The sequence below is a fragment of the Bradyrhizobium sp. AUGA SZCCT0160 genome, assembly GCF_018130105.1.
Classification (GTDB): Bacteria; Pseudomonadota; Alphaproteobacteria; order Rhizobiales; family Xanthobacteraceae; genus Bradyrhizobium.
Map to the genome: position 1 here is coordinate 56,251 of NZ_JAFCMD010000009.1, position 57,671 is coordinate 113,921.

Annotated in this window: 41 protein-coding genes (2 of these 41 only partly in view); 21 read left to right on the forward strand and 20 right to left on the reverse strand. The window is 61.5% G+C overall.

Annotated features, from left to right (window positions below):
- The 5 genes from JQ558_RS16515 to JQ558_RS16535 form a co-directional block, all read left to right on the forward strand.
- On the forward strand, positions 1-348 hold the 3' portion of the coding sequence (locus JQ558_RS16515; protein WP_212294247.1) for an Isoquinoline 1-oxidoreductase subunit. The gene continues 270 nt to the left of window position 1, outside the view; only the last 348 of its 618 coding nucleotides appear in the window; its start codon lies off the left edge, out of view; the stop codon is at positions 346-348.
- A 257-nt stretch (positions 349-605) separates the two neighbouring features.
- Positions 606-1,718: a hypothetical protein gene (locus tag JQ558_RS16520; RefSeq protein ID WP_212294248.1), complete on the forward strand. Its 1,113-nt coding sequence runs from the start codon at positions 606-608 to the stop codon at positions 1,716-1,718.
- Positions 1,719-2,329: 611 nt separating this feature from the next.
- Positions 2,330-4,426: a molybdopterin oxidoreductase family protein gene (locus tag JQ558_RS16525; protein WP_212294249.1), complete on the forward strand. Its 2,097-nt coding sequence runs from the start codon at positions 2,330-2,332 to the stop codon at positions 4,424-4,426.
- A gap of 72 nt (positions 4,427-4,498) precedes the next feature.
- Complete coding sequence (locus JQ558_RS16530) at positions 4,499-5,281, forward strand: enoyl-CoA hydratase/isomerase family protein (RefSeq protein WP_212294250.1); 783 nt, start codon at positions 4,499-4,501, stop codon at positions 5,279-5,281.
- Positions 5,282-5,520: 239 nt separating this feature from the next.
- Positions 5,521-5,781 (forward strand): hypothetical protein, encoded by a 261-nt coding sequence (locus tag JQ558_RS16535; RefSeq protein WP_211997439.1) that lies wholly within the window; start codon positions 5,521-5,523, stop codon positions 5,779-5,781.
- Between the two features lie 58 nt (positions 5,782-5,839).
- On the opposite strand, the gene JQ558_RS16540 is transcribed toward JQ558_RS16535, so the two are convergent.
- The gene (locus JQ558_RS16540) at positions 5,840-6,223 is read right to left on the reverse strand and encodes a hypothetical protein (protein ID WP_212294251.1); all 384 of its coding nucleotides are present in this window, start codon (positions 6,221-6,223) and stop codon (positions 5,840-5,842) included.
- A gap of 156 nt (positions 6,224-6,379) precedes the next feature.
- Between JQ558_RS16540 and JQ558_RS16545 the strand changes: the two genes are divergently transcribed.
- Positions 6,380-6,616 (forward strand): hypothetical protein, encoded by a 237-nt coding sequence (locus tag JQ558_RS16545; RefSeq protein WP_212294252.1) that lies wholly within the window; start codon positions 6,380-6,382, stop codon positions 6,614-6,616.
- 89 nt (positions 6,617-6,705) lie between these two features.
- Here JQ558_RS16545 and JQ558_RS16550 read toward each other — a convergent pair whose 3' ends face one another.
- Complete coding sequence (locus tag JQ558_RS16550; RefSeq protein ID WP_249142504.1) at positions 6,706-7,125, reverse strand: hypothetical protein; 420 nt, start codon at positions 7,123-7,125, stop codon at positions 6,706-6,708.
- A 234-nt stretch (positions 7,126-7,359) separates the two neighbouring features.
- On the opposite strand from JQ558_RS16550, the gene JQ558_RS16555 reads away from it, so the two are divergent.
- Complete coding sequence (locus JQ558_RS16555; protein ID WP_212294253.1) at positions 7,360-19,536, forward strand: DUF5801 repeats-in-toxin domain-containing protein; 12,177 nt, start codon at positions 7,360-7,362, stop codon at positions 19,534-19,536.
- Between the two features lie 67 nt (positions 19,537-19,603).
- On the opposite strand, the gene JQ558_RS16560 is transcribed toward JQ558_RS16555, so the two are convergent.
- From JQ558_RS16560 to JQ558_RS16585, 6 genes are all read right to left on the reverse strand, one after another.
- On the reverse strand, positions 19,604-20,629 hold the full coding sequence (locus JQ558_RS16560; RefSeq protein ID WP_212294254.1) for a transglutaminase-like cysteine peptidase: 1,026 nt from the start codon (positions 20,627-20,629) through the stop codon (positions 19,604-19,606).
- A 219-nt stretch (positions 20,630-20,848) separates the two neighbouring features.
- Complete coding sequence (locus JQ558_RS16565) at positions 20,849-22,099, reverse strand: HlyD family type I secretion periplasmic adaptor subunit (protein WP_212294255.1); 1,251 nt, start codon at positions 22,097-22,099, stop codon at positions 20,849-20,851.
- Complete coding sequence (locus JQ558_RS16570; RefSeq protein WP_212294256.1) at positions 22,086-24,302, reverse strand: type I secretion system permease/ATPase; 2,217 nt, start codon at positions 24,300-24,302, stop codon at positions 22,086-22,088. Before JQ558_RS16570 ends, JQ558_RS16565 begins: the two co-directional genes overlap by 14 nt.
- A 246-nt stretch (positions 24,303-24,548) precedes the next feature.
- Positions 24,549-26,231 (reverse strand): TolC family outer membrane protein, encoded by a 1,683-nt coding sequence (locus tag JQ558_RS16575; protein WP_212294257.1) that lies wholly within the window; start codon positions 26,229-26,231, stop codon positions 24,549-24,551.
- A gap of 270 nt (positions 26,232-26,501) precedes the next feature.
- On the reverse strand, positions 26,502-26,930 hold the full coding sequence (locus tag JQ558_RS16580) for a heme-binding protein (protein WP_212294258.1): 429 nt from the start codon (positions 26,928-26,930) through the stop codon (positions 26,502-26,504).
- Positions 26,923-29,934 carry an FAD-binding and (Fe-S)-binding domain-containing protein gene (locus tag JQ558_RS16585; RefSeq protein WP_212294359.1) on the reverse strand — a complete coding sequence of 1,004 codons (3,012 nt, stop codon included), beginning with the start codon at positions 29,932-29,934 and terminating at the stop codon, positions 26,923-26,925. The genes JQ558_RS16580 and JQ558_RS16585 overlap by 8 nt, the downstream gene beginning before the upstream one ends.
- 180 nt (positions 29,935-30,114) lie before the next feature.
- Here JQ558_RS16585 and JQ558_RS16590 point away from each other — a divergent pair, with 180 nt between their 5' ends.
- From JQ558_RS16590 to JQ558_RS16600, 3 genes are all read left to right on the forward strand, one after another.
- Positions 30,115-31,314, forward strand: coding sequence for an alanine--glyoxylate aminotransferase family protein (locus tag JQ558_RS16590; RefSeq protein WP_212210095.1), 1,200 nt, complete (start codon positions 30,115-30,117; stop codon positions 31,312-31,314).
- A gap of 42 nt (positions 31,315-31,356) precedes the next feature.
- The gene (locus JQ558_RS16595; protein WP_211997449.1) at positions 31,357-32,154 is read left to right on the forward strand and encodes an enoyl-CoA hydratase/isomerase family protein; all 798 of its coding nucleotides are present in this window, start codon (positions 31,357-31,359) and stop codon (positions 32,152-32,154) included.
- 221 nt (positions 32,155-32,375) lie between these two features.
- Entirely contained in the window at positions 32,376-33,323 is a 948-nt protein-coding gene (locus JQ558_RS16600; RefSeq protein ID WP_192737919.1) for a tripartite tricarboxylate transporter substrate binding protein, read from the forward strand.
- A 15-nt stretch (positions 33,324-33,338) separates the two neighbouring features.
- On the opposite strand, the gene JQ558_RS16605 is transcribed toward JQ558_RS16600, so the two are convergent.
- The gene (locus tag JQ558_RS16605; protein WP_212294259.1) at positions 33,339-33,989 is read right to left on the reverse strand and encodes a class II aldolase/adducin family protein; all 651 of its coding nucleotides are present in this window, start codon (positions 33,987-33,989) and stop codon (positions 33,339-33,341) included.
- A 171-nt stretch (positions 33,990-34,160) separates the two neighbouring features.
- On the opposite strand from JQ558_RS16605, the gene JQ558_RS16610 reads away from it, so the two are divergent.
- The 5 genes from JQ558_RS16610 to JQ558_RS16630 all read left to right on the forward strand — a co-directional run bounded on the left by JQ558_RS16610 (position 34,161) and on the right by JQ558_RS16630 (position 39,317).
- On the forward strand, positions 34,161-35,036 hold the full coding sequence (locus JQ558_RS16610; RefSeq protein ID WP_212294260.1) for an S-methyl-5'-thioadenosine phosphorylase: 876 nt from the start codon (positions 34,161-34,163) through the stop codon (positions 35,034-35,036).
- Positions 35,033-36,127, forward strand: coding sequence for an S-methyl-5-thioribose-1-phosphate isomerase (gene mtnA / locus JQ558_RS16615; protein WP_212294261.1), 1,095 nt, complete (start codon positions 35,033-35,035; stop codon positions 36,125-36,127). The genes JQ558_RS16610 and mtnA overlap by 4 nt, the downstream gene beginning before the upstream one ends.
- 130 nt (positions 36,128-36,257) lie before the next feature.
- Positions 36,258-36,800 (forward strand): tripartite tricarboxylate transporter TctB family protein, encoded by a 543-nt coding sequence (locus tag JQ558_RS16620; RefSeq protein ID WP_212294262.1) that lies wholly within the window; start codon positions 36,258-36,260, stop codon positions 36,798-36,800.
- Positions 36,801-36,818: 18 nt separating this feature from the next.
- Positions 36,819-38,336 carry a tripartite tricarboxylate transporter permease gene (locus JQ558_RS16625; RefSeq protein WP_212294263.1) on the forward strand — a complete coding sequence of 506 codons (1,518 nt, stop codon included), beginning with the start codon at positions 36,819-36,821 and terminating at the stop codon, positions 38,334-38,336.
- A 57-nt stretch (positions 38,337-38,393) separates the two neighbouring features.
- Positions 38,394-39,317 carry an outer membrane protein gene (locus JQ558_RS16630; protein WP_249142505.1) on the forward strand — a complete coding sequence of 308 codons (924 nt, stop codon included), beginning with the start codon at positions 38,394-38,396 and terminating at the stop codon, positions 39,315-39,317.
- A gap of 80 nt (positions 39,318-39,397) precedes the next feature.
- Here the strand turns inward: JQ558_RS16630 and JQ558_RS16635 are convergent, their stop codons facing one another.
- From JQ558_RS16635 to JQ558_RS16675, 9 genes are all read right to left on the reverse strand, one after another.
- Positions 39,398-40,591 (reverse strand): CaiB/BaiF CoA-transferase family protein, encoded by a 1,194-nt coding sequence (locus JQ558_RS16635; protein WP_212294264.1) that lies wholly within the window; start codon positions 40,589-40,591, stop codon positions 39,398-39,400.
- Between the two features lie 385 nt (positions 40,592-40,976).
- On the reverse strand, positions 40,977-41,135 hold the full coding sequence (locus JQ558_RS16640; RefSeq protein ID WP_212294265.1) for a hypothetical protein: 159 nt from the start codon (positions 41,133-41,135) through the stop codon (positions 40,977-40,979).
- 128 nt (positions 41,136-41,263) lie between these two features.
- Complete coding sequence (locus JQ558_RS16645; protein ID WP_212294266.1) at positions 41,264-42,490, reverse strand: phenylacetate--CoA ligase family protein; 1,227 nt, start codon at positions 42,488-42,490, stop codon at positions 41,264-41,266.
- A gap of 140 nt (positions 42,491-42,630) precedes the next feature.
- Positions 42,631-43,470 carry an ABC transporter ATP-binding protein gene (locus JQ558_RS16650; RefSeq protein WP_212294267.1) on the reverse strand — a complete coding sequence of 280 codons (840 nt, stop codon included), beginning with the start codon at positions 43,468-43,470 and terminating at the stop codon, positions 42,631-42,633.
- Between the two features lie 138 nt (positions 43,471-43,608).
- Positions 43,609-44,889: an ABC transporter substrate-binding protein gene (locus JQ558_RS16655; protein WP_212210106.1), complete on the reverse strand. Its 1,281-nt coding sequence runs from the start codon at positions 44,887-44,889 to the stop codon at positions 43,609-43,611.
- Between the two features lie 54 nt (positions 44,890-44,943).
- Positions 44,944-46,017: a branched-chain amino acid ABC transporter permease gene (locus JQ558_RS16660; RefSeq protein WP_212210107.1), complete on the reverse strand. Its 1,074-nt coding sequence runs from the start codon at positions 46,015-46,017 to the stop codon at positions 44,944-44,946.
- A gap of 6 nt (positions 46,018-46,023) precedes the next feature.
- On the reverse strand, positions 46,024-46,917 hold the full coding sequence (locus JQ558_RS16665; RefSeq protein WP_211997460.1) for a branched-chain amino acid ABC transporter permease: 894 nt from the start codon (positions 46,915-46,917) through the stop codon (positions 46,024-46,026).
- 145 nt (positions 46,918-47,062) lie between these two features.
- Entirely contained in the window at positions 47,063-48,994 is a 1,932-nt protein-coding gene (locus tag JQ558_RS16670; protein ID WP_212294268.1) for a long-chain fatty acid--CoA ligase, read from the reverse strand.
- The gene (locus tag JQ558_RS16675) at positions 48,991-49,806 is read right to left on the reverse strand and encodes an ABC transporter ATP-binding protein (RefSeq protein ID WP_192737875.1); all 816 of its coding nucleotides are present in this window, start codon (positions 49,804-49,806) and stop codon (positions 48,991-48,993) included. Before JQ558_RS16675 ends, JQ558_RS16670 begins: the two co-directional genes overlap by 4 nt.
- A 422-nt stretch (positions 49,807-50,228) precedes the next feature.
- On the opposite strand from JQ558_RS16675, the gene JQ558_RS16680 reads away from it, so the two are divergent.
- From JQ558_RS16680 to JQ558_RS16690, 3 genes are all read left to right on the forward strand, one after another.
- Complete coding sequence (locus JQ558_RS16680) at positions 50,229-50,903, forward strand: Crp/Fnr family transcriptional regulator (protein ID WP_192737874.1); 675 nt, start codon at positions 50,229-50,231, stop codon at positions 50,901-50,903.
- A gap of 305 nt (positions 50,904-51,208) precedes the next feature.
- Positions 51,209-52,294 carry a GDP-mannose 4,6-dehydratase gene (gene gmd / locus JQ558_RS16685; protein WP_212210109.1) on the forward strand — a complete coding sequence of 362 codons (1,086 nt, stop codon included), beginning with the start codon at positions 51,209-51,211 and terminating at the stop codon, positions 52,292-52,294.
- Positions 52,275-53,231 carry a GDP-L-fucose synthase gene (locus JQ558_RS16690; protein ID WP_283813665.1) on the forward strand — a complete coding sequence of 319 codons (957 nt, stop codon included), beginning with the start codon at positions 52,275-52,277 and terminating at the stop codon, positions 53,229-53,231. Before gmd ends, JQ558_RS16690 begins: the two co-directional genes overlap by 20 nt.
- A 23-nt stretch (positions 53,232-53,254) precedes the next feature.
- Here JQ558_RS16690 and JQ558_RS16695 read toward each other — a convergent pair whose 3' ends face one another.
- The gene (locus JQ558_RS16695; protein ID WP_212294269.1) at positions 53,255-54,100 is read right to left on the reverse strand and encodes a uroporphyrinogen-III synthase; all 846 of its coding nucleotides are present in this window, start codon (positions 54,098-54,100) and stop codon (positions 53,255-53,257) included.
- Between the two features lie 140 nt (positions 54,101-54,240).
- Here JQ558_RS16695 and purU point away from each other — a divergent pair, with 140 nt between their 5' ends.
- A complete protein-coding gene (purU, locus tag JQ558_RS16700; RefSeq protein WP_212210111.1) occupies positions 54,241-55,104 on the forward strand; it encodes a formyltetrahydrofolate deformylase in 864 nt (287 codons plus the stop codon).
- A 25-nt stretch (positions 55,105-55,129) separates the two neighbouring features.
- On the opposite strand, the gene JQ558_RS16705 is transcribed toward purU, so the two are convergent.
- Positions 55,130-56,017, reverse strand: a complete 888-nt coding sequence (locus tag JQ558_RS16705) for an SDR family oxidoreductase (protein WP_212210112.1) — start codon at positions 56,015-56,017, stop codon at positions 55,130-55,132.
- A 513-nt stretch (positions 56,018-56,530) separates the two neighbouring features.
- Between JQ558_RS16705 and JQ558_RS16710 the strand changes: the two genes are divergently transcribed.
- Together JQ558_RS16710 and JQ558_RS16715 are read left to right on the forward strand one after the other, a co-directional pair.
- Positions 56,531-57,592 carry a Gfo/Idh/MocA family protein gene (locus tag JQ558_RS16710; RefSeq protein WP_212294270.1) on the forward strand — a complete coding sequence of 354 codons (1,062 nt, stop codon included), beginning with the start codon at positions 56,531-56,533 and terminating at the stop codon, positions 57,590-57,592.
- Positions 57,589-57,671: the beginning of an acyltransferase gene (locus JQ558_RS16715; RefSeq protein ID WP_212210114.1), read on the forward strand. The gene runs 382 nt beyond the window's last position; the window shows 83 of its 465 coding nt (coding positions 1-83); it begins with the start codon at positions 57,589-57,591; the stop codon falls past the right edge of the window. Before JQ558_RS16710 ends, JQ558_RS16715 begins: the two co-directional genes overlap by 4 nt.

Consider the following 57,671-nt stretch of genomic DNA (forward strand, 5'->3'; position numbering starts at 1 on the left):
CGCGGCATCGATGGCCACGGACTTCCGGCGATGCGTTGCTCGACTTGTCATCAGAATGCGAACTTCGAGCCCGGCCGCATGCCGGGTCATCCGGAATGGCATCTCGCACCGCGTGAAATGGCATGGGAAGGCAAGACGGTTGCCGAAATTTGCACGCAGCTCAAGGATCCCGCGCGCAACGGCGGTCGCAAGCCCGAGGATATGATCGATCACATCGGCGAAGATACGCTCGTCGGTTGGGCCTGGGCTCCGGGCGCCGGCCGCAGCCCCGCGCCCGGTACGCAAAAACAGGCCGGCGCGCTGGTCGAGGCCTGGGTGAAGTCAGGCGCGGCCTGTCCCGCACAGTGATCGCGGCAGCTACACCCTTGAAAGCGGACTCGTTATGCTCACTTCGAGTTCTTCCGCTGTTGACCCGAAGCTAACCTTCGAAGCTATAAAACACTTCTAAAAAATCGCGACATCGACCGACCGCCGGACCTGCGGACCGAGCGGATGTCCCTACTACTGTAAAACTAAGCATCGGTCATGACGCGCCGGGCGCCTCAAAGTTTAAAACCGATTTAACGTTGATCCCGCATGCTCGCCGCAGGCCGAGAGGAGGCGACATGCGCAGGTATCCTTATCAGCGCTTTCTGCAGTTTGACCTGACGCTGCTCGAGCAGCTTCGCTACAGCATGTTGCACCGTCCCTGTTGGATGCTGCAGAGATGGCTTGATCGCTTGTGGCATTCGAAGCTTATCTGGCGATGGATCGGCGAGCCGCTGCGTGACCGGAAGTATTCGCCATGGGCTGGTTTTTCGGCCGATACGCGCACGCCAATCGTGACAGATCCTAACCAGTTCGAGTGCCACACGCGACATAGCGTTGCTGTGGTCTACTGGAATTGCTCCCGGGGCACGGCGCCGAGCCCCCTTCGGGCGAAAAATGCACTGCTGCCCGATGGAACGCGAGGGATGGTTCAGAGCAGGACTGTGCCTTGGTGGCGGCGCAAGGGCAGCGGCGACAAGATTTGGATCATGGGAGACGTCGACATTCGAGCGGACGATGTCGTGTTTGTCGATCGCGCCTCGCAGGACCTCAGATACGATCCCCCGGCGGTCGAGATCGGCGCTCAGCTCGAACGCGACCTTGCTCTGCACCGGCCGTTCGTCGAGGCGCTGGCGGACGACAAATTCGCGACCGTCGCCCACCACATGCTGGCCCACCTTGAATGGATGCGGACCGGCACCCGCGAGATCGGCCTGTTCGAGGGGCTCCACCATATGTTCGCGTGCCTTCGCAACAAGGGCGAAGATTATCTCGACTTCAAGTTCGGCGACTATCCGGGAGTCGCGCCGACCAAGGCCGAGGCGGCGCAGCATGTCCTGCGAATGAAGGAGATGATGCGCTCGTTGGGCTGGCGCACCTACACGGCGGACGAGCTCCAGGCGAGGGTGCGCGAGGATTTCCGCGCCCGGCTCGAACGTCGCCTCGAAGCATGGCGGCAGCTTGACGCGTACGAAGCGCGGCCGGCCAGCAGCCATGATGTGCTCGCAAAGACCCCGCTCATCTCAGACATGCTGCTGTATGAGGGTGACGATCCGGAGTGGCTCGCTGAGCTACGGGGCGAGGAGCGGCTGGCAGCGTCCGCGCAATTTGTCCAACGACTGAAGAACCTCGCAAACAGCGGCCGCCTAACGGCGGGCGAATTCGAAGACCTGCTTCAAGCTCTGTTGTAGACGGCGAAACGCGCATCCGGCGACCGCCGCCCGCAATTGTGCCAAATCGACGCTTCGAAGCGTAGCTTTTTCAGACCGCGCCCGGAATGAACCGGGGGAGCCCGCCGAATTGCGGTTCTCAGGAAAAAATGTCTGCGTTTGGCACTAAACGGCGGTTCTCCAATGTCTGCTTTTCTGCCGCTTCTGGGGCTAAGCGGACATGGCGACTTATGAGTGCTCGGCCTAGCCGGTTGGCTGCTCTTGACGCAAGCCGCACTATTGCGCCGCGCGCCGGGCGTGCATTTGCCAAAATTGGGGGATGATGAAGAAGTGTCACTGATGTGCCCGACGTGTCAATCGTAGCTCTCTGGGGTGTCCGGTGCCGGTTATTCTCTTACTTTGCAAAGGGTTGTTTTCTTTGCATGGGGTTGTTTTCGCGATTTTGTGTTTCGGGCCCCCGCGGTGTGCGCCGATAGCGCATCGAAGGCGCGTGAACGCGCTGGCGGAGGCACCGCGCTCCACGCGAAAGGGGGGCCTCGACGCCTGATGCATGGCTTATTTGCTGTTTTCGCCGGTGTGCCCGCCGATAAAGCTACTCGGCGACGGCGGATTTTGATGCTACCTATCGGGGCATGAACCAGCATGCCAAGGTCGACATCCGCCACTCTACCTGCCCACATGATTGCCCATCGGCCTGCGCGCTCGATATCGAGGTGATCGACGGCCGCAGCATCGGCCGGGTGCGCGGTTCCAAGCAGCAGACCTACACTGCCGGCGTCGTCTGCGCCAAGGTCGCCCGCTATGCCGAGCGCATCCATCACCCCGACAGGCTGCTGCATCCGATGCGCCGCACTGGATCCAAGGGTTCCGGACAGTTTGCGCGAATATCGTGGGACGAAGCGCTCGACGAAATCGCCGCGCGTTTCGATCAGGCCGAGAAGGAGTTCGGTGCCCAATCGGTCTGGCCGTATTATTACGCCGGCACGATGGGCCTGGTGATGCGTGACGGCATCAACCGTCTTGCCAATGTGAAGAAATATTCCCGGTTCTATTCCACGATTTGCGCGAACGTCGCCCGTATCGGATTTGCCATCGGCACCGGCAAGATCGCCGGCGTCGATCCGCGCGAAATGGGCGTGTCCGACCTTGTCGTGATCTGGGGCACCAATCCCGTGAACACCCAGGTCAACGTGATGACGCATGCGATGCGTGCCCGCAAGGAGCGCGGCGCCAAGATCGCGGCGATCGATGTCTACAACAACGACACCATGAAGCAGGCCGACATCAAGATCCTGCTTAAGCCCGGCACGGACGGCGCGTTCGCCTGCGGCGTCATGCACGTGTTGTTCCGGGAAGGTTACGCCGATCGCGAATATATGGATCGCTACACCGATTGCCCGAATGAACTGGAAGCGCACCTTGCGACCCGTACGCCGGAGTGGGCATCGTCCATCTCGGGCGTGCCGGTCGAGGAGATCGAGGCGTTCGCCCGCCTGGTCGGTCAGACCAAGCGTTCGTTCTTTCGGCTCGGCTATGGCTTTACCCGGAGCCGCAACGGTGCGGCGCAGATGCATGCGGCGTTGTGTATCCCGGCGGTAACCGGCGCCTGGCAACATGAGGGCGGTGGCGCGTTCTTCAACAATTTTGCGATCTGGAAGTTCGATGAATCCATCATCGAGGGCCACGACGCGCTCGACCGTACCACCCGCTGGCTCGACCAGTCGCAGATCGGACGTATCCTGACCGACGACGCGGAAGCCTTGAAGGGCGGGCCGCCGGTCAAGGCGATGCTGATCCAGAACACCAACCCGATGACGGTGGCGCCGGAGCAGGCGCTGGTGCACCAGGGGTTTGCGCGCGAAGACCTGTTCATGGTGGTGCACGAGCAGTTCATGACCGAGACGGCTAACATGGCTGACATCGTGCTGCCGGCGACCATGTTCATGGAGCACGATGATCTCTATTACGGTGGCGGCCATCAGCATATTTCGGTCGGCGCCAAGCTGATCGATCCGCCCGGCGAGTGCCGTTCGAACCACGAGGTGTTGCAGGGCCTCGGCAGTCGGCTCAACGCGGTGCATCCCGGGTTTACGATGTCGCCGCGCGAACTGATCGACGCGACGCTGCAGAAGAGCGGCCATGGCGATATCGCGGCTCTGGAGGCGGATCTGTGGCGCGACCTCCAGCCAGATTTCCGCACCTCGCATTACCTCGACGGTTTTGCGCATGCGGACAAGAAGTTTCACTTCAAGGCCGACTGGGCGAACCCTCCTTTCGGCAACGCCGGTTTGGGGCCGTGGGCGCAGATGCCATCGCTGCCGGACCACTGGACCATTATCGAGGAAGCGGATGAGGCCCATCCGTTCCGTCTCGCCACCAGTCCCGCGCGCAGCTTCCTCAACACCAGCTTCAACGAAACGCCATCTTCGATCGCGCGCGAGGGCAAGCCCTCGGTGATGATGCATCCCGACGATGCGGCGGTGCTTGGACTCACCGACGGAGAGGTCGTCACCCTCGGCAATGTCAGGGGCGAGACCAATTTGACGGTAAAGCTGTTCGACGGGGTGCGGCGAGGCGTCCTGATCGCGGAATCCATCCAGCCGAACAAGGCCCATATCGGCGGCCGCGGGATCAACATGCTGACCGGAGCCGAGGCGGTTGCGCCCGTGGGGGGCGCGGCGTTCCATGACAACAAAGTCTGGGTGAAGAAGGCCGCACCCGCGGCCTAAATCCCGCTTGCAGTTTCCTGCCATCCTGCCGCAAATGTTCGCCAATCCATGGCAAACAGGGCGAGCGGAACAATGACCGACAACAGCAGCGTAATACGCGAGAAGCGCGGACAGGCGTTCTGGATTACCATCAACCGGCCGGACAAGCGCAACGCCATCAATGCCGACGTGGTCGCCGGTATCGCGAAGGGGTATCGCGACGCCCATGACGACAAGGAAGTGCGCGTCATCGTGCTGACGGGCGCGGGCGACAAGGCCTTTTGCGCCGGCGCCGACCTGCAGAACAGCGGCGCCGCCTTCGCGATGGATTTTTCCAGGCCGAATGTCGACTACGCCGATTTGTTGCGGCTGTCGCAGAACGCCACCAAGCCTGCGATCGCGCGGGTAGGGGGCGTTTGCATGGCCGGCGGCATGGGCCTGCTCTGCATGACCGATATGGCGGTTGCCGCCGATCACGTGATCTTCGGGCTGCCCGAAGTGAAGGTCGGCGTGTTTCCGATGCAGGTGATGAGCCTGTTGCAATCGATGGCGCCGCCGCGCCTCGTCAATGAGTGGGCACTGACGGGCGAACCGTTCGATGCCAAGACGGCTCAGGCCGCCGGGCTGCTGAATTACGTGGTGCCGTCAGCCGAGCTCGACGCCAAGGTCGAATGGCTGATCAGCCGTATCGTCGACAAATCGCCGACCGCGATCCGGCGCGGCAAATATGCCATGCGCGCCATCGCCTCGATGTCGTTCGACGAAAGCATCGCCTACACCGAAAGCCAGATCGCCTTGCTGGCCATGACGGAAGATGCCAAGGAGGGCCTCAAGGCCTTCAGTGAAAAACGCAAGCCCTCCTGGACGGGCAAATAGTTCGGTGTGGCCTCCTATGTGAACCTTGGGGGGCCAGTAAATCAATATATTGCTGCCCGTGAATTTGGTCCTGCTCAACGGGACCGGGCGAGCATGGATGAAGGAATTGACGCCGTGGGAGCGGACTCATGACGGCAGGCTCGGGCCGGGTGCGCCGAGGGGTCTTGATAAGGATCGCGCCATTTGGCACTCTGACGGTGGATTTTTCCTGAGCGTCGATTTTTTCCAAAGGGGGTTTCATGCAAAGGCCATTGCTGACGATTGTGGCGGCGACCTTTGCCGCGGTGCTGCTTTCCGGCGGCAGCGTTCAGGCCGGTCCGTACGCTTTTGGAGATGCACCCTACCGACTGAACTGGTGGTACGATCCTGAGATCGAATCTGGCTGCTGGAAATGGAATTGGCAGCTGCACCAGTGGAACGACTACTGTCCACGGTATGTGCAGCCGAAGGCCTATATGTATCCGCGTTCCCCGCGGGTGGCGTTGCGTACCAAGGGCTAGCGCCCATTAGGGCAGCCGGAGGCTGTCCTAACTGTTCTTTAGTTCATGACGGTTGGGCTCAAGAACGTAGAATGGTGCACGCAACCTGGTTGTGCTTTCCGAAGTTGAGCAAGGCGTTTTCACGGAAGCCGTCGAGCCATACCCCGTGTCCTGCATACCGATAGCCCACGCCCATTGGGATCAGCCGAACGCGGGTTGCGCCGCGATGCCCCGTGTGGAGGGATGCTGTGACGACTTCGCCCACGACACTGACGGCGATCGGGCAAAGCGGGTACTGCCGGCCGTTCTCACAGGTGAAAACGATCTCCGAACAATTGCCGATGGAGCTTGGGCCTGATGTCATCAACCCGAGGTCTGCGGCGTTTGCCGATAGGCTGCCGACACAGGCGACAAATCCAAATGAAATTGCGATCGAAAAAAAATTGCTCAATACGACGCGCATTGCGGCCCCCAAAAGTCGGAAACTGCGGATAACTGAGCAAAAATTGGCCATAGGGTCAAATAGATATTCCCTCGCTCCCCTGCATTGCGGGCTGGGAGCGCGCATTGGTTCGCGGCAAGTTCGGCGATCAACTCATGGCGGCCGCAAAGCCCGTGCTTGATGGATACTTTGGAGGTGAACTTTGACAGGGCCTTCGGCCAGGCCAAGCACCTGTGCGATCTCCTTGAAGCTCGGCGTTTCAGCATTGCAATGCTCTGCAGCGACGCAAATTCAGCGGCCGCTGCCACGCGGCGTGGTTCAATGGGGTCCCGCATCGTCAACGAAAACCCGAACACGCTCGATGCGTTTTGGTTGACCTTGCGCCAGACCACGAATCTCACCGGCAGCGCCTAGTCTCAAGCCGGGATGGCAAAGTTCGATCTGCCGAGCTGTTGCAAGCGTCTCAGTTGTCAGTTGCCCGGGGATTTCCAGGCAGCGCGTGATCAGATCTTTTGCTGCGCACCGGCGCCCGCCACATTCACGGTGATTTTCTGGATCTCCGTGCGCCCACCGTCGAACTTGACCTCGATCGTCAAGACATCATTGCCCAGGAATTCCGGTGGCGATTTGTAGAAGGCGACATAGGCCGGCACTTCGAGTGCAAGGCAGGCCTTGTAATTGGTCGCCTTCACCTTCGCAGTCTTGACGACCACCTTACCGGAGGCCGGCGGGGTCACCAGCCGTATGGTCGGCAGCGGGCCGGATGTGCAGTCGGGAAGAACGTTGAGGTAGACGCCGATCTGGGTGTCCTTGTTTGGAACGGATTTGACCGTCCGCTCGACGACTCGGGATGGCTCCTGCGCCGAGGCGAGGCCGGCAAGACCAGTCAGCACGAAGGCTGCGGCAGAAGATAATACCTTCATTCCCTGTCACCCGATCGCTGACGCTTTGCCCAAAATTGGGCAAACCGCTCATTCCAAAGGCTTTTTCGTGGCAGCCCGGCACCACGGCAATTTACCACACCAGAACGGAAAACAGCGGTTAACCAATTGATTTTGTTGACCGTGGAACCGGTTAACAATAGCTTAATATGACAAATGTTCGGAATATTCTTAGCAATCTTGAATTAAACGACAGTTATTTGACGGGGTAGTTTTATGAATGCGCAATTTCAGGTTGCACAGCTTTCTGACGCGTCTACTTCCTCCAACACTGCTGCTCCCCCTCGGGTTTTCAGACTGGCGAAGCCGCTCGGCGAACAGGCTGTCGTCGTCAATCTGGGATTTGACCAGAAGGTAAAGCTCGATTTTTCCGGGATCGCGAACGAGAAGATCACGCTGGTCCGCGTCGGCGAAAAGTTGATCATCCTGTTCGACAACAAGTCGACCCTGACCGTCGAGCCGTTCTTTGATTCTAGGCATGATGGCCTGAACAACATGGCCATCGAAGTGGCGCCGGGGCGCGAAGTCTCGACCAGCGAATTTGCAAGCCTGTTTCCGGTCACCACGGATCAGTCGGTTTTGCCGGCTGCAGGCGCCAATGGCAACGCGCAGGCTAGCGGTGCGAATTTCAGCGGTAACTCCGTTGATCCATTGGGAGTGGGTAACCCGCTCGACCTGCTTGGCCAGGAATCGCTTGGCAATGGCGCGTCAACCCCGGAAACGTTTGCTGGCTTGCCGACGACAACGCCTGTTTCGGCCGGCTTCACGCTGTCGAGCGCTCTGCTGGTCCATGACGAAACGCTGGGCGTTCAGTTCGGCAACGACCAACTGGCTTCGGCCTTGCCTAGCGTATTCCAGCAGGCCGGACTTATCGGCTGGGCAATCGGTTCCACGCCCATCATTACGTCTGATTCGTCCGCCCCCGGTTCAAATGGCGCCGGACAAGTAACCTATGCGTTGACCACGGCCACGGGCGGCGCCTTCAACGGCGTCGCTTCCGGCTTGCGCGCGACCGTTTCCGGCAACGAGATATTCCTGTTTACCGAAGGCAACCTGATTGTCGGCCGCGAGGGCGCCAATCCGGGCGGTGCACTTGTATTCCAGATCTACCTGAATCCTGACACCCTCAGGCTGGAGGTCGCTCAATACGAAGCGATCCAGCACAACAACCCAGCGGACCACAATGATCAGGTCCTGCTTGCGGGCGTGGTTTTCGTCCTGCAGACGGTTACCGACGGAGCCGGCCTGTCGGCGACGGCGGTGTCGACCGGTGCCATAGGGGTCGCGTTTGACGACGACGGCCCGTCGGTACTGGTGACGGTGGTCCAACCGATCGAGGGGGTCACGCGTCTTGCGACGTTGTCGCTCGACGAATCGTTCAACAGCGATCGCGGCGGCGATGGGGATGGGGCGGTTGACGATCAGGGCATCGGGTCTCCCGACCCTACGGGCGCAAACCCGATCGGTACCGTGAAGACCGACGCCGGCGAGGGGGCCGTGAAGGGCGATCTGGAGGCGCTCTTCAACGTGGTCAAGAACGGCGGTACTGACACCGAGAAATCGACTGCTTACGCCTATTCGTTCGCGCTCACCGGCGGCAACGCGCAAACCGGCGTTGCCACGTCTCTGAGGGTGACCGACATCAACGGCACCTACTCCAACGACACGATCTACCTGTTCAAGGTCAGCGACACCGAGATCGTCGGCCATGTCGGCAACGATCCGAACGGCGCGATCGCCATCCGAATCACGCTGGAAAATGCCGGCAGCCTTTCGGGCGGACAGCTCGTGGTCCATCAGTACATGGCGATCGACCATGGCGTGGACGGCAATAATTTCGATTCGACGCAGTTCCTCTTCTTCATCGGTGAAGGCGAAGGCCAAGGCGGCGCGAGCCTCGGCGTCACGCTGACCGCCACCATTACCGACGGCGATAACGACACCGCGACCTCCTCGGCGACGGTCCAGGTTGTTGGCAACCAGGGCTCCAGCATCGGCTTTCAGGATGACGGCCCGTCAATCGACGTGACGGTGATCCAGCCGGAGGAGGGATCGGCCCATCTCGCGACGCTGTCGCTGGATGAATCGTTCAACAGCGATCGTGGCGGCGGCGGGGATGGGGCGGTCGACGATCAGGGCACGGGGACGCCCGACTCGACGGGCGAGAACCCGATCGGCGAACTGAAGACGGCTGTCGCGGACAACACCCATCCGAAGGGCGACCTGGAGGCGCTGTTCGACGTCGCGAAAATTGCCGGCACCGACGATGAAAAGTCGACCGAGTATCTCTATTCGTTCTCGCTTGCGGGCGGCGAGGAGTCGGAAACGGGCGGCGTCGAAACCTCGCTCAAGGTTACCGATATCAATAACACTTACGACGACGACACGATCTACCTGTTCAAGGTGAGCGACGCCGAGATTGTCGGCCATGTCGGCAACGACCCGAGCGGCGCGATCGCGATCCGCATCACGCTCATTGGCGCTGACAGCCTCTCGGGCGGACAGCTCGTCGTGCAGCAATACATGGCAATCGACCATGGTCCGGACAGCAACAGTTTCGATTCCACGCAGTTGCTGAACGTTCTCGGTCCGACATCGAGCCTTGGCGTCACGCTGACCGCCACGATTACCGACGGTGACAACGACACGGCAACGTCGTCGGCGACGATCGAGCTCGCGGGCAATCAGAACTCCAGCATCGGTTTCCAGGATGACGGTCCGGCGATCAATGTGACGGTGATCCAGCCGGAGGAGGGGGCGGCCCATCTCGCGACGCTGTCGCTCGACGAATCGTTCAACAGCGATCGTGGCGGTAACGGGGATGGGGCGGTCGACGATCAGGGTACCGGGGCGCCCGACCCGATGGGTGTGAACCCGATCGGCGAATTGAAAACAGCCGTGGCGGACGACAACCATCCGCAGGGCGACCTGGAGGCGCTGTTCAGCGTCACCAAGGTTGCCGGCACCGACGACGAAAAGTCGACCGAGTATGCCTATTCGTTCACACTTGCGGGCGCCAAGGATCCCGAAACCGGTGGCGTTGCCACCACGTTGAAGGTGACGGATCCCAGTGGCACTCAAGCTGACGACACCATCTACCTGTTCAGGATCAGCGACACCGAGATTGAGGGCCATGTCGGCAACGACCCGAGCGGTCCGGTCGCTATCCGTATCACGCTGGCCAATTTCGACAGCCTGTCCGGCGGACAGCTCGTTGTCCAGCAGTTCATGGCAATCGACCATGGTCCGGACAGCAACAATTTCGATTCCGCGCAGCTTCTGAACGTTGTCGGTACAGGAGCGAGCCTCGGCATTACGCTGACCGCCACGATCACCGACGGCGACAACGATACCGCGACCTCATCGGCGACTGTCGAGATCGTCGGTGTCCAGAATACCAGCATCAGCTTCCAGGATGACGGTCCTGCGGTGTCTGTCTCCGCGAATTCTGACTTCGGCATCGTCCATGACGAAACCCTGCTGCTGCAGAATGACGACATCCTGTTCGCCTCGGTCTTTAACAGTGTCCACCATGTCGGTCATGATTTCGACGTACCGTTCGGCCTGCCGATCGGGTATGCGCGCAGCGACGTGTCCGCGCTGACCATCGGTTCTGTGGATTTCGGCACCGACGGCGCCGCCGCGAACCAATCCCAGACCTATTCGCTGACGCTGACGAACCTAACCGGTGACCCGACCGACGGGATCGACTCCGGGCTCCAGACCACTGCCGGCAAGTCGATCTACCTGTTCGTCGAGAACGGCATCATCGTCGGCCGCTACGACGGCAACGACGCCAGTGACCAGGTCACGAATACGGGCACCGATCCGGCGGCATTCGCGATCGCGATCAATCCGACGACCGGCCAGGTCTCCGTCGTTCAATATGTTTCGCTGCAACACGGCAACACCAGCAGCGACGATGAACCGGTCTCGCTTCAAAATGCCTTGGGATCCGTCAAAGCGACGCTGACCGTTACCGACGGCGACGGCGACACGGCATCGGCTTCCGCTGCGATCTCCGGCGCTATCCAATTCCAGGATGATGGCCCGCTCGTGGCTGTCGTGGTCCCGCGCAACTTCGGCGTTACTGCCGACGAGACGCCCGGCAACCAGGCTAACGACGTCACCAATCCGTTGCCTGTGTTCGCCAACGTGACTTCGGTCGGTCACGATCCGGACGTGGGCGGGACGCCGCTGGCCTATGCGACGAGCGGCGGCTCGGCGCTGACGGTGGTGCCGTATTTCGGCGTCGACGGCCCGAATCCGACGACTCCCGTTACCTATTCGCTGCAACTGAATTCGTCCGTCTCGGGTCTCCAGCTCACGGACGGAAGCCCGATCAGCCTCCACCTCGAGAACGATGGTGCTGGTCAACAGTGGGTTGTCGGCAGGGTCGATTCGGGTCCCGAGCAGGGCAATGCAGCGTTTGCGGTGGCCATCGATCCGGCCACCGGCAAGGTGTCGGTGGTGGAATATCTCTCGCTCTATCATCCAAACGACACCAATCCGGACGACCAGGTCTCGCTCGCGGCAGGCGCGATTTCCGCCGTCGTGACCATCAAGGACGGCGATGGCGACACCGCGTCCGCGACCGCGGATATTTCGGCCAGGATCCACTTCAACGATGACGGCCCGAGCCTGACCGTTGGCGCGCCGGCCGTGATCCGCGGTCTCGATTTCGGAAGCTTCAATCCCAACGGTAACGCATGGGGTACTGGTAGCGGCACTGCGACGGGGACAAACGGTGGGTGGACCATTGCGGATGCCAATCTCGGCCATGCCGGTGGCGACCTGGTCGGAAATACCGGCGCGGGGGCTGTTCAACTAGAGCGTGTCGGCGATGGTTATCTCGGTCTGCACTCGTCGACCGGCGGCTTCATGGTCGACCTCGATGCGTCGGCGCACGACGTTCAGATCAGCCAGGTCGTGAACGGTCTGGCTGTCGGCCAGACCTACGATTTGCGTTTTGAGGCAGGCTCGCCGTCGCCCGGAACCTCCCATCTCGAAATCTGGTTTGGCGGCGTCAAGGTTGGCGACATCACGCCGACCGGGCAGATGCAGCAATATGCCATCATGCTGACCGGTGGCTCAGGCGATGCCAGCAATCGTCTCGAGTTCCGTGAGACCGGTACGCCGGATAATTACGGCACGTATCTCGCCAACGTCTCGGTCGGCGATATCGTCATCGATGAAACCGCCGCAATCCAGCCGGGTTCGAATGAAGTCGCTGCCAACACGCTGTTCGACGCCATCGCCCAGAAGGGGATCGACACGGATATGTCAGCGCCGCAGTTTGCGGCGGGAACGTCTCCCGCGGTCTCCGTAGCCGCGAACTTCGGGACGGACGGTCCGTTTGGCGGCTCGGCCGCGACGGGGACCTCTTATTCGGTGTCGACGACTGGCGGAACAGACCATTTCGATTCCGGTTTGACCACGACCGCTGGTAAGCAGATCTACCTGTTCAACGAGACCTATGCAGGTGTTACCTACGTCGTTGGACGTTACGATTCCGACGGTGTCGGCGGGGCAAGCAACGCCGGTTATGCCAACGGAACGGTGCAGGACGCCGCGGCTTTCGCCTTCTCCATCGACAGCACCGGGCACATTCAGGTTGTGCAGTATGTCTCGCTGTATCAGCCGAACACCGCGAGTAACGATGAAGGCGTGTTCCTGAAGGCGGGTTCGCTCTCGGTCAACGTCACCGTCACCGACGGCGATTCCGACAGTCTGACCAAGAGCGCCGATGTTTCCGCGAGCATTCGGTTTGACGATGACGGCCCAACGCTGATTTCCGGGACGTCCGTTAAGGCGGAGGTGGATGAAGACGGTCTGCATTCGCCCGGCCTCTCTAATTCGAATGCGGACGGTTCTCCGTCGTTGCGCGACGGGGAGGAGATCGGCACCAATTCGGCCAGCGCGAACTCGACGACCTATGGCGAGCTCGACGGTCTCGTCAATTTCGGTGCCGACGGCTTCGGTAGTTTCAGCCTGAAGGCGATGAACAGCCCTGCCAACAGCGGGTTGCAGTCGAAGGGCGCGGACGTTCTCATCATCACCGATGCGAACGGGTTGCATGGCTATGTCGACAACGGCACGCCCGGATTCGATCCAGGGGATCGCGAAATCTTCACCCTTACGGTGGGCTCGGACGGCATCTACATCTTTACGTTGAAAGACCAGATCGATCACCCCGAACTCGATGGCGAGGGCGGCGCGAACAACGAAAACACGACCTTCATCGACCTGTCGACCTATGTCGTCGCCACGGACGGCGACGGCGACGGCGTTCCGCTTGGGGCCGGCACATTCACCGTCAAGGTTCTCGACGACATCCCGGTCGTCACCGTGCGGGCTCCCGGAGAAGAAATCCACGTCGACCGCGAGACCCTGACTTTTGATTTCAAGGGCGGTAACGATGTAGTCGGCGGCGTGTCGACAAACTCAATCAAGGGAATCTGGGCGACCGGCGAGGACCTGGCCGATAACGACGACACGGCCAACACCAGCAACAATTCCATCGGCATTGGCGACGGCCAGAGCATCGATGGACTTGGCCACCAGGGCCAGAAAACGACCGGTCCCGAAATCCTCACGCTTGAGTTTTTCGAGAACGTCAACATTCCGAACGGCAACGGGCAGCCGACGCACGGCGCCGCGTACGACGTCAATGTGTTCCGGTTCTCGATCGACGCTGCCGAATCGCAGCAGAATGATGATGCTGTTGTATTCGTCAGCGTGTTGAACAACGGCTCGGTTGTTTCACCGAACGACTACGTCGTTACGATCAACGGCGCGGCGCCCTCGACGGTCGCGACCGTCCACAACGTCTATGACAACGGGACGTTGATTGGTTACGTATTCGAGAATGTTCCGGACGATGCGGACTTCCAGATCACGAGCGCTTCGGGCTTCGACACTGTCAAGGTCGGGAACTACAACGGCTTTGCGTTCACGACGGACAACAATGCGAGCGAGACGGTCAGCACCGGAAATTCGTTCAAGGTCTATGGTTTGGAAGCCGACATCCTGACGGAGGTCATAACCCTCGAAACCTTCAAGGTCAGCCACGACGAAAGCCCGGGCGTCAATACTGCCGCCGATCCGAATGCGGCGAATGACATCGCTGTCGACAACGACGCCAATACGCCGGCGCCTGCGGCGCCATCGGCCATCTTTAATGCCAATGCGATCGGCTACGCCAGGTCCGAGGTCAGCGTGACCTCGACCGGCTCCCTGTTCGCCGGCACCGTGGGCGCCGACGAGAACGGCACCTGGTCATTCAAGGTCACCTCCGCCAACGGCGGCGAGATCAGCAACCTCGATTCCGGGCTGAAGACGCTCGACGGCACCCATATCATGCTGACGAGTGAAGCCAGCGGGGCTATCGTCGGTATGGCAAACCAGACGGCAGTCTTCAGGGTCTATGTGGACGCAGACGGATTCGTCTGGGTGGCGCAGTACCAGGCGATCCAACATGACACCGCTGGCTCCAGCCCGGCTGCGTTCGACGAGATCGCCACCATCACCGCCGCCTTGCACATCCAGGGCACGCTGACGGATTCCGATCACGATGCGATCACCAAGGTGTCGCCGGTCGCGCTCAACATTCAGTTCCAGGACGACGGTCCGCTCGCCATCGCGGAAGGATCGCAGAACGTCGTTGAAGGCTCTGCGCCTCTTCAGGGTCAGCTCGACTTCAATCCGGGCACCGACGGTGCGACCGTCACGCAGATCAACGGCGTGAACCTGACGTTCGGTAATGACGGCTATTCCCAGGCCATCACCACTACCCACGGCAGCCTTCAGGTCACCGCCAGCGGCGCCTACAAGTTTACGCCCCAGGCCGACGATTTCTACCAATCCGGAGGCGCGTCCAACTTCACCTACACCGTCACCGATGGCGACGGCGATACCTCGGGGTCGACGGTGGCATTCGTTGTCACCGACGACACCGACGTTACCACGGTGACGCTGAACGACAGGACAGTGAATGAAGGCGCCGGCACGGCGACGATCACCGCCAGCGTCGACCATGCCCCGCAGGGCAGCAACCTCGTGTTGTCGCTGAGCAATGGCGCGACGATCACGATCCTGGCCGGACAGACGACAGGCACCTCGACCCCGTTTGCTGTGCAGGGCGACGATCCCTATACCGATAACGAGACCAATACTGTCTCGATCACCGGCTCGACCGGCGGCAACTACGAGTCGTTGAACAAGGCCGACACGGCGACGGTGACGATCAACGACACGATCGACCCGACGACGGTGACGCTATCAGCCTCGACGGTGCTGGAAGGGTCGAACGCGAGCTACGTGTTCACCGCGACGCTGTCGAACGCGTCGCACGGCATCACCACGATCACGACCGACCGGGGCGTGATCACCATTCTTAATAACCAGACCACGGGCACGCTGACGGTCACGCCAAATCCGGCGAACGGCGAGGATCCCTATGTGGATCCGACCCAGCTGACGGCGACGGTCACCGCGGTGAGCGGCGGCAACTTCGAGAACCTGACGGGGATCGGAGCCACGGCAACCGCGCACATCAACGACACGACCACGACCAATTTCGTAACGCTGGACAATGTCGTGGTCGCCGAGAATCAGACGTTCGTCTATACGGCGCACCTGGATTATGCCCCGATATTGACGCCGTTCACGGTGACGCTGAGCAACAACGTCACCATCACCTTTGCGCCCGGTCAGACCATCGCCACGTCTGCGCCGCAGTCGGCGCAGGGCGATGACGTGTATCTGGATGGCCAGGTGGTCCCTGTCTCGATTACCGGCGCCTCGGGCGGCGGCTTCGAGGCCGTCAACTTCACGACTTACGGCAATGCCACGGTAACGATCAACGACACGACCGACCCGACGACGGTGAGCCTGAGCGCCTCGACGGTGTCTGAAGGTCCCGGCGCGAGCTATTTGTTCACGGCGACGCTGTCGAACGCCTCGCATGGCACCACCACGATCACGACCGACCGGGGCGTGATCACGATCGGTGACGGCCAGACCACGGGCACGCTGACGGTCACGCCAAATCCGGCGAACGGCGAGGATCCCTATCTCGACAGCAGCCAGCTGACGGCGAACATCACCAACGCGACCGGCGGCAACTTCGAGAACCTGACGGTGACCGGAGCCACGGCGACCGCGCATATCAACGACACGACCGATCCGACCACGGTGAGCCTGAGCGCCTCGACGGTGTCGGAAGGTCCCGGCGCGAGCTACCTGTTCACGGCGACGCTGTTGAACGCCTCGCAGGGCATCACCACGATCACGACCGACCGGGGCGTGATCACGATCGGTGACGGCCTGACCACGGGCACGCTGACGGTCACGCCAAATCCGCTGAACGGCGAAGATCCCTATCTCGACAGCAGCCAGCTGACGGCGAACATCACCAACGCGACCGGCGGAAATTTCGAGAATCTGCAGGTGCTGCAGGCCTCGGCGACCGCACGCATCAACGACACCATCACCACCAACGTCGTGACGCTGGATGATGTCGTTGTCGCCGAGAACCAGACGTTCGTCTACACGGCGCACCTGGATTATGCGCCGATATCGTCGCCGCTCACAGTTACGCTGAGCAACAACGTCACCATAACCTTTGGGATCGGTCAGACCACGGCAAGTTCTGCGACGCAGGCAGCGCAGGGCGATGACGTGTATCTCGATGGCCAGGTGATTCCTGTTTCGATTACCGGAACCTCCGGCGGCAACTTCGAGGCCGTCGACTTCACGACCCATGGCAGCGCCACGGTAACGATCACTGACACGGTTGACCCGACGACGGTGACGCTCACCGGCTCGACGGTGTCGGAAGGCTCCGGCGCGAGCTATGTGTACACGGCGACGCTGTCGAACGCCTCGCATGGCACCACCACGATCACGACCGATCAGGGCGTGATCACGATCGGCGATGGCTTGACCACGGGCACGCTTACGGTCTCCCCGGCTGTGCCGAACGGCGAGGACGTCTATAAGGATCCCACGAGCCTGACGGTGACGATCACCAACGCCACCGGCGGTGATTTCGAGAACCTGACGGGGATCGGAAACTCGGCGACCGCGAAAATCAACGACACCACCAACTCCGTGACGGCGACGCTGACGACGGCCACGACGACAATCTCGGAGTCTGGCGGTTCGATCATCTATACGGTGACGCTGTCGAGCGGGCTGAGCCCGTTCACGCCGACCGCGCCGCTGGATTTCCTGCTGAGCAATGGCGAGCACGTCATTATTGCGGCGAACGCGAGCAGCGGCTCGGTCACCAAAACGTACACCGACGCGGAGATCACCAACCAAGCCTCGATCACCGCTTCCATTAGTAGTGTGTCCAGCGGCGGCACGGAATACGAGCAGTTGCTGACCACCGGGTCCACGTCTGTTCCGGTCGTCTATTCACCGACGATTTCGGTGGGGCCGAACAATGGTCTTTCCGAAGATACCCAGGAGGGGATTCAGTTTACGGCAACGGTCGGCGGCAGCTCGCATGTCACGCAGATCACGGTCTCGGGTCTCACCGGATGGATTGTCGATGCGACACCGGCGAACATCGCGCTGACCGGCGGCGGAGGCACCGCGTCAGTCAGCAGCGCTTCGTTTACTGCCGGCGTGTTGACGATCAACATCACCGGTGCCGCCGACGGTGCGGCGGTGACGGCCGCGGTGCTGATGCAATCTCCGCTGAACAGCGACGTGGACGGAACGGTCTCCATGACGGCAACGTCCGCACAGGGGGCGACCACCGCCACCAGCGCGGCGACGCCGGGCACGATCTATGTCGATGCCGTTGCGGATATGCCCGCGCCGGTTACCGGCCAGACGCACATCCTCTTCGTGAAGGACTCGCCGAGCGATTCCAACACGGCGTTCAGCAATGGCGAGACGGGATCGCTGCAGGTCAAGGCGACCATCGGCGACGTGCACGACGGGTCGGAGACCCACGTGCTGGACATCCATCTGCAGAACGGCTTTACGGCTGGCCTCGCCGCGAGCGGTACCATCACCGGCACCTACAATGGGGTCAACACCACCTTCAGCTACACCTACACCAGCGGGACCGGCGATATTCGCATCACCGTTCCCAACGACACAGCCCTGAATCTGAACGCAAGCCAGACCGCTAACATCGATCTGAGCTTCGCCGTAACGGCCCCCGCAAGCGGCGCGCTGCCCGACAATCTGAACTTCAGTGTCACGGCAAAGTCGACTGAAGCGACGCTGTCTGGCGGGGGAGTGGGTGCCGGCAATGCCGACTTGATCACTGACAACGTGGCGACGCTGACGGACAGCACGGCCATTCCGGCCGCCCGGCTGTTGTCGGGTGCCTTCACCACCAACACGAACAGCAGCGTTCAGGAGGCCATCCTAAGCTTCATCGATGAAGCGCAACCATTGGATGCGTTCTCGCAACTCCTGACGTTCACGGGTACCGGCCAGGCGTCAACCTTCGCTGGCGACGCGGGCTTCAACATCACTGGCTCGCACACGTTCGAGGTCGTTCTCGAAAGTGCATTTACTGCCACGAGCCAAATCAACGTGACGAATTTCGTATTGAATGGCGTCACAATGAATGCCGGCCAAGACGCGATCTCCAGAATACATTATGGGCTGCAGGGAAGCACTACGGAGGCGCTAACCTCAGAAATCGTTCCCGACGGGGCTCACAACACTGATACGTATCTGAACTCGCTGGTCGGAAATAATAGCGGCACTACCCTGACGGGAACCGGTGTTAACGGCAACTATGTCTACGGGTTCAGTGGTGATGACACCCTGAATGGTGGCAGCGGGAACACGTTCCTGAACGGCGGCGCGGGTGCGGACACCATCAACGGTGACAGCGCGAATGATGTCATTGTCTTTGATACGAACGATACCAGCGTCAATGGCGGCGCAGGTTTCGACATTCTTCGTATCGACGCAGGTGCGATCTACAACACCTCGCTCCAGGTCAGCGGCGCGCCGAACGGTGGTCTGTCCGCCGCCAATTCGCACAACACGGGAGGGGTGCAGCTGTACGACGTCGACCTGTCGACGGAAAATCTGACCAACCTGGAAGCGATCCTGCTCACCACGGAGGCCGTTTCGAGCTCGGGATTTGGCACCGAACTGCACGGGCTGACCGCTGCTAATGTAGTGGCCTTCACGGGCGGGGCCGGCGCCCTCAACAGTCAGACGGGGACCGCTAACACGCTGTTCATTCTGGGGTCCGCGGGTGATGACGTCCAACTGACGGGCTTTGCCGAAACGGCGACGACCTATACTTCCTCTGGCGGACAGCTGTTCCACCAGTGGGTATCGACGAGCGGCCCGACAGCGACGCTGTTCATCGACAACGACCTTCAGGTGAACCACGCAGCGCAGTAGCGAATTCTGCTTTGCGAGGAGGTAGCAACGGCCGCGGAAATTCCGCGGCCGTTTTGCCATCTGGAGATCACATCAGCAGCGGCAGCGCACCCGGTCCTAGGGCGCCGATGCTCGAAACCTCGGCTCCGGTCCATTCCTTGGCGCGATCCTGGTTCGCCGCAGCCGGCGCTGCGTCGGCTTCACCTGATATCAGGGGCCGTTTGGCATAGGGCGCCGCGAACAGGTGGACGCCCTGGTGGTTGATGGCGAACAGCGGCGTGAAGCTCTTGGCGTCGGAGTCCTCCATCAGCGTGGAGAAGCGGTTGTCGAGCAGCAGCCAGCGGCCGTCCAGACGCGCGGCCAGCACGGCGTGGTCCTGGCGGACCGTGCGATCGCGCACCAGCACGAGCTGGAGATCGTCGCGAGAGAAACCCGCGGCGGTCAGCGCAACATACTTGGCGATCGCATAATCCTCACAGTCGCCCTTGGCGGTGGCAAACGTTGCAAGCGGCGTACTCCACCGGTCTGGTTCGCCATGCTGGGCATAGTCGCTGACATAGCGAACCGCCGCGTTGACGCCGTGATTGGCCTCGTCAAGCCTGTCGCGCCCGGATTTGGAACTGACGGCGTTGATCAGGCGCAGGAATTGGGCGGCGTTGGCAGGGCATTTGCCGGCATCGGCGCGGCACTGGTCGAGAACGGCCTGCTCCTTCGTCATGGCGGCTTCGACGCCGCGCCATTTGCGCCAGAGCAGGCCATCCGGCGCGCGGAACGTGAACAGTCCGAACGGCTCGGTGCCGATCGCCGGCGTTTCCTTGACCTCCGGCACCGCATCGGTCGCGACATTCGAGGGGGTGAGAGCCGCGAGGCGAACCGCGTCGGGTCCACGGCCGCGCTGGCGGTCCAGCTTGGCGAGGACGGCGTTGATGCTGAAGAACGTTGCCGCAGGCCTGGACGCGCGCTCGGCGCCCGGCTCGAACTCGGCGGCCTTGACCTCTGCATTGAGCGTCTCTTCGGCGGCAAATGCGCCCGGTGCGGCGCAAAGGCTGAGCGAGAGAATGAGCCCCGTGGCCAGCGCAAGCGAGCGCTGCCGCAATTCTACGCGCGGCGTCATGACGTCCCCTTTGTCAGGAGCGTCAGCCAACGTCTTTGCGAAGATCAGCCGCCCCAATCTGTTATCGGGACGGAGAGTGCAGGCAGCGGCGCTTATGCAGAGTTAAAGCGCGCCGCAGGCGAGGGGAATCCAGGGAAGGCAGTCAACCACCGGTTTTCCACATCGTTCAAACTTGAACGAACCGCAGTGACGATCCGTTAAGCAAGGCGCGAAGCAGGCTCAACGCTCGCGCAAGGCCTCGTCGCGCAAGGTGCGGGCGGGCTTGAGAAGATAGTCGAGGACGGATTTCTCTCCGGTCAGCACCTCGACGGTGGCGACCATGCCGGGAATGATCGGCAAGGAATTCTTGGTGGTGCCGAGGTGGTTCTTTTCGGTTCGCACCATCACACGGTAAAAAGTTTCCTGACGCTCCGACTTGTCGGCTTTTTCGTCGACAATGGTGTCGGCGCTGATCCGCTCGACCTTGCCCTTCAGCGAGCCGTAGACCGACGAATCATAGGCGGAAAGCTTGACCACGGCGTCCTGGCTCGGACGGATGAAAGCAATATCCTGTGGCCGTATACGGCCCTCGACCAGCAGCGTGTCGTCAAGCGGGATGATGTCCATCAGATTGGCGCCCGGCTGAACCACCGCGCCGATCGTGGTGACGTTCAATTTGTTAACGATACCGTGGACGGGGGCTTTCAGGTCGGTCCGCCGCACGCGATCCATGGCGGATTTGATATTCTCGTCGAGGACGGCCAGATCTCCCTTCGACTTGGCGAGATCCTCATCCGCCTGCGATCGGAACGAAGCGAGGGTGTTCGCGATCTTGGATTGGGATTCGGCGAGCTGGCCCCGCATTTCGGTCGCCTGGCGGTCCAGCCGCAGCATTTCGATCTCCGGCACGACCTTCTGTTCGAACAGTCTGCGCGTGAGGGCGAGTTCCCGGTCCAGCAGCTTCAGCGTGCCGGTCAGTCTGGTTACCTGCTGGTTTAGGACATCAATGTCCTGCGCAACCTTTTGCCCGCGCATCTTGAAGACGCTGGTTTCCGTTGCCACGGCCGCCGGCACCATCTGATCGAGTTGTTCCGGGAACTTGATCTCGCTCCGCCCGCGGGCCTCGGCCTCGAGCCGGGCGACCCGCGCCGCCATCGCGGCGCGGCGCTCTCGGATCTCGCCAAACTCGGACGCGAATTTAGTGTCATCGATCCGCATCAGCGATTGGCCCTGCTGCACGATCGCGCCTTCCTGAATAAGGATGTCGCCGACGATGCCGCCTTCGAGCGTCTGGACGACCTGGGTCTGCCGCGAGGGCACCACGCGGCCGTTACCGCGCTTGACCTCGTCAAGCACGGCAAAATGGGCCCAGGCCAGAAAGGTCAGGAGCAGGGCGAGGAACGCCAGCAGCAACATCCGCGAGATTCGCGGAGTGCGCATCGCTGCGGCCGCCCGGATATCATTGGCAAAGGTAAAGTCAGACGCCGGCATTGGGTTTTTGCACCAGGGTTGCGCGTTGCGCGGGAGTTGGCTGCGGCACGGGGGCAGCCGGGGTGACCGCAGGCTTGCCCTGCAGCAGCGCCAAAACCTTGTCCCGCGGCCCGTCGGCGACCAGCCGGCCGTTGTCGAACAGCAGCAGCCGGTCCACCATGCCGAGCAGCGACAGACGATGGGTGGAGATGATGATGGTCATCTGCTCTCCCCGAATCGCCTTTAGCCGCTCTAGGAACTCGGCCTCGCTGCGAACATCAAAATGTGCGGTCGGTTCGTCGAGGAACAGCACGCGCGGATTCCTGATGAGCACGCGTGCCAATCCGATCGCCTGCTTTTGGCCGCCCGATAGGCTGCGTCCGCCCTCGGAAATGGGCATGTCGTATCCCATCGGATGACCGGCGATGAAGCTCTCGACGCCGGAAAGCCGCGCCGCGGCCAGGACCTCTTGGTCGGTTGCCTCGGGCTTGCCCAGCGCAATATTGTCACGCAGCTTTCCGAAGAACAGGTCGGTGTCCTGCATCGCAAAGCCAATTCCGGCGCGCAGATCCGACGGATCATATTGCCGCGAGTCGACACCGTCGACGAGCACGCGTCCCTCCTCGGCTTCGTAGAACCCGAGAAGCAGGCGGCCGACCGTCGTCTTGCCGGAACCGACCCGACCGATGATTCCGACCCGCTCGCCGGCTTCGATCTGGAAGGAAACCTTGTCGAGCGCTTTGCCAGGTGCATTCGGATAGGTAAAGCTGACGTTCTCGAAGCTGATGCGACCCTGATCGATCTTTCTGGCGACATATGCGCGCTGCGGCGATCTTTCTCGCTCCAGCGACATGATGCGGTCGATCGACTTGAGGGCGGATAATGTTTGCGTACCGCGCGTGATCACCGAAGCGATACCCGCGATCGGAGCGAGAACGCGGCCGGCCAGCATGTTGGCCGCGACCAGCGCGCCCACGGTGAGCTTGCCGTCGAGAATGAGAAAGACACCGATGATGACCAGCAGGAGACTGGTAAGCTGCTGGGCGGCGTTGGCGCTCGTCAACGTCAGCGACGCCCAGAAATGCACGTCTTCGCCGGATCGGGCGGTCGCGGCCACCGATCGCTCCCACGCCGTCTGCATGCGGGCTTCGGCGCCGGTCGCACGGACGGTTTCCAGACCGGAAAGCGATTCCACCAGTACGCCGTGGCGCGCCGCCGATTCGGCCTGAAGCCGTTTCATCGCGCGATCGAGCGGGCGTTGCATGGTCAGGCCCAGCCCGATCATGATCGGCAGCATCAATAGCGGTACCCATGCCAAGGGGCCGGCGATCGTAAACAGCACGCCGATGAAGAGCACCGCGAACAGCAGATCCGTCGCCGACACGACGCTGCCGGATGTGAAGAACTCGCGAACCGAGTCGAAATCGCGCAGCTGATTGGCGATGATGCCGACGGAGGTCGGCCGCTGCGCCATTTTCACGGACATCACATGTTCGAAAATATTGGCGGCCAGCACGACGTCGGCGGTCTTGCCAGTGACGTCGATGATGCGGCTTCGCACTGTGCGCAACACAAAGTCAAAGACAATGGCAAGGCCCATGCCGATTGAAAGCGCAATCAGCGAGGGGATGGCGCCGTTGGGAATGACGCGATCGTAAACGCTCATGGTGAACAAGGGCGTCGCGAGCGCGAGCATGTTGATCAGGAAGGCGGCGAGCGCGATATGCCCGTAACTGCGCCAATGCACCTTGACGACCGACCAGAACCAATGGTTTCGCGGCAGATCTCCGGCGGCAACCGCACGCGCATTTGCTTCGGCGGCAGCCCTGACCAGGAAGGTGTAACCGGTGTAGTCCGCCTTCACCGCCTTGATGTCCATCGTCACGGGCGAGTTGGGCTCGGCCGATGGATCCAGAACCTTGATGCGATGATTGGCCTTGTCGATCGCAAGAAGGATCAGCGCGGTCCCGGTTTTCATGATCAGGACCGCGGGAAGCACCATCGCGGGGATGTCGAGGATGTCACGCTTGGTGGCTTCGGTCTCCAGTCCGGCACGCCTCGCGGCACGGTCGTAGAGCGCTACAGAAAGCCGGCCATCGGTGATGGGCAAGCCGCCAAGCAAAGCCTCCCGGCTTACCGCACGGCCATGATAAGCCGCAAGATAGGTGAGAGACGAGGCGAGGGGATCACGCCACGGCGTGCTGGCTTCCTTTGGTTCAGCCACCCTGAGCGGTTCGACGCTCGAGGGGCTATCTTGAGTCTGCTTGGGGGTCCGGGAGAACAAAGCCAAAGCTTAATGCCTCTGATCGAAATACCAATATGACCCGCCAAATTGCGCGGGGTAAATATGTCCCGATTATACAGCAAACGACGAACCGAACCATTTGCGATTCGGATTCCCTATCAGACAGTTAATGTGTTCCGGCCGCCTGTGGCGTCGGATACCGTAGTTTCCCGGACAATCCGCCGGTTACTTCTTCGCCGAAACGAAGGCCGACAGGAGCCAATGCGGCTTACTCTGGTCCGACGGTGCGAACGACATCGATTGTCCAACCGTAGGATCGACGTGGGCAATCGTCTGGCTTGGTTCGTATCCCTGTTTCTGAGCGAACCACTCGGGAGATCCGAGCATCCTTGCTGCAACCGCCGAGCGCGGCCAGCGACCGGAAAAACCTGGCTGCGGCTCGGCGGCGGCATAAGCCAAGGGGGCCGCGGCGGCGGGGACGGAAACTTGCAGCGGCTCCGATCCGGTCTGCGGCAGCGTCACACGAGGCGTCGGTAGCTTGTAGGCAGGTAGATTGATCGGCAACATGTCGAGCGGCGCCGCATCGACCGGCGGAGGGGCTTTGAGATACTCGAGCAGCGTTCCCATCGCGGCCAGCATTTGATAGTCGGCAAAAACAATCACGCCTCGCGCCGAAGTGAGAGACACCGCCGCATTGAAATACTGGTTTTGCGCGTTCAGCAGATCGATCAGCGAGCGCTGGCCGAGTTCGTATTCCTTTTCGAACGCTGCGATGGTTTTGCGATCCGCCTGCAACTGACGCGTCAGGGCTGCGACACGGGTTGCCGTGATGGTTCGCGCAGCCCACGCCTTGTCGATCGATTCAAGGGCATCTCGCTGCAACCTTGCATGACGCATGGTTGCCTCTGTGTGCCGCTCGGCCATCTCGGACCGGCGCCAGACATCCTGACCGCCGCGGAAGATGTCCCAGGACATCACCACCTTGCCGCTATAGTCGTCGTGGGTGACGCCGAGATACGGGTAGGTGTTGTCGTTATGGGTGGCACGTCCTTCCAACGAGAGGTTGGGAACGAAAGCGCCATCCGTAACGCGGAACGCGTGCTTTGCCGCATCGACGTCGGCTTGCGCCGCCTTGATTGTTGGATTGAACCTCACGGCAATCGCCAGCGCTTCATCTCTTGTCCCCGGCAAACCACCGAGCGCACCCGGGAAACGCAAATTATAGGGCTCTAGTCCGACGACCTTGCGATACTTCGCCCGGGCTTCCTCCAGGCTCCTGCGAAGTTCGGCCAGCGTCGCGCGCGCGCTCTCGACGCGCTCCCGTGCCTGCTCCAGATCGCCTTCGCCGGCCCGTCCACCCGAGAAGCGGGAGTTCACGTTTGAGAATATCTTCTCGTGATTGGCGACGTTTTGTTGCCCGAGATCGACGAGCCTCATGTAGCGGACGACGTCGACATAGGCTTCCGCCGCGTCGAGCGCGATCAACTCGGTTCGTTCGCGGACCCGGAACGCTGCAGCGTTCACTCTGGCCGATTGGCGCCAGATGTCATGAATAGAGGCAAACCCGTCGAACAGGGTCTGGCGCACGACAACGGATCCCTGGGAGCCGTTCCGCCAGGAACCGCTGCCCTGTGCAGGTATCGGCAACGCTGACCCGCTCAGAACGGCGGCGCTCTGGTCGAACTTCTCGGGGCCGTATCGCGCTTCCACGCGAACCTGCGGTAGCAAAGTGCTTTGAGTCTGCCGCAGCTCCGACTCGGTCGCACGCCGATTGGCTGATGCCTCGCCAACGCCGGGATTCGTCAGCGTCGCCTGCTTCAGCGCATCATTGATGGAAAAAGGCTCGGCGGCGACGGCCGTGCCGATGACCAACAACAGCCCCGCGGTAGCAAAAAAAGCGGATTTCATTGTCCCCAACCCTGAAACTCTGCCCAACAACTTTGCAACCCAATCAAAATTTGTTCAAAATAAGAGTTCCACGCTAACAAGCCGGGCTGGATTCCCCTATGACATTTTGGCCACAGCTGTGGCCAACCTTTACGACATTGTTAATTTTGTTTCCGACGCGGTAATAAATTACCCATTTTCGGACGAGCGGCAAGATGTACAGCAGCGATTTTTTGTTGTGCAGCCCGCATATTCGGCTCGGTTCACACGGCACGAAACTCGCGCTGGTCGTTATCCCGGCTTCGCCTTTAGCCCCGCCGCCTCGATACCAGCGACGGCGCAAACCTCGTCATTGTCCGAGGTGTCGCCGCTGACACCGACGGCGCCAAGCAGAACACCGCCATCCTGGATCAGCACCCCGCCCGGCACCGGAACGAGACGGCCTTGCGCCATCGTGTTTATCGCGCTGACGAAATAAGCCTGCTCCTGCGCACGCTGGAACAGCGCGCGTGAGCCCATGCCCAGCGCAAGGGCGCCATAGGCCTTGCCGTGCGCGATTTCGGCCCGCATCAGGCTGGTGCCGTCTTGCGCTGCCGTGGCTTTGACGCAACCGCGAGCATCGAGAATGGTGATGACCAGCGGCTTCAGCTTTTTCTCGGCGCCTTTGGCAAGGGCGGCATCAAGGATCTTGCGGGCGACGTCGAGGGTGAGTTCAGCCATGGGTCGGTTCCTTTGCATGGGAGGAGAGAGGTGAATTGGACTTTGCACGGTCGAGGCTCATCGCCAGAACACGCGCGACGTGAAGGGCTGATCGCCCGCTGCCATCCTTGATCTGATGCCGGCACGAGGTGCCGTCGGCGACGATTAGTGTGGTCTGGTCGGCGCCGCGGATAGCCGGCAGCAGTGAGAGCTCGGCCATTTCCATCGATGCCTGGTAGGTGTCGGCACCATAGCCGAAGGCGCCGGCCATGCCGCAGCAACTGGACTCGATGATCTCGACGTTCAGGTCGGGCACGAGGCGAAGCGCTTTTTCGACCGGCTTGAATGCGCCAAATGATTTCTGATGGCAGTGGCCGTGGACCAGCGCCTTGGCAGGCATCGAACCAAGCGGCAGCCGCAGACGGCCGGCCTCCGCCTCGCGAACCAGGAATTCCTCGAACAGCAGCGCATGCGCGCCGATGCTCTTGGCGTCGTTATCGGAGCGCAAGGAAAGCAGCTCATCGCGCAGCGTCAGAAGACAACTTGGCTCCAGTCCGACGATCGGTACGCCGCGCGCGGCGAACGGCGCGTAGGTTGCGACCAGCCGGTCCAATTCGGCTCGCGCTTGATCGACCAGACCCGCCGAGAGGAACGTGCGCCCGCAGCACAGCGGACGGGCGCGATCGGTTGGTTTGGGAATGTGGACGCGGTATCCGCCGTCGACCAACACGCGCAGCGCGGCATCGAGATTTTCCCGCTCATAGGCACGGTTGAACGTATCAGCGAATAGCACGACTTCGCGGCCACTCTCCGGCCCAAAGGCCTCCGCATCGGCTCGGAATACATCGCGCCGGAATGCGGGCAGGGCGCGTTGCGCGCTGATGCCGGCGAATTTTTCAAACAGCTTGCGCAGCAGCGGACTGCCGTTGCGCCAGTTGGCGAGTGGGGCGAGGCGGGACGCGAGGCCGGCATAGTGGGGCAGATATCCAACCAGCCGGTCGCGCAGCGATAGGCCGTGTGTTGCCGCGCGTGCCGCCAGCACCTCGATCTTCATCTTGGCCATGTCCACGCCGGTCGGGCATTCGTGGCGGCAGGCCTTGCAGGAGACGCAGAGTTTCAGCGTGTCCATCATCTCGTCGGAAGCCAGCGCGTTCGGTCCGAGTTGACCGGAGATCGCCAGTCGCAGCGTATTGGCGCGGCCGCGGGTGACGTCCTTCTCGTTGCGGGTCGCACGGTAGGACGGACACATCACGCCGCCTTCGAGCTTCCGGCAGGCGCCGTTGTTGTTGCACATTTCGACGGCCCCCTGGAAGCCGCCGCCTGCGCCGGGATAGGCCGACCAATCGAGCGCTGTTTTCAGTTCGCCGATACGATAATCCGGCGGATAGCGAAACAGCGAGCGGTCGTCCATTTTGGGCGGATCGACGATCTTGCCGGGATTGAGGACATTGTCCGGGTCGAAGCGCTGCTTGACCTCTCTGAAATCGGCAACGATGCGTGAACCGAACATCGCTTCATGGAATTCGGAGCGGACCAGGCCGTCACCGTGCTCGCCGGAATGCGAGCCCTTGTATTCGCGCACCATCTCGAAGGTCTCTTCGGCGATGGCGCGCATCGCCTTGACATCCTTCTCCAGCTTCAGATTGAGCACGGGACGCACATGCAGGCAGCCTTCGGAGGCATGCGCATACATGGTGCCGCGGGTGCCGTGCTTTTCAAAAATGCCGTTGAGGCGTTCGGTATAGTCGGCAAGATGCGGCAGCGGCACCGCGCAATCCTCGACAAAGGAGACCGGCTTGCCCTCCTGCTTCATCGACATCATCACGTTGAGACCTGCGGCGCGGAACTCGGCGATGCCGGTCTGCAGCGCGGGTTCTGTGATTTCAACCACGCCGCCCCATTTGCGCTGCGGCTTGTCCCAACCGAAGCCGAGATCGGCCATCAGTTCGACGAGCTGTTTCAGGCGGCGCTGGTTTTCAGCCTGATCTTCCTCGGCGAATTCCAGGATGAGCACCGCATCGGGATCTCCCCGCACGGCGGTGCTGATGATCGGCTGGAACATCGCGATCTCGCGGCCCAGCGCGATCATGGTGCGGTCGACCAGTTCCACGGCAATCGGGCGCAGCTTCACCAGATGCTGGGCCGCGTCCATCGCCTCATAGAAGCTGCCGAAATGACAGACGCCCAGCACCTTGTTGCGGATAACAGGCCATAGCTTGAGCTCGACCTGCGTGGTGAAGGCGAGCGTGCCTTCGGAGCCGACCAGCAGGTGCGCCATGTTATTCGCCGCGTTGCGCGGTACTAGCGCATCGAGATTGTACCCGCCGACGCGGCGCTGCACCTTCGGAAATCGTTCGGCGATCTCGGCTGCCTCGCGCGTGCCTAGATCGAGCATGTCGCGGAACAGCGCAAGCCCGCTATCGGATGAATTCACGCCCGCGAGATCGCGCTGCACTTCGCCGAAATGCAGCCGCGTGCCGTCAGCCAGCGCCGCATCCATCGACCGCGTATTGTCGCGCATGGTGCCGTAGCGCAGCGAGCGGCCGCCGCAGGAATTATTGCCGGCCATGCCGCCGATGGTGGCGCGCGACGCCGTCGAGACGTCGACCGGGAACCAAAGCCCGTGCTTCTTGAGCTGGCGGTTGAGGTCGTCGAGCACGATGCCGGGTTCGACAACGCAAATGCGGTTCTCGACATCGAGCGAGAGGACACGGTTCAGATGTTTGGAAAAGTCGACGACGATTCCCTCATTGACGGTCTGGCCGCATTGCGAGGTGCCGCCGCCGCGGGGGGTGACGATTCGGCCAGCGTCCCCTGCGATGGCCAGCGTCCGCAACGCCTCGTCCATGGTCCGGGGGACCACCACGCCAAGGGGCATCATTTGGTAGAACGAGGCGTCAGTCGCGTAGCGACCGCGGTTGAACGCGTCGAAGAAGACGTCGCCGGTAATCTCGCGAGTAAGACGCACGGCGAGGGCGCTGTTTTCAGCCGAATTTTGTGACTTTTCGGCCCTTGTTGCCGCCATTGCCTTGGTCTCGTGAGTGAACGTCAGTGTCTTGCCTGCCGGGGTCCGCCTTGGCAAGGCAAAGCCCTGCTTCTTGGGCATTGACGGGCCCCGCCGGGCGGGGGACAAGCCCGCCGAATGGTGATATTCGAGCGGCTCGTGAAGCCAATACTCGTAAGACAAGACCGGGAAGGACGCCCCATGACTGTGCACTCTGGACGGCATTTTCTGCAGATTCCGGGACCGACCAACGTGCCGGACCGGGTTCTGCGCGCCATGGACATGCCAACCATGGATCACCGGGGTCCCGAATTCGCCGAGATCGGCCACGCGGTGCTGGCGGCCATGCAGCGGGTGTTCCGCACCAAACAGCCGGTGATCATCTACCCGTCGTCGGGCACCGGTGCCTGGGAGGCCGCCCTCGTCAACACGCTGCAGCCCGGCGACAAGGTACTGATGGCCGAGACCGGGCAGTTCGCCGTGCTGTGGCGCGGTATTGCCGAGAAGTTCAAGCTCGAAGTGGATTTCCTGCCCGGTGACTGGCGTCATGGCGCCGACCTTGAGCAGATCGAGGCGAAGCTGTCGGCCGACAAGGCGCACAAGATCAAGGCCGTATGCGTGGTTCACAACGAGACCTCGACGGCCTGCGTCACCTATCCGCTCGAAGTCCGCAAGGTTCTCGACCGCGTCAAGCATCCGGCGCTGCTCATGGTCGACACCATTTCCGGTCTCGGCTCACTGGAATATGAGCACGACGCCTGGGGCATCGACGTGTCGGTCGCGGGGTCTCAGAAGGGACTGATGCTGCCGCCGGGTCTCGGCTTCAACGCCGTATCGGAAAAGGCGCTCGCGGCCGCGAAGGCCAATCCGGCCATGCGTTCCTATTGGGACTGGCAGGAAGTGATCGCGATCAACAAGGCGGGCACCTGGCCCTATACGCCGGCAACCAATCTGCTGTTCGGGCTTCGCGAAGCGATCAAGATGCTCGAAGAAGAAGGACTGGAAAATGTGTTCGCGCGCCACAAGCGCCACAGTGCCGCGACGCGCGCGGCCATCAAGGCTTGGGGCCTGGAAACGCAGTGCCAGGAACAGGGCGCACACTCGCCGGCGCTGACCGGCGTGGTGATGCCGGAAGGCCATGACGCCGACCATTTCCGCAAAGTGGTGTTGGAAAACTTCGACATGTCGCTCGGCACCGGCCTCAACAAGATCAAGGGCAAGGTGTTCCGGATCGGCCATATCGGCCACTTCAACGACCTGATGCTGATGGGTACGCTGTCAGGCGTTGAAATGGGTCTTGATCTGGCCAAGGTGCCGCATCGTGGCGGGGGCGTGCTGGCGGCGATGGAAGTGCTCAAGGGTCGCGATGTCGTTTCCAAGCCAAAGGTCGCCGTCGCCTGAACCGGTCTCGACCCAATAACGAAAAGAACGGAAAGAACTGTGATGAACGCACCGGTCGCTGCAACTGAAGACCTGCTCTATTCCGTCGAGGACGGTATCGCCCGGCTGACGTTCAACCGGCCGCAGGCGCGCAACGCGCTGACCTTTGCAATGTACGAGCAGATGGCGGCGATCTGCGAGAGCGTCAACCAGGACCGCTCGATCAAGGCCATGATCTTGACCGGCACTGGGGAAAAGGCGTTCGCATCGGGTACCGACATTTCGCAGTTCCGTGCCTTCAAGACCGCGGAGGACGCACTCGAATATGAGGAGCGGATCGACCGCGTGCTGGGCACATTGGAGAAGGTCCGGGTGCCGACGATTGCGGCCATTGCTGGTGCCTGCACCGGCGGCGGCGCCGGGATTGCCGCCTGCTGCGATATCCGGATCGGCACCGCAACGACGCGCATCGGCTTTCCCATCGCGCGCACGCTGGGCAACTGCCTGTCGATGTCCAACATCAGCCGGGTTGTTGCGTTGGTCGGGCCGGCGCGGACCAAGGACCTGATTTTTACAGCGCGGCTGATCGAGGCTCCGGAGGCGCTGTCGCTCGGTCTGCTCAACGAAGTGGTGCCTGACGTTCCGACGCTGCAGCGCCGCGCCGATGAAACCGCCAAGCTCGTTGCGGGTCATGCGCCGATCACGATGGAAACCGCCAAGGAAGCGGTGCTCCGTATTCGCCGCACGCTGTCGCGCGAGGAGGGCCGGGATCTGATCCTGCGCGCCTACATGAGCGAGGATTTTCGCGAAGGAATGGATGCCTTCCTCAACAAGCGAACGCCGAACTGGAAGGGCAAATAGGCTCGGTTCGGGTTGATCGCGATCGGGATTCCGTATCGCCGAGGACGCGCTTCGCTTGGCTCATGCGAAAGTAATAGGCAGTGTGGGGCGGTTCGACTTGAACTGGCGCAGTTAAACCCGCACAATGGTTCCGTGTGTGCTATCGTTTCTATAATTAGAACAAAGACATAGGGAAGAAAAACGTGGGACAGATTCTGAAAGCCACGGCCGCCCTGGCGGCCATGATCGTCAGCGCGCCGGCGTTCGCTGCCTGGGAGCCGACCAAACCGGTTGAAATCGTAGTTGCAGCAGGTGCCGGCGGCGCGTCCGACCAGATGGCTCGCATGATGCAGGCGGCGATCCAGAAGAATAATTTGATGAAGCAGCCGATGGTGGTCTCGCTCAAGGGCGGAGCGTCCGGCGCTGAGGCGCTGATGTACATGAAATCCAGCGACGGCGACCCCAACAAGGTGCTGATCGCCTACTCGCTGATCTACATGCTGCCATTGTCGGCGAAGATTCCCTTCAATTGGCGCGATCTCACGCCGGTGTCGGTGGTCGCGCTCGATCAGTTTGTGTTGTGGGACAATGCCGCCGGACCGAAAACCGTGAAGGAATTCGTTGCCGCCGCCAAGGCTGCGAGTTCGCCGTTCAAGATGGGCGGCACCGGCTCCAAGCGCGAAGATCACGTGCTCACCGTGTTCATGGAGCAGAGGACCGGCGCGAAGTTCTCCTATCTGCCCTACAAATCCGGTGGCGAAGCCGCGACGCAGCTGGTCGGCAACCACACCGAATCCAACGTCAACAACCCGTCCGAAAATCTCGAGGTCTGGCGGGCCGGCCAGGTCCGCGCACTGTGCGTGTTTGACAAGGAGCGGATCGCCTACAAGACCAAGGTCACCGAGACGCAATCCTGGAACGACATCCCGACATGCAAGGAAGAAGGGCTCGACGTGCAGTATCTGATGCTGCGTGCGATGTTCCTGCCGGGCAAGGTCACGCCGGATCAACAGGCGTTCTATGTCGACCTGTTCCAGAAGGTGACACAGACCGCCGAGTACAAGGAATACATGGAAAAGCAGGCGCTGAAGCCGATCTTCCTAACCGGCAAGGACATGGTGAAGTTCCTCGAGGAGGATGACAAGCTCAACACCTCGCTGATGAACGAAGCCGGTTTCGTGGCGAAGTAAGCCGGCCCTAGCGCGTTATTTTCCGGCAGGACCGTATCCAGCGATCCTGCCGAGTACGTTCTTGATCTCTGCTTTGGGAAGCAACCGCGGTGTGCCGATCTGAAGGCAGCCGTGATATTGCCGCGCGAGCGCTTCGACCTCCACCGCAAGCCACATTGCCTTCGACAGTGAAGGTCCGACGGCGATCATGCCGTGATGCTCCAGCAGGCAGGCCAGGCGGTTCTCGAGTGCCCACACGGCGTGTTCCGACAGCTCCTGTGTGCCGAACGTCGCATAGGGCGCGCAACGGATGGTGTCGCCGCCGGCGACTGCGATCATGTAATGGATCGGCGGGATTTCCAGACCCATGATCGCGAGGATCGTCGAAAAGGGTGGGTGCGCGTGCACCACCGCGTTGACCTCGGGCCGTGCCCTGAGAATGTCGAGGTGAAACCGCCACTCGCTCGACGGTCGCTGCGCGGCGTCGAATGAACCATCCAGATCCATGAACACGATCTGCTCCGGCTGCATCGTTTCATAGGGCACGCTGGTCGGCGTGATCAGCATGCCGGTGTCATGCCGCAGGCTGATATTCCCGGACGTGCCTTGATTGATGCCCAGCGCATTCATGCTGCGGCAGGCGTCGATGATGGATTGGCGCTTTTTCCGCTCGCTGGTGGCCGACATCCACTTTCTCCTGATCGCTGCGGCGTGGCGCCGTCAAATCACAAGCCCTGTCAGAGGGCCTTTGCAGTGGGGCGAACAATGGTTGATTATTGCGCCGCAGTATAGTCGAACATCCAAGGGTGCTGGGAACAAGCCGGAGCGGTCGCTCCGGGAAACATTCTGGGAGCAATCATGACGAATGCCGTGCTTGGCATTATCGGCGGATCCGGCATTTACGATCTGCCGGGGTTGGAAAATGTCCGCGACGAGGCAATCGTAAGCCCATGGGGCGAGGCTTCTGCGCCCGTCAGGCACGGTGTCATCGCCGGTCTGCCGATCGTATTTCTACCTCGGCATGGCAAAGGGCACGTTCTGTCGCCTTCGGACATCAACTACCGCGCCAATATCGACGTCCTGAAACGGGCAGGGGTTACCGACCTGATTTCGCTCTCGGCCTGTGGTTCGTTCCGGGAGGATCTGCTACCAGGCACATTCGTGCTCGTCGATCAGTTCGTGGACCGCACCCACAAGCGCGAAAGTTCATTCTTCGGCAAAGGCTGCGTTGCCCATGTCTCGATGGCTCATCCGGTCTCGCCGCGCCTATTGGTGCATCTGGCGGAGGCCGCCAAGGCCGAGGACATCGTGGCCGTGCAAGGCGGCACCTATGTCTGTATGGAGGGCCCTCAGTTCTCCAGCCTTGCCGAGAGCCTGACCTACAAGACGCAGGGCTGTTCGGTGATCGGGATGACCAACATGCCCGAAGCCAAGCTCGCCCGTGAGGCCGAGATCTGTTACGCCAGCGTGGCGATGGTTACCGATTTCGATTGCTGGCATCCCCAGCACGACGCCGTGACGGTTCAGGATATCATTCGCGTGCTGAACTCGAATGCCGAAAAGGCCAAGGGCCTGGTCGCGCGTCTTGCCAGGGATTTCCCGCGCGAGCACGAACCGTGTCCGATCGGCTCGGATCGGGCCCTCGATACCGCGCTGATCACGGCGCCGGAAGCGCGAGATCCCGAATTGCTCAGGAAGCTCGACGCGGTGGCCGGCAGGGTGTTGCGTTCATGAACGTCGATGGCAGGCATTTTCGCAGCATCTGGCTCGAGCCCGATGGATGGTCGGTCGGGGCGATCGACCAGCGGCGGCTGCCGCATGATTTCGTCGTCGCGCGGATGACGAGTGCGGCGGACGCCGACGAAGCCATCCGTTCCATGCTGGTGCGCGGCGCGCCGCTGATCGGCGCAACCGCCGCTTATGGCATGGCGCTGGCTATGCGCGCCGACGCCTCCGACGCCGCGCTTAACCTTGCCTACAAGATGCTGATCGCGACCCGGCCGACGGCCATCAACCTGAAATGGGCGCTCGATGAAATGCACGGGATGCTGCGGCCCTTGCCGCCGTCAGGACGTGTCGCGGCAGCCTACAAGCGTGCCACTGAAATCGCGGAGGAGGACGTCGCGATCAATCAGGGCATAGGACAGCACGGTTTGGCGCTGATCGAAGCGATTGCCGCGACCAAGCCGGGAGAGACGGTCAACATCCTGACGCACTGCAACGCTGGATGGCTGGCGACAGTCGATTTCGGTACCGCGACGGCTCCGATCTACCTCGCGCATGATCGTGGTTTGAAGATCCATGTTTGGGTCGACGAAACTCGCCCCCGCAATCAAGGCGCTTCCCTCACGGCGTGGGAACTTGGCCACCATGGTGTCCCGCATACGGTGATCGCCGACAACACCGGTGGCCACCTGATGCAACACCGGATGGTCGATCTGGCCATCGTCGGAACCGACCGGGTGGCTGCCAATGGCGATGTCTGCAACAAGATCGGAACCTACTTGAAGGCGCTCGCCGCGCACGACAACGGCGTGCCGTTCTATGTTGCGCTGCCGTCGCCGACCATCGACTTTAGTATCGACGACGGAATAAAGCAGATTCCGATCGAACAGCGCGCTTCCGATGAGGTCGCGACCATGACCGGCCGCACCACCGATGGGCGTATCGAAACGGTGCGGGTGGTGCCTGCGGGATCGCCGGTCGCCAATTATGCCTTCGACGTCACGCCGGCACGGCTGGTAACTGGATTGATCACCGAGCGTGGTGTGCTGAGGCCTGAACGTGCTGCACTTGCGAGCATGTTTCCTGATCGGTTCCGATAGCGGTTTGTGGAAGCCGGTTCGCGTTGAGGAAACGCGTCAAGCCAGAGCATTCGCTGAAGTTACATTGACGCGGGCAACGCCAGCACTGTATCCCGTATGCCACGTCATTAGCCGGGATAGATCACATCCAATGTCCAATACCGACATCGAAATCGTCGTCGACGATCCGACCGCGCCGGAGGTCAATTCACCGGTCGTGACGAGCGTCCGCATCGTCGACGTCGTGGTGTCATTGCTCCTTCTGGCGCTGGCGCTGACGCTCGGGTGGGACAATTGGCGCACCGGCGCCGCCTGGGACTCCACCGGCCCGCAGGCCGGTTATTTTCCGTTCTATCTGTCGGTGATCCTCGGTGGTGCCAGCCTTTATGGTCTTGTCACCGCTTTCCTGTCGCGCAAGGAAGCCGCCGAGACTTTCGTCACGCGGGCCCAGCTTCGCCGCGTCATGGCGGTGTTCGTGCCGACGCTGCTGTTCTGTCTGGCCATGCAATTTCTCGGACTCTATGTCGCGAGCTTCCTGCTGATCTCGACCTTCATGCGCGTGGTCGGCAAGATCGCCTTGTGGAAATCGCTGCTGACCGCCTTCGTGTTCACCGCTGTGATGTTTGTGACTTTCGACATCGCGTTTGACGTCATCATGCCAAAGGGCCCGCTCGAAACGGCCCTCGGCCGATAGTAGATCGCAGGTAGTTTGATGGAAGCCTTCGGTCTACTCATGCACGGCTTTGCCGTCCTGCTGACATGGAAGACGCTCGTCCTGATGATGGTCGGGCTGGTGCTCGGCATTTTTGTCGGCGTGCTGCCCGGACTTGGCGGGCCGAACGGTGTGGCGATCCTGCTGCCTTTGACCTTCACGATGGATCCGACCTCGGCCATCGTGATGCTGTCCTGCATTTATTGGGGTGCGCTGTTCGGCGGCGCCATCACGTCGATCCTGTTCAACATTCCCGGCGAAGCCTGGTCGGTCGCGACCACCTTCGATGGTTATCCAATGGCGCAGCAGGGCAGGGCTGCGGAAGCACTGACTGCGGCGTTTACTTCCTCGTTCATCGGGTCGCTGGTGGCGGTGCTGTTGATCACGTTTCTGGCGCCGATGATCTCGTCCTTTGCGCTGAAGTTCGGCCCGCCTGAATTCTTCGCGGTCTATCTGCTCACCTTCTGCTCCTTTGTGGGGCTTGGCCGCGAGGCCAAGCACAAGACTGTCATTTCGATGTCGCTCGGTCTGCTGCTCGCCGGCGTTGGAATGGACACGGTGTCCGGCCAGTTGCGCATGACCTTTGGTTCGACTGACCTCTTGCGCGGCATTAATTTTCTGGTCGCGGTGATCGGCCTGTTCGGCATCAGCGAGATCCTGCTGACGATGGAAGAGCGCCTCGCGTTGCGCGGACACGCCGCCGGGATCAGTCTGCGCGTCGTGTTGTCGGTCTGGAGAGACCTGCCGAAATATTGGGTGACGCTGTTTCGTTCGTCGTTCATCGGCTGCTGGCTCGGCATTACGCCGGGTGGCGCGATTGCAGCCTCGTTCATGGGCTACAATCTCGCCAAGCGTTTTTCCAAGGAGCCGGACGGTTTCGGCAAGGGCCGCATCGAAGGTGTGTTTGCGCCAGAAACGGCAGCGCATGCCTCGGGCACCGCAGCACTGCTGCCGATGCTGGCGCTCGGTATTCCCGGCTCCGGCACTGCGGCCATCCTGCTCGGCGGCTTGATGGTGTGGGGCCTCAACCCCGGGCCTTTGTTGTTCGTCGAACACAAGGACTTCGTCTGGGGCCTGATTGCCTCGATGTATCTCGGCAACGTGGTCGGTCTTGTGCTGGTGCTGACGACGGTGCCGATCTTTGCCTCGATCCTGCGGGTGCCGTTCGCAGCGGTCGCGCCCATGATCGTGGTGTCCTGCGCGATCGGCGCCTATGCCATCCAGAATGCGATGTTCGACATCTGGCTGATGCTTGGCTTCGGCGTCGTCGGCTACGTGTTCAAGAAGATCGGAATTCCGCTCGCACCGTTCACGTTGGCGCTGGTACTTGGTAACCGCGCCGAGGACGCGTTCCGCCTGTCGATGATCGGATCCGGCGGCGATATGAAGGTGTTCTGGTCGAACGGCTTGGTTGGCTCGATTACAACACTGGCGATCGTTCTCCTGTTCTGGCCTGTCCTGGACAAGGCATTTGGGAGCGTCACCCGGCTGATGAGAACGGCAAAAAGCCCCGCTTAGTCATAATATCTTTGGGCGGATTCAGCGTTTGTTCACCGTGGCTGCGCCGGTTCCTCAATGGAACTCGATTATGTCGGCTTGTTGCTGACGGGTAACAGGCTGCGGGCGCATCTCGCTGTATTGTGGTTCCAAGTTCAATTTCAGATTTTGGGAATCCCGATGAATCGCATTCTGATTGCAAGCGCCGCGATTGTTTCGCTGCTCACGACAAGCGCATTCGCTGCCGACCTGGCCCCGCGGCCGTACACCAAGGCTCCCGTGATCGTCGATCCCGGCTACAACTGGACTGGGTTCTATGTCGGTCTCAATGGCGGCTACAGCTGGGGCAGGGCGCGTAACACGTTCGAACCGGGTGCACCGCTTGGGATCACCACGTTTGGGCAGAATGTCGATGGCGGTCTCGGTGGCGCGCAGATCGGTTATAATTGGCAGCTGGATCGCACTTGGGTGGTCGGACTTGAAGCTGACATCCAGGGCACGGGGGAACGCGGAGGATCGCGTGATCAACTCGGATCGATCCGAGTCGGCAACATAGGTGCAACCTTGTTCGCCGACACCACCACGAGCTTGCCTTGGTTTGCAACCTTCAGGGCCCGTGGCGGCGTCCTCGTTGACCCGAGTTTGTTGCTGTACGCGACAGGCGGTCTGGCGGTTGGTGAGGTCAAGGCGGCGACGACGCCTACCGGGGTCTTCCAGCTGTTCGACGGCAACAGCAACGTCACCATCGGCGCACCGTTCACGGTCACCGGGGCCACGGTGTCCGGCAGTGAGACGCGTGTGGGTTGGACAGTCGGAGCCGGTCTTGAGAAGAAATTCGCCAGGAACTGGTCGGCGAAGCTCGAATATCTCTATATGGACTTCGGCTCGAAGACCTACTTCGGCGGAACGGCAAACCAGACCACAGTCAAGTTCCATGACCATGTTGCCCGCGTCGGCATCAACTACCAGTTCACGGCCGCCCCCGTCGTCGCCAAATACTGAGCGACAGAACGCCAGGAATTAAAAAAGCCCCGGTTTTCCGGGCTTTTTCGTGTGGCGAGTGCCAGGCGTGCTGATACCGCTCAGACCACCTTGCGTTGCCTGAGATCGGCGATCTCTTCCTTGCCGAAACCGAATTCGGCAAGCACTTCTTCGGTCTGTTCACCGAACTCCGGCGGACGTGCCGCCATGCTGCTTGGCGTCCGCGACAAAGTTATCGGCTGGCCTACCAGTTGGATGTGCCTGTTTTCGTCGTTGGGCACGTGCTGCGCGATGCCGAGATGCTTGACCTGGTCGTCATCGAACATCTGGTCAATCGAGTAGATCGGGCCACAGGGCACGCCGGCGGCGTTGAGTTCGCTGACCCAAGTCTCGGTGGATTTCTTCTCGGTGAGCTTCCCAATGGCGGCATTGAGCGCGTCGCGGTTCTTCGAGCGGGCGGGAGAGGTGGCGTAGTCGGGATTGGTGAGGAGTTCAGGCGCGCCGATCGCCTGCGCGCAGCGCTCCCAGATCCGCCCGCCGGTGGTGGCAATATTGATATAGCCGTCGGACGTCTTGAAGACGCCGGTCGGAATGCTCGTCGGATGGTTGTTGCCAGCCTGTTTGGCCACGTCCTTTTCCATCAGCCAGCGTGCGGCCTGGAAATCCAGCATGAATATCTGGGCCTGCAGCAGCGAGGTCTGCACCCACTGGCCTTCGCCGGAGACATCGCGTTCGAGCAGCGCCGTGAGGATGCCAAGGGCACAGAATAGCCCGGCAGTGAGGTCGGCCACGGGAATGCCGACCCGCATCGGGCCCTCGCCGGGGGCGCCGGTAACCGACATCAGCCCGCCCATGCCCTGGGCGATCTGATCGAAGCCCGGCCGCTTGTGATAGGGGCCATCCTGCCCGAACCCGGAGATGCTGCCATAGACGATCCGAGGGTTGATCTTGCGCAGGCTATCGTAATCGATGCCGAGCTTGGCTTTGACGTCGGGCCGGAAGTTCTCGACCACGACGTCCGCCTTCTCGGCAAGGCGCTTGAACACCTCGAGGCCCTTCGGATCCTTCAGGTTGAGCGTCATGGCCCGCTTGTTGCGGTGCAAATTCTGGAAGTCCGAGCCCTGGCGTGGACCACCCGGCTGTTCGCCGGCCGCATCCTCCAGCAGCGCGTCGATCTTGATGACGTTGGCGCCCCAGTCGGCGAGCTGCCGTACGCAGGTCGGCCCCGAACGGACGCGGGTCAGGTCGAGGACGGTGAAACGGGAAAGGGCCTGCGAGGCGCGCGGGGAGGGCATCAAGGTGTCTCCAGCCAACAATTGGTCGAGGTCAAATTATCGGCGAAATGGATGGGCTTGTCATGCCATCATCGCGGATGGTGTCTGCGCCGGGATGCATAGCGTGTCGTTGCCGGCACACGCAGGCCTCGAACCCGGCGCAGCGCGTTCACGCGCGTCTTCGGCGCGCCATCAGCGCGTTCACGCGCGTCTTCGATGCGCCATCAGCGCGTTCACGCGCGTCTTCGACGCGCTATGGGGGCGGTGCACCGCACGGTCCGGACACAAAATCGCGAAAACAACCTCATGCAAAGTAGCCTTAGCCCCGGCTCGCCGAATTGGTGCTGCGTTGCGTCCGCGGCACGAAAACAAAATGGCTTGTTGTCAGCCCTGATCTCATCCCTCTCTAGCGCGACAGCCGGCGCAGTTCGGTTCGCGCTTTCGCTGCCAGGGGATCGTCCGGATGCCTTGCGATGAAGAGCTCCAGCGCCTCAACCGTGTTCAGTCGCCGTGCCAGTTGATACTCTTCCTCCACCGCCAGCCTGGGATCGCGTGCGGGCGGCATAGTATTTTTGGCGGTTGTGCTAGGCTTTTCTCAAGTTTCTGGCTCCATTGCTGGTTCCTAGAGCCGCCCCATTCTTGCAAGAGATCGTCAAAGTCGTGTTGGATGCAAACGTCGTGGGTTGACGTACGCTAGCTGCGTTCGTCGACAATCACCTTTCCATCATTCGGCAATGACTTAGGCTCGACCCAATCCACGATACCTCCGAGTTTAGTTACGTGTCGGAGTGTTGTGACAACCGCTTCCATGAGGCCAGCATTCGGACTGGCTGTTTCTGCCTTGAGGGTCATTAGGTCGCTTTCGCCCGACCGCGTCACGACGAGGCGCAGCCGCCCGAGTTCGGGGTGACGCTTGCCGATCTCGGCGATCTGTTCCGGCCGCACGAACATGCCCTTGACCTTGGTGGTCTGGTCGGCCCGCCCCATCCAGCCCTTGATGCGCATGTTGGTGCGCCCGCAGGCGCTTGTCCCCGGCAGCACTGCCGTGAGATCGCCCAGCGCGAGCCGGATCCAGGGGTGGTGCGGATCGAGCGAGGTGACGACGATCTCGCCGACGTCACCGGCGGCGACGGGATCGCCGGTGCCGGGCCGCACGATCTCGAAGATCAGGTCCTCGTTCACGACCATGCCGTCATGGGCCCCGGTCTCGAAGGCGATCAGGCCGAGGTCGGCGGTGCCGAACGCCTGGTAGGCATCGACGCCGCGCGCCTTGACCTCGTCCTGCAGTGATTTCGGAAAGGCCGCGCCGGAAACCAGCGCGCGCTTGATCGAAGAGACGTCGCGCCCCGCGTTTGCGGCGGCATCGAGCAGGATTTTGAGGAAGTCCGGTGTGCCGCTGTAGCCGACCGGCCGATAGGCCTCGATCAGCTCGAACTGCGCTTCGGTGTTGCCCGGGCCGGCCGGGATGACGGCACAGCCCAGCGCCCGCGCCGAGGCGTCAAAAATGAAGCCGCCGGGCGTCAGATGGTAGCTGAAGGTGTTGAGTACGACGTCGCCGGGTCGGAAGCCGGCCGCAAACAGCGCCCGCGCGCCACGCCAGGGGTCGGCATGAATAGCCTCAGGCTCGAAGATCGGCCCCGGGGAGGTGAACAACCGTCCGAACGACCCTGGGAGGCCCGCCACGAGCCCGCCGAAGGGCGGTGCGGCCTTGTGCAGGGCAGGGAGCTCGGACTTGCGCAGCACCGGCAGGCGCGCCAGTGCGGCCTGGTCGCTCACGGAAGCCGGATCGATGCCCTTCAGGCGCTCGGCATAGGCAGGCGCTGCCATCGCCCGGCGCAGCACGTCCGGCAGCCGCGAGAACAACTCCGCCTCACGCTGGATCGGCTCACGCGTTTCAAGGGCGTCGTAATAGTCGGTCATGAGTCAGTCTTTCTTTCGTCATTCCGTCGCGCGCGAAGCGCGGCCCGGAATCCATAACTACGATCGGGAGTATGGATTCCTCGATGCGCAAGTGCGCATCTGAGGCCTGCGCCAAGAGGCGCATCCCGGTATGACGGCTGTTACAGCCACCGCTTCCGTCTTTTGAAACTCTTCAGGTTCTTGAAGCTCTTGCGCTGGTCGCCGGCGCCGCCGAGGTAAAATTCCTTCACATCCTCATTGTCGCGCAATTCGTCGGCCGAGCCGTCGAGCACCACCTTGCCCTGTTCCATGATGTAGCCGTGGCTCGCGACCGAGAGCGCCGCGCGTGCGTTCTGCTCCACCAAGAGGATGGTGACGCCGAGGTCGCGGTTGATCTCCTTGATGATCCCGAACACTTCCTTGACCAGCAGCGGCGACAGCCCCATCGACGGCTCGTCCATCAGGATCATCTTCGGGCGCGCCATCAGCGCGCGGCCGATCGCCAGCATCTGCTGTTCGCCTCCGGAGAGGTATCCGGCGAGCCCCGTGCGCTCCTTGAGGCGCGGGAAATACCGGAAGACCATGTCGATGTCGGCGCCGACCTCGTTGTCGGTGCGGGTAAAGGCGCCGAGCTTGAGGTTTTCCACCGACGTCATGTCTGAAATGATGCGGCGGCCCTCCATAACCTGGAAGATGCCGCGGCGGACGATCTTGTCGGGATCGATGCCGTTGATGCGCTCGCCGTCGAACACGATCTCGCCGCGGGTGACCTCGCCGTCTTCGGTCTTGAGCAGCCCGGAGATCGCCTTCAGCGTCGTCGACTTGCCGGCGCCGTTGGCGCCGAGCAAAGCCACGATCGCGCCTCTCGGCACTTCGAGGCTCAGTCCGCGCAGCACCAGGATGACGTTGTCGTACACTACCTCGATGTTGCGCACATCGAGCAGCGGCGCGGTAGCGGCGGCGCCGGGGATGCTGCGCGTTGTTTCGACGGTTTCAGTCATGTCCTGATCACCTTCCGCTGTCATCACCCGCGAAAGCGGGTGATCCAGTATTCCAGAGACATCTGCGATCAATCGAGACGCTGCGGCGTACTGGATCCCCGCTTTCGCGGGGATGACAGCTGAGTGTTGCCTACGAGATTACCAGCCCAGCCATTCGGCCTTGCGCGGCAGGTCGATGACCTTCACCTTGTCGAGCTTGATCGCGCCGTTCTTGACGAGGTCGTTGAGCGGCGCGTCGGTCGCACCGGTGACCTTCATCCGGTAAAGATCGACCTTGAGCGTGCCGCGGTGGTCCTTGTCGGTCCAGGTTGACGGATTGCAGACGCCGTCCATGCCGGCCGGCACCCAATCCTTCTTCTGGTAGAAGCCCTTCTTGACGTTCTCACCGGTGGCGCCGCCGTTCTTGGCGGCCCATTCGACGGCTTCCTTCATGTAGAGCGCGGTGCAGACGCCGGCGATGTAGTGGACCGGACGATAGGCGGTTCCGCCCGCGTCGGACATCTTGGAGATGTCCATCACGGTTTTCATGCCGGGGGCGTTGCCGCCCCAGGCCACGGCGGTGCGCAGCGGAAACACCACGCCGTCGGCGGCGGCGCCGGCGGCCTTGGCGGCATTCTCGTCCATGCCCCAGACGTTGCCGAGGAACTGGACGTCGACGCCGGCGGCCTTGCAGGCGTTCAGGACCGAGATGTTCGAGCCTGCGGTGTTGCCGAGGTAAGCGTAGTTGGCGCCGGAGCTCTTCAAGGTCAGGCACTGCGCGCTGTAGTCACCCGGCGTCAGCGCGAACACGATCGGCGGCAGCAGCTCGAAGCCGAGTTCAGCCGCGATGGCTTCACCCGCGGCCTTGGGCGCGTTCGGATAGGGATGGTTGGCGCCCATATGGACGAATTTCGGCTTGCCCGGCTTGCCCTTGGCCTTCCAGTCTTCGGCAGCCCAAGTCAGCATGCCGCGAACGGCATCCGAATAGCTTGGGCCATAGAAGAAATTATAGGGTGCGGGCTTGGCCTTGCCGCCGGCGCCGGTCGGGTCCGAAAGCGCTGCGGCGTAGGATGCCGAGATGTCGGGGATCTTGTCTTCGGCGAGGAAGCCGGTGAGGGCTTCGGTGTCGGCGGTGCCCCATCCGAGAATGGCCGCAACCTTGTCGGCGCCCGACCATTTCTTGTACTGGGCGATCGCGCGCGGCACCTGATAGCCGTAGTCGACGGTATCGACCTTGACCTGGGTGCCGTTGATGCCGCCGGTCTTGTTGATCCAGGCATAGGTGTCGGCGACGCCCTGTCCGAACGGCGTTCCGACGTCGGACGTGGCGCCCGAATAATCGGCAAGATGGCCCAGCGAGATCGGGGCTTGCGCGCTGGCTGAAGTAGCGCCGAGCAGGAGCGCAAGCGAAGCGGTGCTCAATAAAATCTTCATCGTCATTATACTTCCTCCGGTCTTTTGTTGAGGTCTTTTGTCGTCGGTCCCGTTCCTACCTCAATGCGAGAACGGGTAGAGTTTCCAGTAAGCCTTGATGCGTCGCCAGCGGTGCGCGAGTCCGTCTGGTTCAAAGACCAGAAAGATAATGATGATGATGCCGATGGCCATCTCGCGCAGGAAAGCGATGTTGTTCTTCAGTCCGAGGAACTGGTCGATCGGGCTGTCGCGCAGCGCGACGCTGAGCCATTCCATCGATTCGGGCAGCAGCACCATGAAGGCCGTGCCCATCAGCGTGCCCATGACCGAACCGATGCCGCCGATGATGATCATCGCGAGAAAAATGATCGAGCGGTCGATGCCGAAACCTTCGTTGGAGACCACCTGGTTGTAATGCGCATAGAGCGCGCCGCCGACGCCGGCAAAGAAGGCGGCGAGGCCAAACGACAGCGTGCGGTACTTGGTAAGGTTGATGCCCATGATCTCGGCGGAGAGATAATGATCGCGCACCGCGACGAGTGCGCGGCCGTCGCGCGAACGGATCAAATTGGTCACCAGGAGATAGCAGACGATGACGTAAGCGAGCACGACGTAGAAGTATTTCTTGTCGCCGCGCAGCGAGTAGCCGAAGATCGAGAACGGCTCCGCGCTCGCAGGCACGCTGCCGCCGGTGAACCATTCGGCGCGCGCAAAGAAATCCAGCAGGATGTATTGCGCGGCCAGCGTTGCGATCGCGAGATAGAGTCCCTTCAGGCGCGCCGCGGGCAGCCCGAAGATCAGGCCGACCGCTGCCGTAACCACGCCCGCGAGCGGAATGCAGAAGAACACCGGGATGCCGAACCGGTTCGACAGATAGGCGGAGGTAAAGGCGCCGAATCCGAAGAAGGCGGCATGGCCGATCGAGATCTGTCCGGTGAAGCCGACCACGATGTTGAGGCCGAGGGCCGCGATGCCGAAGATGCCGATCTGGATCAGCAGGCTGAGGGTGTATTCGTTGAGGACATGCGGCGCAAAGCAGATCAGGATGATGCCGACGATCATCGCGTTGCGGCTGGTCCTGGTCGGAAACACGGTGGTATCCGCCGCATAGGTGGTGCGGAAATCGCCGGCGGGGATCAGGGTCTGGGTTGCCATGATGGATTACACCCGCTCGATGTCTTTGGTGCCGAACAGGCCATACGGCTTGATCATCAGGATAATGATCAACGCATAGAACGGCGCGATTTCGTACAGATTGCCCCAGTGCAGATACTCGCTGTCGAGGAAGTGCGCGAAGTTCTCCAGGAGGCCGATGATGATGCCGCCGAGCACGGCGCCACCGACGCTGTCGAGGCCGCCGAGGATCGCGGCCGGAAACACCTTGACGCCATAGGCCGAAAGTCCGGCTGAGACGCCGTTGACGACCGCCACCACGACGCCGGCCACCGCTGAAACCGTTGCCGAGATCGCCCAGGCCATCGCGAACACGCTCTTCACGGAAATGCCGAGCGACTGCGCCACCTGCTGGTTGAACGCGGTGGCGCGCATCGCGAGGCCGTATTTGGACAGGCGGAAGAACCAGGCCATGCCCACCATCATCGCCAGCGACACCGCAAGGCTCATCAAATAGACGGTCTGCACCTGCAGTCCGAGGATGTTGACGTTCTGGGTGGTGAAGACCCGCGGAAACGGCTGCAGATTGACGCCGAACATCCATTTCATCAGCGCGGAGAACACGGTGGACAGCGCAATCGTCACCATGATCACCGAGATGATGGGTTCACCGACCATCGGGCGCAGGATCACCACCTGGATGGCGATGCCGAACAGGAACATGAACACCAGCGTGATCGGCATGCCCAGATAGAACGGCACCTGGTATTTCGTAAGCAGCCACCAGCACACCCAGGCGCCAATCAGCAGCAACTCGCCTTGCGCGAAATTCACCACCTGGGTGGCCTTGTAGATCAGCACGAACGACATCGCCACCACGCCATAGAGCGTGCCGACCACGAGGCCGTTGACCAGAAGCTGGATCAGGAGCTGGGTGTTCATGCGGTCTCACCGGACTTGCAGTTCGTCATCGCCGGGCTTGACCCGGCGATCCATCGACTAAAAGGGCTCTTCAGAAGAAGATGGATGCACGGGTCAAGCCCGCGCATGACGACCAGATTTGCGGCGCCATTGAATGACAACATCTTCATTCCGCGGCCTCCGCGAGCGGTGCGTTGGTGCCGAGATCGACCACCCGCAGCGTGGTGCGGATGCGCTGGGTGGTGCCGTCCTGGAAGCGGATCACGGTGTCGACGGGAATGTCGCGCTTGCCGCCATAGATCGCGTCGATGATCCCGGCATATTTCTCGTTGATGACGCTGCGGCGAACTTTGCGGGTGCGGGTGAGTTCGCCGTCGTCGGCGTCGAGTTCCTTGTAGAGCAGCAGGAAGCGCGAGATGCGCTGCGCCGGCGGCAGCGTGGCGTTGACGGATTCGACCTCCTTGCGCACCAGTTCATACACTTCGGAGCGCGAGGAGAGGTCGGTGTAGGTCGTGAACGAGATGCGGTTCTTCTCCGCCCATTTCGAAATGATCGAGTAGCGGATGCAAATCATCGCGGCCAGCGCGTCGCGGCCGGCGCCGAGCACGACGGTCTCGGCGATGTAGGGCGAGAACTTCAGCTTGTTCTCGAGATATTGCGGCGAGAAGCGTTCGCCGCGCGAAGTCTCGGCGAGGTCCTTGATGCGGTCGATGACCACCAGCTGCCTGTTGTCGTTGAAATAGCCGGCATCGCCGGAATGCATCCATCCATCCTTCATGTCGGCGGCGGAGGCTTCCGGATTCTTGTAATAGCCGAGGTACATGTTGGGATGACGCACCACGATTTCGCCGACGCCGTTGACGTCGGGGTTGTCGACGCGAATCTCGATGTCGGGTGCCATCGGCACGCCCGTCGTATCAGGATCGACCTTGCCGGCCGGATGCAGTGTGTAGGCCCCCAACAATTCGGTCTGGCCGTAGAGCGTGCGCAACGGCACACCCATGGCCTGGAAGAATTTGAACGTATCCGGCCCGAGCGCCGCGCCGCCGGTGGCGGCCGAGCGCAGCCGCGTGAAACCGAGGCGGTCGCGCAAGGCGCGGAACAGCAACTGGTCGGCGAGCAGGGACTGCTTGCCGTCGGCCAGCGCCGCCAGGCCCGCCTTCATGCCGAGGTCATAGAGCTTTTGCTTGAGCGGCGAGGAGTCCATCACGCCGGCACGGACATCGGCCGCGATCGATTCCCAGACCCGCGGCGCGAACAGCACGAAGGTCGGCGCGATCTCGCGGAAATCGTGCATCATGGTCTCAGGCTCTTCGACGAAGTTGACCTTCATCCGGCAGAGCAGCCCTTTGCCGAGGGCGTAGACCTGTTCCATGATCCAGGGCAGCGGCAGCACCGAGACGTATTCGTCATCCGGCCCCTTTGGATCGAAGCTGAGATACGTCGCGCAATGCCTGAGCACCCGCCCGGCGGCCAGCATCGCGAGCTTGGGATTGGCCGTGGTGCCCGACGTGGTGCAGAGGATCGCGACATCCTCGCCTTTTGTGGCGTCGACCAGGCGATCATAGAGGTCGCTCTCGCGCGCGGCGCGGTCGCGCCCCATCGCGACAAGTTTTTCCGCTTCCATCAGGCGCGGGTCGTCGTATTTCCGCATGCCGCGCGGATCGGAATAAATGATGTGCTTGAGGTTGGGCACGCGCTCAGCAAGTGCCAGCAGCTTGTCGACCTGTTCTTCGTCCTCGGCGAACACCAGTTTGGCTTCGCCATAGCTCAACAAGTAAGCGGCTTCCTCATCCAGCACGTCGCGATAGAGGCCAAGGCTCATGCCGCCGATGGCGTGCGTGGCAATCTCGGCGGCCATCCAGTCCGGCCTGTTGTCGCCGATGATGCCGATGACGTCGCCGCGTCCGAGCCCGAGTTCGACCATGCCGAGCGCGAAATCATGCACCCGGGTCTGGTAGTCGTTCCAGGTGAAGACGCGCCACAACCCGAAATCCTTTTCGCGCAGCGCGATCTCGCCCCCGTGCTCCTTGGCGTTGAGGCGGAGCAGCTTCGGATAGGTGTCGGCCTTTGCGGCGCGTCCGGCGTAATCCATCATGCCGCGCTCTCCGCCGGGGTGTCGTCCGGATCGACCAGAGCTTCGTCCTCTTCACCGAGATAAGCGCGTTTGACATGGGGATCGGCCAGCACGGCGGCAGGGTCGCCCTCGGCGATCTTGCGGCCGAAATCCAGCACCATGACGCGGTGGGAGATATCCATCACCACGCCCATGTCATGTTCGATCATCATCACCGTCATGCCGAACTCTTCGTTGAGATCGACGATGTAGCGCGCCATGTCTTCCTTCTCTTCGAAGTTCATGCCGGCCATGGGTTCATCGAGCAAAATGAGTTGCGGCTCCAACGCCATGGCGCGCGCCAGTTCGACGCGCTTGCGCAAGCCGTAGGGTAGGGTGCCGGCGGTCGCCTTGCGCACCGACTGCAGGTCGAGGAAGTCGATGATCTCCTCGACCTTGCGGCGGTGCTCGAGTTCCTCGCGCCGCGCGCCGGTCAGCCAGTACAGCGATCCCGTGATGAAATTGTTCTTCAGCAAATGGTGCCGCCCGACCATGATGTTGTCGAGCACGCTCATATGGTGGAACAGCGCCAGGTTCTGGAAGGTGCGGCCGATGCCGAGCCGGGGCCGCGCGTTGGGATTGAGACCCGTGATGTCCTGGCCGCGATAGAACAGCTGGCCTTCGGTCGGCTTGTAGCGACCCGAAATGCAATTGACGATAGAGGTCTTGCCGGCGCCGTTCGGGCCGATGATCGAAAACAATTCGCCATCGTTAACGCCGAAGCTGACTTCGGTCAGCGCGCGGACGCCGCCAAAGCGCAACGACACGCCGCGCACTTCCAACGTGTAAGCCACTCATTTCCTCCAGATACGGCGCTTAGGCAGCGCTCTTTATCTCTATCTCTTCGTTCAATCGCTCTCGCGATCCTACATCGGCGGCTATTGCGAGGCCATCCGACTAATGCCGAGCGCCGCGAGGCGTTCGACCTGCCGGTTGGCAGGAATACATGCGCGGTAACGCCGCACCCGCAAGTCCCGACCGCTCCCGCGCCTCGTCCGATCGCCCGGTTGGGCCATCAGCCGGCTGATGCGAGGTGGCCCTCAATAGTGGAAAGCGTTGCGTTGAAATGTCATGTGCCTGACAATTGGTCAGCAATTTTCGATCGTGTCGTCATGCGGCAGGTTTCCGCTCCCATGGAGCCTGGTAGGGACTTGGGGTTGTTGTTGCGGCGCAATATGATGAAGGCAAAGGTCGCAGGCGATGAGTCGATGAGATCATGATTGCCCCGGATTCCCTGAAACGCATCGCGTCCTGGTCACGCGAGCTGAACGAACGTGAGATCGACATCGCGCGCGCCGGCATCGTCGAAAAATCCTACCGCGCTAATGAATTCATCTTCATGCGCGGCGACCCCTTCGAATACTGGACCGGCGTTGTCACGGGTCTTGCCCGGATGGGGATCGTATCCCGCGGCGGCAAGGCCGCCAGCTTTGCCGGCCTGACGGCAGGCGCCTGGTTTGGCGAAGGCTCCGTGCTCAAGAACGAGCCCCGGCGCTACGACGTGGTGGCGTTGCGCGACACGCGTCTGGCGATGATGAACCGAACGACCTTCATCTGGCTGTTCGAGAACAGCGTCGGATTCAATCGCTTCCTGGTCCGGCAACTCAACGAGCGTCTGGGGCAGTTCATCGGGCTGCTCGAATACGGCCGCACGCTGGACGCGACCGCGCGCCTGGCGCGTTCAATCGCCTCCCTGTTCAATCCCATTCTGTATCCCGACCTCACGCCCCATCTGGAGATCACGCAGGAGGAAATCGGGGCGTTGTCGGGTATCTCCCGGCAAAATGCCAACCAGTGTCTGAAGCGGTTGGAGAAGGAAGGCCTGCTCCGGCTGGAATATGGCGGCGTGACCATCATCGATCTCGATCGGTTGCGCCGCTATGGCGAGTGACGCCGGAAATCCGCGCACCGGGTCGTGTTTTTAACTGGAATAGGTTTATCGGGTGGGCCAGCCCGCACCGGGCGCCTAAAGGTCTGATTTCAAACGGTTTTAGGATTAGACTCCGCCGGGGCCGGATGCTATGGCCTGCGCCGCGTGGTTGAAGCCCCTTGCGCGTCCGGTTCGGCTGGGCGAATGGGGCTGCGAGGGGCTTTGCCGGCCCTGCGGACTGTACCCGGAAGGGTTGGGGTGTCCGGCGACCGGGGCTTACGGGCGTTCGCGCTGCCTTGAGGCGGCGCCGGGGTGTTGGAGCGAATATGGCGGCTCAAGATTCGAAGCAGCGCGTCGCGCTGATTACGGGCGTCACCGGCCAGGACGGTGCCTATCTGGCCGAGTATCTACTTGGTCTCGGTTACACCGTGCACGGCATCAAGCGCCGCTCGTCCTCGTTCAATACGGCGCGGGTCGACCATCTCTACCAGGACCCGCACTCCGGCAACGTGCCGTTCCTGATGCATTACGGCGACATGACCGACTCCACCAATCTGATCCGGCTGATGCAGCAGATCAGGCCAACGGAGATCTATAACCTCGCCGCGCAAAGCCATGTCGCCGTCAGCTTCGAGAGCCCGGAGTATACCGCCAATGCCGACGGCATTGGCGTTCTGCGCCTGCTCGAGGCGATCCGGATCCTCGGCATGGAAAAGGAAACGCGGTTCTACCAGGCGTCGACTTCGGAGCTCTACGGCCTGGTTCAGCAAGTGCCGCAGAAGGAAACCACACCGTTCTATCCGCGCTCGCCCTACGCCGTTGCCAAGCTCTATGGCTACTGGATCACGGTGAATTACCGCGAGGCCTATGGCATGTTCGCCTGCAACGGCATCCTGTTCAATCATGAAAGCCCAATCCGTGGCGAAACATTCGTGACGCGCAAGATCACGCGCAGCGTGGCCCGGATCGAGGCCGGCCTCGAGGAAGTGGTGCATCTCGGAAATCTCGAGGCCAAGCGCGACTGGGGTCATGCGCGCGATTACGTCGAAGGCATGCACAAGATCCTGCAGGTCGATGTAGCAGACGATTTCGTGCTTGCGACCGGAGAGACCCGCTCGGTACGCGAATTCGTCGAACTGGCGTTCGCGGAAGTGGGCCGCACCATCGAATGGCGCGGCGCGGGGGTCGATGAGCAAGGCATCGACAAGAAGTCCGGCAAGATCGTCGTGCGCATCGATCCGATGTATTTCCGGCCGACCGAAGTCGATCTCCTGATCGGCGATGCCAGCAAGGCGCGGGAGAAACTCGGCTGGAAGCCGAAGACGCCGTTCGCCCAGTTGGTCAAGGAAATGGTCGCAGGAGATCTTGCGGCCGCAAGACGAGAGGTTGCCAATGGCAAGAGTTCCGTTTGAGCTGAAGGGCAAGACGGTTTTCGTCGCCGGGCACCGCGGCATGGTCGGGGCGGCGCTGGTGCGCCGGCTCGTACAGGAAGACGTCGAACTGCTGACGATCGCGCGCGCCGAAGTCGACCTGCGCGACCAGGCCGCGGTCAACCAATGGTTCGCCGCCAAGCGCCCGCAAGCAGTGTTTCTGGCGGCGGCAAAGGTTGGCGGCATCGTCGCCAACAACACGCTGCGGGCCGAATTCCTCTACGACAATCTGGTGATCGCGACCAACGTCATTCACGCTGCCCATGTCAACGCGACCGAGAAACTGATGTTCCTCGGCTCCTCCTGCATCTATCCCAAGCTGGCCCCGCAGCCGTTGCACGAAGATTCCATGCTGACGGGACTGCTGGAGCCGACCAACGAACCCTACGCGATTGCCAAGATCGCGGGGATCAAGATGGTCGAAGCCTATCGGAGCCAGTATGGCTCCGATTTCATCAACGTGATGCCGACCAATTTGTACGGCCGCGGCGACAATTATCATCCCGAATACAGCCACGTCGTCGCTGCCTTGATCCGCCGCTTCCACGAGGCGAAGGTTTCGGGCGCCAGGAACATCGTGGTCTGGGGCACCGGCACGCCGCGGCGGGAATTCCTCTATGTCGATGATCTTGCCGACGCCTGCATCCATTTGATGAAAACCTATTCCAGCGGCGAGCTCGTCAACATCGGCCTCGGCGACGACATCACCATCGCCGAATTCGCCCGGCTCGTTGCCGCGACCGTCGGCTATACCGGCGAGATCAGTTACGATACTTCGCGGCCCGACGGGACGCCGCGCAAATTGCTCGATAGCGGCCGGCTCGCCAAGCTCGGCTGGCGCGCCAGCACCACGCTCGAGGACGGCCTCAAGCTCGCCTATCAGGCCTATCTGAACGAATCCAAGCAAGCGGCCGAGTGATTTCCGTCGTTGCGACGATGCGGCTAGTTCGCAGCCGTCGCACGCGGCGGGGTCTTGCCGAGCGCCGCCGCCATTGCCGATATCAGCGGCCTCATGAAGTAGGCATCGTCGGCCGGCGAAATATCGGCGCGCAGCCCGTGGGATTTCAGTTCGTCGGAAACCACGGGTCCCACGGAAGCAATCGGCGTACGCGCCAGCCCCTCGCGCAACCGCGCTTCACAGCCACGCGCCCGCGCGACTTCGACGAGGCGGCGGACCTGGCCCAGATTGGTCAGCGCGATCGCGTCGATGCGGCCCTGCGCCATCTCGTCGATGGCGGTGACGATGTTGGCGTCGGCGGCCTGCGCGTCATAGACATAGGGCAGCACGGTATCGACCTCGGCGCCCTGCGCCTTGATCGCGCCGATCAGGACGCTGTGATCCTTGTCCGGGTAGAGCTGCAGGCCGAGGCGGTGGCCGTACAGGTCGATGCGCGACAGCATCTCGGCGATGCCTTCGGAGGTCGGCTTCTCCGTCGTCATCTGCGGCTCCAGCCCGATTTCGCGCAGCGCCCGGCCTGGTTTGGGGCCGCGCGCGAATTTGCGGGCCTTGCCGAGCGCCGTCACGAATTCTTCCTCGAGACCGATGCGGCGCACGACTTTCATCAGGCGGCGGAGGCCTTCGCCGGTCATCAGCACCAGATCGTCGAACGGCTTGTCGACGCACCGCTTGATCCAGGCCTCGATCGGCGCCGGATCGGGCGCGTCGTGAATGGTGAACATCGGACATTGCAGCACGTCCGCGCCCTGCTCGGTGAGCAGGCGGGAAAACTGCGCTTCCTCGCGCGTTTCCAGGATCAGGATACGGTAGCCGTTCAGTCTGTCAGCCATGGCCTCGCTCCAACGCCGATCGTTGTGCTTTGTTCATCATGACCCCGGTTTCCGGATTGGCGCAAGCCGGTTGGTGGTGATAGAGCAGGGCGCTAACAAGTGTTCCACGCCTCTGCCTGAATTGTAGTCAAGTCCGCGCCATGCCCGACCATCAGTTCGTCCTCACTCTATCCTGCCCCGACCGCCCCGGCATCGTCTCCGCGGTGTCGACCTTTCTCGCCCATAACGGGCAGAACATTCTGGACGCCCAGCAGTTCGACGATATCGAAACCAAAAAATTCTTCATGCGGGTGGTGTTCACCGCCGCGGACCTCGCGGTCGAACTGGCGGCGTTGCAGACCGGCTTTACCGCGATCGCCGACCGCTTTGGGATGGACTGGCAGATGCGCGATCGCGCCAACCGCCGCCGGGTGATGTTGCTGGCTTCCAAATCGGATCATTGCCTGGTCGATATCCTCTATCGGTGGCGCACCGGCGAACTTCAGATGATCCCGACCGCGATCGTCTCCAATCATCCGCGTGAGACCTATGACAATCTCGATTTCGGCAAGATCCCGTTCCACTATCTGCCGGTCACCAAGGAGACCAAGCGCGAACAGGAACAGGCGGTCCTGAAACTGGTGCAGGACAGCGGCACCGACCTCGTGGTGCTGGCGCGCTATATGCAGATTCTCTCGGATGAGATGTCAGAAGCGCTTTCGGGCCGCTGCATCAATATCCACCACTCGTTCCTGCCGGGCTTCAAAGGCGCTCGGCCCTATCATCAGGCGCATGAGCGCGGCGTCAAACTGATCGGCGCGACCGCGCATTATGTGACGCGCGACCTCGATGAAGGCCCGATCATCGATCAGGACGTCGAGCGCATCAGCCACCGCGATACGCCGGAAGATCTCTCGCGCAAGGGCCGCGATATCGAGCGGCGCGTGCTGGCCCGCGCGATACGCCATCACCTCGAGGATCGTGTGATCCTCAACGGTCGGAAGACCGTGGTATTTGGCGACTGATGAGCGAGCTATCCGGCCACTCGACCTAGTCGAAGACCGGAAAGAAATTTCTCGGCTTCCATCCGAAGTCGCGTACCGCAGGCGTTGAATCGAAGGCCATATCTTTCATCATCCGGATGCCCATCGCGGCGTTAGCGCTTGGGAACAACGGCTTGGCGACGACAAATCCTGCCCGCCACAAGACAGGTGGTATTGAGAGTGTCCGTCGCGGCAGCCGCATGCCGTCAAAAATTCGACCGATCATCTCGCGGTAGGTGAGGGTTTCGCCGCCGGGCAACGAGTATATCTGGTTCGCCGCAGCTTGACTCAATGCTGCAGAGACCGCGCCGATGGCCAAGTCTTCCGCATGCACAGGCTGCCGTAAACCCTGCGCTCCCCCGACAAGGGGCATGAAGCCAAATCTCCGAATAAGCCGCGACAGCGGCGTAATATTGCGATCCCGCCCTTCGGCATAGATGAGTGTCGGCCGCAAAATTGTCCATTCAACGCCGGCCTGTGAGCAGATACTGGCGATGTTGCGCTCCGCTTCGGCCAGCCTGGTCAAGGTTGCTCGTTCGGAAGCAATCTCGCTGTCAATCTTGGTAATGACGCTTGTCGAGGTGAAGACAACAATTCGTTTTAGGGAAGGATTCAATAGATAGGGGAGAGCGCTGCACAACAGTGCAGCACTTGCCGTGCAAAACAGGGTCGTAAATTCTGGAAACTTGAAAGCTTCAGGTTTTTCAAGGTCACCTAAAAACCAGTCGATTCCCGTCCCATCCTGCGGGGCTCTTGACAAGGCAAGGGGTCGTTGACCGCCGCGGACCAGGCGTTCAACGATGTAGCCGCCGACAAGGCCGGTGGCTCCTATAACCAGACTCTTCGTCTCAGTTTTGTTGTGTTCAGCTGGTTCATCCAATCCTAGCAAGTTCATACCGCTCCCAGAAGTCAGGCACCCGCGACCGGCCGATGGTCGAGAGTTATCTCCGTTGTTCCGCTCTTCAGCCGGTATAGACCGGTCACATTTCGCGGCATAGGGCGGAAGGAGCGATCCAGGCTTGAAATCGCGTCAGCGATAGAGTTACGCAATTAATACAACTTAAAGATGTTATGAGGAACCTTCGTACAGGAGCGGTGTGGCGTGGTATAATGAGACCGTTGTTGCGCTTGCCCCATGGCGCGTCGGCAGGTTGCCAAAGGTGCCTTGCGTCGCAGGTCCTTCACCCATCCGATGTCGGTGCGATCACGCCTGGCCCGAGCCGCAATTCTGCAACCAGGAGCCTCAAAGCAATGCAAGCTGTTGAAAAACATAGCGGCTTCGGCTATCCGAAGAAAATGGTTCGGCGGGGTGGGCAAGTTGATTTTGCGATGCCCGCGTCGCACGGGATCGAATAGCCCAAAATTGACTTCGAAAGCTCTTCGTGGCGAACCGCAAATTGGGTGATCAGTGATCAAATTTGGCTTGCTGGGGTGCGGGCGTATCGCAAAGCGTCACGCTGATCTACTTGGCGGCGGCCATATCGCTGGGGCCAAATTGGTTGCAGTCTGCGACGTCGTGCGCGAGCGGGCCGACAAGGTCGCCTCGCGGTTTGGCGTGCCGGCCTTCTACAGCATTGATGAATTTCTGAACCACAAGGATATGCAGGCGGTTTCGGTGCTGACGCCCAGCGGGATGCATCCCGCTCACGCCATTGCCGCTGCCAAGGCCGGCAAGCATGTCATCGTCGAAAAGCCGATGGCGCTCCGGCTCGAAGACGCCGATGTCATGATGAACGCCTGCGATGCTGCCGGCGTCAAGCTGTTCGTGGTGAAGCAGAACCGGTTCAATGTCCCCGTGATAAAGGCTCGCGAAGCGCTCGAGGCCGGTCGCTTCGGACGCTTGATCCTGGGAACCGTAAGGGTGCGCTGGTGTCGTGATCAGGCCTATTACGATCAGGATAAATGGCGTGGAACCTGGGCATACGACGGAGGCGTTCTGGCCAACCAGGCAAGTCACCATGTTGATATGCTCGAGTGGTTCTTCGGCGACGTGGTCAGCGTACACGCCCGGGCGGCAACCGCGCTGGTGAACATCGAAGCCGAAGACACTGCAGTGGCGACGCTCAAGTTCAAGAACGGTGCGCTCGGAATCATCGAGGCGACAACGGCAGTCAGGCCAACGGATCTCGAAGGCTCGTTGTCAATACTCGGTGAGGGGGGAGCCGTTGAAATTGCGGGATTTGCCGTCAACAAGATCCGGCACTGGCAGTTCTCAAAGCAGCTTGATTCAGACAGAGAGGTTATTGAAAGGTTCTCGGTTAATCCGCCAAACGTCTATGGTTTTGGCCACCAGGCCTATTACGAACATGTCGTCAAATGCCTCAACGATCAGAGTCCCGCGCTTGTCGATGGCCTTCAGGGTCGCAAGAGCCTTGAATTGATATCTGCGCTGTATGAATCCATCGAGACCGGCAAAGAAGTTTCTTTAAAGTTTGCCCCGCAATTATGCCGCCTCGGCGAACTGCCATGAATGAGCCCGAAATCCGACAGGTGGGCGTGCGTGACGTGGTATTCGGTGCTCGCGTCAGCATCGTCGAGCCGTGCAATCT

Coding starts and splice junctions, on each gene's coding strand:
- JQ558_RS16540 (WP_212294251.1), bottom strand. CDS start 6,223: ATGCGCGTCGTATTGAGCAATTTTTTTTCGATCGCAATTTCATTTGGA.
- JQ558_RS16590 (WP_212210095.1), top strand. CDS start 30,115: ATGACTGTGCACTCTGGACGGCATTTTCTGCAGATTCCGGGACCGACC.
- JQ558_RS16695 (WP_212294269.1), bottom strand. CDS start 54,100: ATGGCTGACAGACTGAACGGCTACCGTATCCTGATCCTGGAAACGCGC.
- JQ558_RS16525 (WP_212294249.1), top strand. CDS start 2,330: ATGAACCAGCATGCCAAGGTCGACATCCGCCACTCTACCTGCCCACAT.
- JQ558_RS16555 (WP_212294253.1), top strand. CDS start 7,360: ATGAATGCGCAATTTCAGGTTGCACAGCTTTCTGACGCGTCTACTTCC.
- JQ558_RS16655 (WP_212210106.1), bottom strand. CDS start 44,889: ATGACGATGAAGATTTTATTGAGCACCGCTTCGCTTGCGCTCCTGCTC.
- JQ558_RS16680 (WP_192737874.1), top strand. CDS start 50,229: ATGATTGCCCCGGATTCCCTGAAACGCATCGCGTCCTGGTCACGCGAG.
- JQ558_RS16530 (WP_212294250.1), top strand. CDS start 4,499: ATGACCGACAACAGCAGCGTAATACGCGAGAAGCGCGGACAGGCGTTC.
- JQ558_RS16660 (WP_212210107.1), bottom strand. CDS start 46,017: ATGGCAACCCAGACCCTGATCCCCGCCGGCGATTTCCGCACCACCTAT.
- JQ558_RS16640 (WP_212294265.1), bottom strand. CDS start 41,135: ATGCCGCCCGCACGCGATCCCAGGCTGGCGGTGGAGGAAGAGTATCAA.
- JQ558_RS16535 (WP_211997439.1), top strand. CDS start 5,521: ATGCAAAGGCCATTGCTGACGATTGTGGCGGCGACCTTTGCCGCGGTG.
- JQ558_RS16575 (WP_212294257.1), bottom strand. CDS start 26,231: ATGAAATCCGCTTTTTTTGCTACCGCGGGGCTGTTGTTGGTCATCGGC.
- JQ558_RS16690 (WP_283813665.1), top strand. CDS start 52,275: ATGGCAAGAGTTCCGTTTGAGCTGAAGGGCAAGACGGTTTTCGTCGCC.
- JQ558_RS16670 (WP_212294268.1), bottom strand. CDS start 48,994: ATGATGGATTACGCCGGACGCGCCGCAAAGGCCGACACCTATCCGAAG.
- JQ558_RS16610 (WP_212294260.1), top strand. CDS start 34,161: ATGACGAATGCCGTGCTTGGCATTATCGGCGGATCCGGCATTTACGAT.
- JQ558_RS16520 (WP_212294248.1), top strand. CDS start 606: ATGCGCAGGTATCCTTATCAGCGCTTTCTGCAGTTTGACCTGACGCTG.
- JQ558_RS16595 (WP_211997449.1), top strand. CDS start 31,357: ATGAACGCACCGGTCGCTGCAACTGAAGACCTGCTCTATTCCGTCGAG.
- JQ558_RS16665 (WP_211997460.1), bottom strand. CDS start 46,917: ATGAACACCCAGCTCCTGATCCAGCTTCTGGTCAACGGCCTCGTGGTC.
- mtnA (WP_212294261.1), top strand. CDS start 35,033: ATGAACGTCGATGGCAGGCATTTTCGCAGCATCTGGCTCGAGCCCGAT.
- JQ558_RS16550 (WP_249142504.1), bottom strand. CDS start 7,125: ATGAAGGTATTATCTTCTGCCGCAGCCTTCGTGCTGACTGGTCTTGCC.
- JQ558_RS16630 (WP_249142505.1), top strand. CDS start 38,394: ATGGAACTCGATTATGTCGGCTTGTTGCTGACGGGTAACAGGCTGCGG.
- JQ558_RS16605 (WP_212294259.1), bottom strand. CDS start 33,989: ATGTCGGCCACCAGCGAGCGGAAAAAGCGCCAATCCATCATCGACGCC.
- gmd (WP_212210109.1), top strand. CDS start 51,209: ATGGCGGCTCAAGATTCGAAGCAGCGCGTCGCGCTGATTACGGGCGTC.
- JQ558_RS16565 (WP_212294255.1), bottom strand. CDS start 22,099: ATGCCGGCGTCTGACTTTACCTTTGCCAATGATATCCGGGCGGCCGCA.
- JQ558_RS16645 (WP_212294266.1), bottom strand. CDS start 42,490: ATGACCGACTATTACGACGCCCTTGAAACGCGTGAGCCGATCCAGCGT.
- JQ558_RS16620 (WP_212294262.1), top strand. CDS start 36,258: ATGTCCAATACCGACATCGAAATCGTCGTCGACGATCCGACCGCGCCG.
- JQ558_RS16585 (WP_212294359.1), bottom strand. CDS start 29,934: ATGGCGGCAACAAGGGCCGAAAAGTCACAAAATTCGGCTGAAAACAGC.
- JQ558_RS16650 (WP_212294267.1), bottom strand. CDS start 43,470: ATGACTGAAACCGTCGAAACAACGCGCAGCATCCCCGGCGCCGCCGCT.
- JQ558_RS16625 (WP_212294263.1), top strand. CDS start 36,819: ATGGAAGCCTTCGGTCTACTCATGCACGGCTTTGCCGTCCTGCTGACA.
- JQ558_RS16580 (WP_212294258.1), bottom strand. CDS start 26,930: ATGGCTGAACTCACCCTCGACGTCGCCCGCAAGATCCTTGATGCCGCC.
- JQ558_RS16635 (WP_212294264.1), bottom strand. CDS start 40,591: ATGCCCTCCCCGCGCGCCTCGCAGGCCCTTTCCCGTTTCACCGTCCTC.
- JQ558_RS16560 (WP_212294254.1), bottom strand. CDS start 20,629: ATGACGCCGCGCGTAGAATTGCGGCAGCGCTCGCTTGCGCTGGCCACG.
- JQ558_RS16705 (WP_212210112.1), bottom strand. CDS start 56,017: ATGAACTTGCTAGGATTGGATGAACCAGCTGAACACAACAAAACTGAG.
- purU (WP_212210111.1), top strand. CDS start 54,241: ATGCCCGACCATCAGTTCGTCCTCACTCTATCCTGCCCCGACCGCCCC.
- JQ558_RS16600 (WP_192737919.1), top strand. CDS start 32,376: ATGATCGTCAGCGCGCCGGCGTTCGCTGCCTGGGAGCCGACCAAACCG.